Origin of the sequence: Brevundimonas sp. (genome assembly GCF_032055285.1) — a bacterium.
Classification (GTDB): domain Bacteria; phylum Pseudomonadota; class Alphaproteobacteria; order Caulobacterales; family Caulobacteraceae; genus Brevundimonas.
Genome location: NZ_DAMBRE010000003.1, coordinates 111,793 through 167,959 on the forward strand (window position 1 = coordinate 111,793; position 56,167 = coordinate 167,959).

Annotated in this window: 54 protein-coding genes (2 of these 54 running past the window's edge); 31 read left to right on the top strand and 23 right to left on the bottom strand. The window is 67.0% G+C overall.

From position 1 onward, the window contains the following. Positions 1-1,749, top strand: the 3' portion of a protein-coding gene (locus RTY13_RS08690) for an efflux RND transporter permease subunit (protein WP_312782707.1). The gene continues 1,359 nt to the left of window position 1, outside the view; the window shows 1,749 of its 3,108 coding nt (coding positions 1,360-3,108); its start codon lies off the left edge, out of view; the stop codon is at positions 1,747-1,749. Between the two features lie 232 nt (positions 1,750-1,981). Here RTY13_RS08690 and RTY13_RS08695 read toward each other — a convergent pair whose 3' ends face one another. Next, positions 1,982-4,582: a TonB-dependent receptor gene (locus tag RTY13_RS08695; RefSeq protein ID WP_312782709.1), complete on the bottom strand. Its 2,601-nt coding sequence runs from the start codon at positions 4,580-4,582 to the stop codon at positions 1,982-1,984. 231 nt (positions 4,583-4,813) lie between these two features. Beyond that, entirely contained in the window at positions 4,814-6,025 is a 1,212-nt protein-coding gene (gene nhaA / locus RTY13_RS08700) for a Na+/H+ antiporter NhaA (protein ID WP_312782711.1), read from the bottom strand. A gap of 226 nt (positions 6,026-6,251) precedes the next feature. Here nhaA and RTY13_RS08705 point away from each other — a divergent pair, with 226 nt between their 5' ends. From RTY13_RS08705 to RTY13_RS08760, 12 genes are all read left to right on the top strand, one after another. Continuing rightward, on the top strand, positions 6,252-7,712 hold the full coding sequence (locus RTY13_RS08705; protein ID WP_312782712.1) for a protein adenylyltransferase SelO family protein: 1,461 nt from the start codon (positions 6,252-6,254) through the stop codon (positions 7,710-7,712). Positions 7,713-8,087: 375 nt separating this feature from the next. Further along, positions 8,088-8,483 (top strand): DoxX family protein, encoded by a 396-nt coding sequence (locus tag RTY13_RS08710; RefSeq protein ID WP_312782713.1) that lies wholly within the window; start codon positions 8,088-8,090, stop codon positions 8,481-8,483. 149 nt (positions 8,484-8,632) lie between these two features. Further along, the gene (locus tag RTY13_RS08715) at positions 8,633-9,118 is read left to right on the top strand and encodes a MerR family DNA-binding transcriptional regulator (RefSeq protein WP_312782714.1); all 486 of its coding nucleotides are present in this window, start codon (positions 8,633-8,635) and stop codon (positions 9,116-9,118) included. A gap of 2 nt (positions 9,119-9,120) precedes the next feature. Continuing rightward, positions 9,121-10,902: an acyl-CoA dehydrogenase C-terminal domain-containing protein gene (locus RTY13_RS08720; RefSeq protein WP_312782716.1), complete on the top strand. Its 1,782-nt coding sequence runs from the start codon at positions 9,121-9,123 to the stop codon at positions 10,900-10,902. Between the two features lies 1 nt (position 10,903). Continuing rightward, positions 10,904-11,260: a hypothetical protein gene (locus tag RTY13_RS08725; protein ID WP_312782718.1), complete on the top strand. Its 357-nt coding sequence runs from the start codon at positions 10,904-10,906 to the stop codon at positions 11,258-11,260. Continuing rightward, positions 11,257-12,420, top strand: a complete 1,164-nt coding sequence (locus tag RTY13_RS08730) for an acyl-CoA dehydrogenase family protein (protein ID WP_312782720.1) — start codon at positions 11,257-11,259, stop codon at positions 12,418-12,420. The genes RTY13_RS08725 and RTY13_RS08730 overlap by 4 nt, the downstream gene beginning before the upstream one ends. Positions 12,421-12,455: 35 nt before the next feature. Next, a complete protein-coding gene (locus tag RTY13_RS08735; RefSeq protein WP_312782722.1) occupies positions 12,456-12,644 on the top strand; it encodes a hypothetical protein in 189 nt (62 codons plus the stop codon). 43 nt (positions 12,645-12,687) lie between these two features. After that, entirely contained in the window at positions 12,688-13,575 is an 888-nt protein-coding gene (locus RTY13_RS08740) for a bestrophin family protein (protein ID WP_312782723.1), read from the top strand. Positions 13,576-13,658: 83 nt separating this feature from the next. Then, positions 13,659-13,943, top strand: a complete 285-nt coding sequence (locus RTY13_RS08745; protein WP_184269798.1) for a GIY-YIG nuclease family protein — start codon at positions 13,659-13,661, stop codon at positions 13,941-13,943. A 43-nt stretch (positions 13,944-13,986) separates the two neighbouring features. Then, positions 13,987-14,706, top strand: coding sequence for a 16S rRNA (uracil(1498)-N(3))-methyltransferase (locus tag RTY13_RS08750; protein WP_312782724.1), 720 nt, complete (start codon positions 13,987-13,989; stop codon positions 14,704-14,706). A 71-nt stretch (positions 14,707-14,777) separates the two neighbouring features. After that, positions 14,778-16,139, top strand: coding sequence for a glutamate--cysteine ligase (locus RTY13_RS08755; RefSeq protein ID WP_312782726.1), 1,362 nt, complete (start codon positions 14,778-14,780; stop codon positions 16,137-16,139). A gap of 88 nt (positions 16,140-16,227) precedes the next feature. After that, positions 16,228-17,820 (top strand): ATP-binding protein, encoded by a 1,593-nt coding sequence (locus RTY13_RS08760; protein ID WP_312782727.1) that lies wholly within the window; start codon positions 16,228-16,230, stop codon positions 17,818-17,820. Between the two features lie 6 nt (positions 17,821-17,826). Here RTY13_RS08760 and RTY13_RS08765 read toward each other — a convergent pair whose 3' ends face one another. Beyond that, complete coding sequence (locus RTY13_RS08765; RefSeq protein WP_312782729.1) at positions 17,827-18,618, bottom strand: TSUP family transporter; 792 nt, start codon at positions 18,616-18,618, stop codon at positions 17,827-17,829. 805 nt (positions 18,619-19,423) lie between these two features. Here RTY13_RS08765 and RTY13_RS08770 point away from each other — a divergent pair. The 4 genes from RTY13_RS08770 to RTY13_RS08785 all read left to right on the top strand — a co-directional run bounded on the left by RTY13_RS08770 (position 19,424) and on the right by RTY13_RS08785 (position 22,771). Then, positions 19,424-20,029: a hypothetical protein gene (locus RTY13_RS08770; protein WP_312782731.1), complete on the top strand. Its 606-nt coding sequence runs from the start codon at positions 19,424-19,426 to the stop codon at positions 20,027-20,029. Between the two features lie 69 nt (positions 20,030-20,098). Continuing rightward, positions 20,099-20,848, top strand: a complete 750-nt coding sequence (locus RTY13_RS08775) for a DUF72 domain-containing protein (protein WP_312782733.1) — start codon at positions 20,099-20,101, stop codon at positions 20,846-20,848. Positions 20,849-21,169: 321 nt separating this feature from the next. Further along, positions 21,170-21,895, top strand: coding sequence for an acetoacetyl-CoA reductase (gene phbB, locus RTY13_RS08780; RefSeq protein WP_312782735.1), 726 nt, complete (start codon positions 21,170-21,172; stop codon positions 21,893-21,895). A 48-nt stretch (positions 21,896-21,943) separates the two neighbouring features. Beyond that, entirely contained in the window at positions 21,944-22,771 is an 828-nt protein-coding gene (locus tag RTY13_RS08785; protein WP_312782737.1) for a DUF4908 domain-containing protein, read from the top strand. Positions 22,772-22,822: 51 nt separating this feature from the next. Here RTY13_RS08785 and RTY13_RS08790 read toward each other — a convergent pair whose 3' ends face one another. Beyond that, entirely contained in the window at positions 22,823-24,280 is a 1,458-nt protein-coding gene (locus RTY13_RS08790; protein WP_312782739.1) for an alpha/beta hydrolase, read from the bottom strand. Between the two features lie 110 nt (positions 24,281-24,390). Here RTY13_RS08790 and RTY13_RS08795 point away from each other — a divergent pair, with 110 nt between their 5' ends. Together RTY13_RS08795 and RTY13_RS08800 are read left to right on the top strand one after the other, a co-directional pair. Beyond that, entirely contained in the window at positions 24,391-25,818 is a 1,428-nt protein-coding gene (locus RTY13_RS08795; RefSeq protein ID WP_312782741.1) for a LytR/AlgR family response regulator transcription factor, read from the top strand. 100 nt (positions 25,819-25,918) lie between these two features. Beyond that, positions 25,919-26,230: a YdeI/OmpD-associated family protein gene (locus RTY13_RS08800; RefSeq protein WP_312782743.1), complete on the top strand. Its 312-nt coding sequence runs from the start codon at positions 25,919-25,921 to the stop codon at positions 26,228-26,230. On the opposite strand, the gene gloB is transcribed toward RTY13_RS08800, so the two are convergent. After that, on the bottom strand, positions 26,227-26,955 hold the full coding sequence (gloB, locus tag RTY13_RS08805) for a hydroxyacylglutathione hydrolase (protein ID WP_312782744.1): 729 nt from the start codon (positions 26,953-26,955) through the stop codon (positions 26,227-26,229). The two genes, RTY13_RS08800 and gloB, sit on opposite strands and share 4 nt — an antisense overlap. Positions 26,956-27,109: 154 nt before the next feature. Here gloB and RTY13_RS08810 point away from each other — a divergent pair, with 154 nt between their 5' ends. The 5 genes from RTY13_RS08810 (at position 27,110) to RTY13_RS08830 (ending at position 31,739) form a co-directional block, all read left to right on the top strand. After that, positions 27,110-27,880 (top strand): class I SAM-dependent methyltransferase, encoded by a 771-nt coding sequence (locus RTY13_RS08810; protein ID WP_312782745.1) that lies wholly within the window; start codon positions 27,110-27,112, stop codon positions 27,878-27,880. A 10-nt stretch (positions 27,881-27,890) separates the two neighbouring features. Next, a complete protein-coding gene (locus tag RTY13_RS08815; RefSeq protein ID WP_312782746.1) occupies positions 27,891-28,388 on the top strand; it encodes a histidine phosphatase family protein in 498 nt (165 codons plus the stop codon). Continuing rightward, positions 28,385-28,741, top strand: coding sequence for a DUF952 domain-containing protein (locus RTY13_RS08820; RefSeq protein ID WP_312782747.1), 357 nt, complete (start codon positions 28,385-28,387; stop codon positions 28,739-28,741). Before RTY13_RS08815 ends, RTY13_RS08820 begins: the two co-directional genes overlap by 4 nt. After that, positions 28,738-29,775, top strand: a complete 1,038-nt coding sequence (locus RTY13_RS08825; RefSeq protein WP_312782748.1) for a quinone-dependent dihydroorotate dehydrogenase — start codon at positions 28,738-28,740, stop codon at positions 29,773-29,775. The genes RTY13_RS08820 and RTY13_RS08825 overlap by 4 nt, the downstream gene beginning before the upstream one ends. A 65-nt stretch (positions 29,776-29,840) precedes the next feature. Then, a complete protein-coding gene (locus RTY13_RS08830; RefSeq protein ID WP_312782749.1) occupies positions 29,841-31,739 on the top strand; it encodes an ATP-binding protein in 1,899 nt (632 codons plus the stop codon). On the opposite strand, the gene RTY13_RS08835 is transcribed toward RTY13_RS08830, so the two are convergent. Further along, the gene (locus RTY13_RS08835) at positions 31,691-32,146 is read right to left on the bottom strand and encodes a very short patch repair endonuclease (protein WP_312782750.1); all 456 of its coding nucleotides are present in this window, start codon (positions 32,144-32,146) and stop codon (positions 31,691-31,693) included. The two genes, RTY13_RS08830 and RTY13_RS08835, sit on opposite strands and share 49 nt — an antisense overlap. Positions 32,147-32,169: 23 nt before the next feature. Beyond that, positions 32,170-32,658, bottom strand: coding sequence for a peroxiredoxin (locus RTY13_RS08840; RefSeq protein WP_312782752.1), 489 nt, complete (start codon positions 32,656-32,658; stop codon positions 32,170-32,172). Between the two features lie 148 nt (positions 32,659-32,806). On the opposite strand from RTY13_RS08840, the gene RTY13_RS08845 reads away from it, so the two are divergent. Then, positions 32,807-33,376 carry a YqgE/AlgH family protein gene (locus RTY13_RS08845; RefSeq protein WP_312782754.1) on the top strand — a complete coding sequence of 190 codons (570 nt, stop codon included), beginning with the start codon at positions 32,807-32,809 and terminating at the stop codon, positions 33,374-33,376. 36 nt (positions 33,377-33,412) lie between these two features. Here the strand turns inward: RTY13_RS08845 and RTY13_RS08850 are convergent, their stop codons facing one another. From RTY13_RS08850 to coxB, 11 genes are all read right to left on the bottom strand, one after another. Beyond that, on the bottom strand, positions 33,413-35,080 hold the full coding sequence (locus RTY13_RS08850; protein ID WP_312782756.1) for a bifunctional diguanylate cyclase/phosphodiesterase: 1,668 nt from the start codon (positions 35,078-35,080) through the stop codon (positions 33,413-33,415). After that, positions 35,077-35,700, bottom strand: a complete 624-nt coding sequence (locus RTY13_RS08855; RefSeq protein WP_312782758.1) for a GNAT family protein — start codon at positions 35,698-35,700, stop codon at positions 35,077-35,079. The genes RTY13_RS08850 and RTY13_RS08855 overlap by 4 nt, the downstream gene beginning before the upstream one ends. Positions 35,701-35,742: 42 nt before the next feature. Next, positions 35,743-36,957: a pitrilysin family protein gene (locus RTY13_RS08860; RefSeq protein ID WP_312782760.1), complete on the bottom strand. Its 1,215-nt coding sequence runs from the start codon at positions 36,955-36,957 to the stop codon at positions 35,743-35,745. 50 nt (positions 36,958-37,007) lie between these two features. Beyond that, on the bottom strand, positions 37,008-37,730 hold the full coding sequence (locus RTY13_RS08865; protein WP_312782762.1) for an SURF1 family protein: 723 nt from the start codon (positions 37,728-37,730) through the stop codon (positions 37,008-37,010). After that, entirely contained in the window at positions 37,727-38,044 is a 318-nt protein-coding gene (locus tag RTY13_RS08870) for a DUF983 domain-containing protein (RefSeq protein ID WP_312782764.1), read from the bottom strand. The genes RTY13_RS08865 and RTY13_RS08870 overlap by 4 nt, the downstream gene beginning before the upstream one ends. Before the next feature lie 89 nt (positions 38,045-38,133). Continuing rightward, the gene (locus RTY13_RS08875) at positions 38,134-39,012 is read right to left on the bottom strand and encodes a cytochrome c oxidase subunit 3 (RefSeq protein ID WP_312782766.1); all 879 of its coding nucleotides are present in this window, start codon (positions 39,010-39,012) and stop codon (positions 38,134-38,136) included. Positions 39,013-39,067: 55 nt separating this feature from the next. After that, positions 39,068-39,634 (bottom strand): cytochrome c oxidase assembly protein, encoded by a 567-nt coding sequence (locus RTY13_RS08880; RefSeq protein ID WP_312782767.1) that lies wholly within the window; start codon positions 39,632-39,634, stop codon positions 39,068-39,070. Beyond that, a complete protein-coding gene (locus RTY13_RS08885; protein ID WP_312782768.1) occupies positions 39,631-39,888 on the bottom strand; it encodes a hypothetical protein in 258 nt (85 codons plus the stop codon). The genes RTY13_RS08880 and RTY13_RS08885 overlap by 4 nt, the downstream gene beginning before the upstream one ends. A 4-nt stretch (positions 39,889-39,892) precedes the next feature. After that, entirely contained in the window at positions 39,893-40,861 is a 969-nt protein-coding gene (locus RTY13_RS08890) for a heme o synthase (RefSeq protein WP_312782770.1), read from the bottom strand. Between the two features lie 64 nt (positions 40,862-40,925). Further along, complete coding sequence (ctaD, locus tag RTY13_RS08895) at positions 40,926-42,578, bottom strand: cytochrome c oxidase subunit I (RefSeq protein ID WP_312782771.1); 1,653 nt, start codon at positions 42,576-42,578, stop codon at positions 40,926-40,928. A gap of 23 nt (positions 42,579-42,601) precedes the next feature. Next, positions 42,602-43,591 (bottom strand): cytochrome c oxidase subunit II, encoded by a 990-nt coding sequence (gene coxB / locus RTY13_RS08900; protein ID WP_409450299.1) that lies wholly within the window; start codon positions 43,589-43,591, stop codon positions 42,602-42,604. Positions 43,592-43,839: 248 nt separating this feature from the next. Here coxB and RTY13_RS08905 point away from each other — a divergent pair, with 248 nt between their 5' ends. The 4 genes from RTY13_RS08905 (at position 43,840) to tldD (ending at position 47,324) form a co-directional block, all read left to right on the top strand. Next, complete coding sequence (locus tag RTY13_RS08905) at positions 43,840-44,256, top strand: PadR family transcriptional regulator (protein ID WP_312782774.1); 417 nt, start codon at positions 43,840-43,842, stop codon at positions 44,254-44,256. Then, positions 44,253-44,825, top strand: coding sequence for an HAAS signaling domain-containing protein (locus tag RTY13_RS08910; protein WP_312782776.1), 573 nt, complete (start codon positions 44,253-44,255; stop codon positions 44,823-44,825). The genes RTY13_RS08905 and RTY13_RS08910 overlap by 4 nt, the downstream gene beginning before the upstream one ends. Positions 44,826-44,849: 24 nt before the next feature. Next, on the top strand, positions 44,850-45,629 hold the full coding sequence (locus RTY13_RS08915) for a GIN domain-containing protein (protein ID WP_312782777.1): 780 nt from the start codon (positions 44,850-44,852) through the stop codon (positions 45,627-45,629). Between the two features lie 264 nt (positions 45,630-45,893). Next, positions 45,894-47,324: a metalloprotease TldD gene (gene tldD, locus RTY13_RS08920; RefSeq protein WP_312782778.1), complete on the top strand. Its 1,431-nt coding sequence runs from the start codon at positions 45,894-45,896 to the stop codon at positions 47,322-47,324. On the opposite strand, the gene RTY13_RS08925 is transcribed toward tldD, so the two are convergent. Then, positions 47,321-48,292, bottom strand: a complete 972-nt coding sequence (locus RTY13_RS08925) for a TraB/GumN family protein (RefSeq protein ID WP_312782779.1) — start codon at positions 48,290-48,292, stop codon at positions 47,321-47,323. The genes tldD and RTY13_RS08925 overlap by 4 nt on opposite strands. Before the next feature lie 148 nt (positions 48,293-48,440). Between RTY13_RS08925 and RTY13_RS08930 the strand changes: the two genes are divergently transcribed. Next, positions 48,441-50,477 carry a TonB-dependent receptor domain-containing protein gene (locus RTY13_RS08930; protein WP_312782781.1) on the top strand — a complete coding sequence of 679 codons (2,037 nt, stop codon included), beginning with the start codon at positions 48,441-48,443 and terminating at the stop codon, positions 50,475-50,477. A gap of 133 nt (positions 50,478-50,610) precedes the next feature. Here the strand turns inward: RTY13_RS08930 and RTY13_RS08935 are convergent, their stop codons facing one another. Continuing rightward, positions 50,611-52,389, bottom strand: a complete 1,779-nt coding sequence (locus RTY13_RS08935) for an oligopeptide:H+ symporter (RefSeq protein WP_312782783.1) — start codon at positions 52,387-52,389, stop codon at positions 50,611-50,613. 229 nt (positions 52,390-52,618) lie between these two features. On the opposite strand from RTY13_RS08935, the gene RTY13_RS08940 reads away from it, so the two are divergent. Then, positions 52,619-53,788, top strand: a complete 1,170-nt coding sequence (locus RTY13_RS08940) for an N-acetyltransferase (protein ID WP_312782784.1) — start codon at positions 52,619-52,621, stop codon at positions 53,786-53,788. Here the strand turns inward: RTY13_RS08940 and mscL are convergent. The 3 genes from mscL to rpsA all read right to left on the bottom strand — a co-directional run. Continuing rightward, entirely contained in the window at positions 53,785-54,189 is a 405-nt protein-coding gene (mscL, locus tag RTY13_RS08945) for a large-conductance mechanosensitive channel protein MscL (RefSeq protein WP_105562596.1), read from the bottom strand. The two genes, RTY13_RS08940 and mscL, sit on opposite strands and share 4 nt — an antisense overlap. A gap of 16 nt (positions 54,190-54,205) precedes the next feature. Beyond that, positions 54,206-54,496 (bottom strand): integration host factor subunit beta, encoded by a 291-nt coding sequence (locus RTY13_RS08950; protein ID WP_312782786.1) that lies wholly within the window; start codon positions 54,494-54,496, stop codon positions 54,206-54,208. A gap of 212 nt (positions 54,497-54,708) precedes the next feature. Next, on the bottom strand, positions 54,709-56,167 hold the 3' portion of the coding sequence (gene rpsA / locus RTY13_RS08955; RefSeq protein WP_312782788.1) for a 30S ribosomal protein S1. It continues 245 nt past the right edge of the window; 1,459 of the gene's 1,704 nt are visible here — the last part of the coding sequence; its start codon lies off the right edge, out of view; the stop codon is at positions 54,709-54,711.

Here is a 56,167-nt window from a genome sequence, read left to right on the forward strand (position 1 = left end):
ATCATCGGCCAGTTCTTCAAGGCCTTCGCCCTGGCCGCCTGCATCAGCGTCTTCTTCTCGCTGGTGGTGGCGCGGATGCTGACGCCGCTGATGGCCGCCTACCTGCTCAAGCACACCCACCACGAGGACAAGGATCCCTTCTGGATGAAGGGCTACCTGAAGGGCCTCAACTGGTGCCTGGGCAACCGCTGGAAGGTCTTCATCCTGGGCGGGATCTTCCTGTTCGGGTCGGTCTTCCTGTCGGTCGCGGCCAAGATGTCGTTCGAGTTCATGTCGCCGGGCGACGAGGCTCGCGCCGCCTTCCAGGTCGAACTGCCGCCCGGATCGACCCTGCGCCAGACGGACGCCGTGGTGCAGCAGGTCACCGCCAAGCTGCGCGCCCGGCCCGAGGTCACCTCCGTCTACGCCGCCATCGGCGGTCAGGACGTGGGTCAGGCCAACGTCTATGCCGACATGACGCCCAAGGGCGAACGCGCCCTCAGCCAGCAGGCCTTCCAGCGCGTCATGGTCGACGAGCTGAAGCAGATCCCCGGCGCCCGCATCCGGGCCGGCATCGCCCAGCAGGGCGGCGGCCCCGGCGACGGCACCAGCTACACCTTCTCCATCTTGGGCGATAATCCGGCGACCCTGGAAGCCGCCGCCCGCAAGGTCGAGGAGGAGATGCGCGGCGTGCCGGGTCTGGCCAATGTGGTCAACACCGCCGCCATCGCCCGCCCCGAAATCCTGGTCACGCCGCGCCCGGACGAGGCCGCCCTGCTGGGCGTGTCGGCGGGGTCCATCTCCCAGGCCGTTCGCGTCGCCACCATCGGCGACATCGAGCAGAATCTGCCCAAGTACAACCTGGGCGACCGCCAGATCCCGATCCGGCTGCAACTGACCGAGGAGGCCCGCGAGGACCTGAACGTGCTGGAGACCCTGCGCGTCCCCACCGCCTCGGGCGCCTCGGTGCCGCTCAGCGCCGTGGCCGACATCGAGTTCGGCGCCGGCCCCGCCACCGTCAGCCGTCAGGACCGCTCGCGCATCGCCTCGATCCGCGCCGAACTGGAGGGCATGACCACGGGCGCCGCTGGCCAGGCCGTCAACCGCCTGCCCTCAGTCAAGAACCTGCCCACCGGCGTGCGTCAGGTGCCGGCCGGGGACGCCGAGTTCATCCAGGAGATGATCACCGGCTTCGCCATCGCCTTCATCTCGGGCATCCTGCTGATGTACGCGGTGCTGACGCTGATGTTCAAAAGCTTCGCCTACCCCGTCACCATCATGGCGGCCCTGCCCCTGGCCATCGGCGGCGCCTTCATCGGCCTGGTGATCGGCGGCAAGAGCTTCTCCATGTCGGCCCTGATCGGGGTGCTGATGCTGATGGGGATCGCAGCCAAGAACTCCATCCTTCTGGTCGACTACATCATCATCGCCGAGAAGGAGGGCGGCATGACCCGTCGCGAGGCCATCATGGACGCCGCCCACAAGCGGGCGCGTCCCATCCTGATGACGACCTTCGCCATGGGCGCCGGCATGGTGCCAATCGCCATGGGCGTCGGCGCCGACGTCGAGTTCCGCTCGCCCATGGCCATCGCCGTCCTGGGCGGTCTGATCTCCTCGACCTTCCTGTCCCTGCTCTACATCCCGGCCTTCTTCACCATCGTCGACGACATCGCCGGATGGGGCCGCCGGATGCTGGGCCGGATGTTCGCCGGTCAGCGCAAGCTGGCCGACGGCAGCCGTCCAGGCGAAAGCGCCGCCCTCCACGACTGAGGTCGCCGCAAGCAGGATCAAGCCCCCGAAGATCGCTCTTCGGGGGCTTTTTTGCGAACTGTCCTGAGGCGTCCGCACCAGACGGCGCCGCTGACGCCTCCCCCCGTCGCGCGACGCCGCGGTCGCTGCACGCCCTGCAGCGCGACGAAGGGCCGAACGCCGTCGGCAAAGAAAAAGGCGGACCGGATTGCTCCGGTCCGCCTTCTGGTTTCGCCGTTGAGGTCGATCAGTCTCAGTATTTGACCCGCAGGGTGGCGCCATAGGTGCGGGGCTGACCCATGAAGGCGTTGTAGGTCTGGGTGTCCAGGGCCGGGTTGAAATAGGTCCCGTTCGGCTGAACCGTCGACTGGAAGGCGGAACCTTGCAGCGGGGCGTTGATGGCCACCTGCTTGTATTCCTCGTCCGTCAGGTTCTGCGCCCAGATGTCCAGAGCCCAGCGGTCGTCTTCCGAGCCCAGGGTGACGCGGCCGTTCACCAGGGTCATGGCGTCCTGCATCTTGTAGGGCAGAAGGTCCGAACCGGTGTTGTACTCGGTCGTATACTTGGCCGACAGGTTCAGACCCAGACGCAGACCGGCGCCGATCGAGCGATCGAAGGCGACCGAACCGGTGGCCGACCATTCCGGCGCGAACGAGGCCCGCGCGCCCGGCAGCAACGAGAGCTGCGGGAAGTTGCCCGGATTGGTCAGATCGCTCGCGATGAAGTCGCCGTACTTGGTGTCGGTGTAGGTCACGCCGCCGTTGAACGACAGGCCCTCGACCGGAGTGAACCAGACGAAGTCGGCATCGAAGCCCTGCGACTTCAGCTCGGGGATCGACTCGACCACGAAGGCCGTGCCCAGGAAGGTGTTGAGCTGGAAGTCCTCGAACTTCTGATTGAAGTAGGTGACGTTCAACAGAACCGTGCGGTCGAACAGGGTGTTCTTCAGGCCCAGCTCGTAGCTGTCGACGGTTTCAGCCGGGAAATAGAGCGACGCCGTCGGGGTGATCCCGTTCTGAACGCGGTCCAGATTATAGCCGAACGACTTGTAGCCGTGGGCGTAAGAACCGTAGGCCATGACGCTGTCGTTGAAGCGATAGCTGGCCTTGACCGTGCCGGTGAAATCGCCGCCGGTGTTCTCTTCAGACAGGCGACGGTTGTCATAGAGCGGATTGGCCCAGGGCAGACAGATGTTGCCGATCAAGCGCGGGCCAGTTGCAGCGCCGAACAGACCTTGAATGGCTGCAGCATTGGCCAGAGCGCCGCCGCAAGCCGCCCCGTTCGTTCCGACGTTGTCCTGGATCGCCAGCAGACGCTTGTGATCCTGCGTATAGCGCAGACCCAACGTCAGATCGAACTGATCGGTCAGGTGGACCGTATTGTTGGTGAAGAAGGCGAAGGACTTAGTGCTCTGGCTGTAGTGATCAACCACGCCTTGACCGACGCCGAAGCCAGGTCCGGTAGCCGCCGTCGGACCCGACGGAGCCATGCCACCCGTCGCCAAACAGCCCGCCAAACCCGCAGCCGACTGACCGGGACGGCTGAAGCAGCCGATGTCGTTGGGGCTGACCGGGAAGGCCGGATTAGCCGCGTTCAACTGCGACGAGATCAGCAACGACAGGAAGGGGGTGTAGCCGGCGCCATACAGGTAGCTGTCGGCCCGGCTGATGTCCTCCTTGGTGAAGAAGGCGCCGACCAACCAGTCCAGACGATCCGTCGCCCCTGCCAGACGGAACTCCTGGGTCAGGTTCTGCAGCTCGAAACCGTAGTTGCCGTCATCGTTGCGGTAGAGAATGTCAGCGGTCGTGTAGTCGAGATCCATGCCGTTGATCCCCTCCCAGTTCCGCCAGGAGCTGATCGAGGTGAAGGTCGCGTCCCACGAAGGAATGTCGATATTGGCTTCAGCCGAGAAGCCCATGTCTTCCATGGTCTGGCCGGTGCTGCGGTTGGCGTAGGCCGTGCGCGAGAAGGGCAGAGCCCCGAATCCGGCAACCGGCGCCTGCTGGTCGCCGCCGACCGCACGAATGGCCGCATAGGTCTGGCCGGTGCGCACCTGGGTCGAGACGCAGCAGTATTCGTCGCGCTTGGAGTAGTCCGCAATCAGGCGGATCGACACCTCGTCGGACGGCAGGATCAGCAGTTGGCCGCGTGCGGTCCAGAAGTTCTGGTTCTGGTCGTCCTTTTCCTGACGCGGACCCGCGCCCGTGATGACGTCATAGAAGCCGTCACGCTCGCGCTTGGCGACATAGAGCCGACCGGCGATCTGGTCGGTGATCGGGCCGGTGACCGACCCAGCGACGCCCCAGGCGTTGAAGTTGCCGTAGGTGGCCTCGGCGTTGAAGCCCGGGGTGAAGGACGGGGCCTCGGTGATGATGTTGATGACGCCGGCCGAGGTGTTCTTGCCGAACAGGGTGCCCTGCGGCCCCTTCAGCACCTCGATGCGGCTCAGTTCGCCCAGGTCGCCGAAGCCGACGCCGTTGCGCGAGCGATAGACGCCGTCGATGACCACGCCGACCGAGCTTTCCAGACCGGGGTTGTCGCCGACCGTGCCGACGCCGCGGATACGGGCCGTGGTCGAGGCTTCGGACTGGGTCGAGGTGACGGTCATGCCCGGCGTCAGGATCTGCAGATCCTTGATGTCGCGCACGCCCGCGCCGTCCAGGGCTTCCTGCGACAGGGTCGTGACCACGATCGGAACGTCCTGCAGGTTCTGCTCGCGCTTCTGGGCGGTGACGATGATGTCGTCGATGGTGGTCGGCCCATCCTGGGCGGACGCGACGCCCGCGAAGCCGAAGGCGACGGCGCCGACGACGGCGGCCGACGCGGTGCAGCGAAGAATGTGGTTGAAACGCATATGGCGGCTCCCCGGCTCTATGGCCCGGCCGCCCGCGGCGACCGTGGCGATTCCTGTCCCTGTCGATCCACGCTCATTGAACGGCGTGAATTCTCCATTGCTAGGCGTAAGCTAGGGTCGGGAAGGCGACAAGAAGCCGCCAAGCTGTGAGCAGCGATTTCGGCCAACCTCGCCCTACGTGTGGCGAGAAAGCGACAAAAATCGATTACGCAAGGTCAATATTATCAACGTTCACTGCAAGATCTTGGCAGATGAGGCGTCTTCCCTTTGCTGCTGGCGTCGCGACGCGAGGTTCAGAATCACGGCCGCAGCCAGGGCCGACAGCACGGAGCCGCCGATCACGCCCAGCTTGACCTCGATCTGCTCGGGCGAATCCACGGCTCCGGGGAAGGCCAGGACGCCGATGAAGAGGCTCATGGTGAAGCCGATGCCGCACAACAGGCTGACGCCGTAGAGCTGCAGCCAGCTGGCGCCCGAGGGCTTGTCGCCGATCTTCAGCTTGGCGGCCAGCCAGGCGGCGCCGAAGACCCCGACCTGCTTGCCGATGAACAGACCCAGGGCGATGGCGATGACCAGGGGGGCAAACGCCTGCTCCAACGACAGACCGGCGAAGGACACCCCGGCCTTGGCGAAGGCGAACAGGGGCAGGACCAGGAAGGCCACATAGGGGTGCAGGTCGTGCATCGCCTCCTTCAGCGGGCTCTGCGAGGTCTCGCGGCGCGGCTCGACCGGCACGATCAGGGCGAAGGCCACCGCCGTCAGCGAGGTCGACAGGCCCGACAGCACCGTCAGATACCAGACCGCGCCGAAGCCCAGCACCCAGAAGGGCCCAGCCAGGCGGCGACGACCGATCAGGGCCAGGGCGGCCAGAACACCGGCCACGCCCAGCAGAGGCAGCCACTGCACGCCCTGACTGAACAGGACAGCGATCAGGGCGATGGCCCCCAGGTCGTCAACGATGGCCAGGGTCAGCAGGAAGACCCGCAGCGACGACGGCAAACCCTTGCCCACCATGGCGAAGACGGCCAGGGCGAAGGCGATGTCGGTGGCCAGGGGAATGGGCCAGCCCTGCGACGGCCCGCCCAGCATTCCCGCCACGGCCAGATAGACCAGGCCTGGGACCGCCATCCCCCCCAAGGCGGCGATGATCGGCAGGGCCAGCTTCTTGGGATTGCTCAGTTCGCCCTTGAGGATCTCGTATTTGATCTCGAGACCGACCACGAGGAAGAAGACCGCCATCAGGCCTTCCTTGATCCAGCCCGAGATCGTCTCCTCCAGCCGCAAGGGCCCGACCTGAAGCACGTGGACGCTCTTCAGCCAGGCGAAATAATCGGCGGACAGAGGCGAGTTGGCGACGATCAGGGCGGCGATGGCGGCAAGGCCGAGCACCGCGCCCGATCCGGCTTCGGTCTTGAGAAAGTCGAGCGTGAGCTTCTTGGCCACGGCGGTCTCCGAAATCAGAAAGGACTGTCGTGGCGTCAGGTTATCGACGGACGCCGGACCGGATTCGTCCGTCGAACGACGGCGCCGGCCTGGCCCCGACGCAGTTTGGCGAAACGGGACCTGATCTCTGCGTCTGAAAATACCCAAGCCGCCCGCCGGTTCAACCCCGTCTCCACCGTTGATGTTGCGGTTGCGAAACGGGGCGCGAGCGCGCATCTGCCGCTTCATGCCCGTCTCCTCCGCCTATCGCCCCGACCCGCGCTTCGTCGACCTCGGCCCTGAGTTCGGCGATTCAGTGCTGGCCGCCGACTTCCCCCAGACGATCCTGCGCGTGCGCAACAACCGCGCGGCGGCGACCGTCGGCCTCCAGACGCTGAGCGACGACGAATGGCGCGCCCACTTCGGCCGCTTCGAGCCCCTGCCCGGCCAGCCCGGCCCGATCGCCATGCGCTATCACGGCCATCAGTTCCGCACCTACAACCCCGACCTCGGCGACGGGCGCGGCTTCCTGGCGGCGCAGATGAGAGAAGTGGTCGGCGCTCAAGCAGCGAGCGACCGCGTCGCGAGCGATAGCGCCCCTCAAGGTCGGCTTCTCGACCTTGGAACGAAAGGTTCCGGCCAGACGCCCTGGTCGCGGCGCGGCGACGGGTGCCTGACGCTGAAGGGCGGGATGCGCGAGGTTCTGGCCGCCGCCATGCTGGAATCCCTAGGCGTGCCGACCTGCCGCACCCTGTCCCTGGTCGAGACCGGCGAGGCGCTGGAGCGCAATGACGAACCCTCGCCCACCCGCTCCGCCGTCATGGTGCGGCTGTCGCACAGCCACATCCGTTTCGGCACCTTCCAGCGCGCCGCCTATTATGGGCGCAAGGATCAGATCGAGGTCCTGCTGGAACACGCCCGCAGCCTCTATCATCCGACGGTCGCGACCGGCGACGCGCCCGGCTTCCTCGCCGCCGTGGTCGAGGCTTCGGCCCGGCTGACGGCCAAGTGGATTTCCGCCGGCTTCGTCCACGGGGTGCTGAACACCGACAATCTGAACGTGACGGGCGAGAGTTTCGACTACGGCCCGTGGCGTTTCCTGCCCCACTATGATCCGGCCTTCACCGCCGCCTATTTCGACAGCGAGTGCCTCTACGCCTTCGCGCGTCAGCCTGAGGCCGTGTTCTGGAACCTGACCCAGTTGGCCGGCTGCCTGAAGCTGATCGCCGAGGATCAGGTCGCAGCCCTGACCGAGGCCCTGAACGGCTTCGGCCCCGCCTATATCCGCCACCTGCGCGCGGCCTTCCTCAACCGCCTGGGGGTCAAGAGCCTGGGCGAGGCGGCGGACCAGCGGCTGCTGGACGCGACGCTCGCCCTGCTGCGCGACAAGGGCGAGGCCCTGCGCTGGGAGCCGCTCTTCTTCGACTGGTTCGGCGGCTTCAGTTCGGGCGCGCGGGCGCTGGGCGGCGTGCGCGGCAAGATCTATCAGGGCGAGGCCTTCGACGCCTTCCGCTTCGCCCTGCTGGAGCACGAGCCGGACCGACCCGAACGGCTGGAGCATCCGATGTTCGCCGCTCCCGAACCGGAAGAGATGCTGATCGAGGAGGTCGAGGCCCTGTGGTCGGCCATCGACCAAGGCGACGACTGGGCGCCTCTGCACGCCAAGTTGGCTCGTCTGGACGCGGCGCGAGAAGCCTGGGCTCTATAATACCGCTCATCCCCGCGGAGGCGGGGACCCAGTGAGAGCTTCACGCGCAGCCCACGACCGAGAACTAGGCGTCACGCCCTCGGCCAAAAACCTGGGTCCCCGCCTCCGCGGGGAAGAGCAGGTTTGGGCGGAGATTTCGAATAAGTCATCACCTGATGTCATCGACCGTTGACAGCCTGCCCCGACAGGCCTAGACCACGCTCACGTCCTGCGTCGGGTTACGGGGAATTGTGGTTTCAGCCACGCCGTCGCCGCAGGTCGCGCCTACCCCCGGTTCACAGATTGTTACACTTCCTTGACGATCGCCCCCGGCAATCTGATCTAGCAACTGTTACCAATTCAACCCCCACGGTTTCGGCCATGACCTCGACGACCTTGACGCCCCGTTCCCGCGCAAAATCCGACTATCTGAACCTGGCCCTGTGGACCTTCCAGGGCTGGATCGCGATGTTCTTCATCGCGGCCGGCTACGCCAAGCTGACGGAGTCGATGGAGAACCTGACCGTGCTGATGCACTGGCCCGCCATGGCCAGCGTCAACTTCGTGCGCGGCCTGGGCGTGGTCGAGATCGTCCTGGCCCTGATGGTGCTCAGCCCTCTGGTGTCCTGGCGCTTCGGCCGCCCCCTGCTGCTGACGGCGAGCGTCGGCCTGCTGGCCTTGCAGACCATCATGCTGATCCTGCACGGCATGGAGTTGAATGTCGGCCTGGCCCTGACCAACCTCTTCCTGATCGCCATCACGGCGCCGGTGCTGTGGTTCCGCCGCCACTGATCGCCTGACACAGTTTCCTCCCCGGATCGGCCGCGGCGGGCGCAAGCTCTCCGCGGCCGATTTGCGTTTGGGATCGTGCGCCGATCACAACTGTCGTGACGACGATCGAGAAGCTTCCCTTTACGTCCGCGTCAAGTTATGGATGACGCATGGCGACCGCTGACGATCACCGCACCTATTCCATCCGGCACCTGTGCCGCGAGTTCGGCGCCACCGCGCGCGCCCTGCGCTTCTATGAGGACAAGGGCCTGCTGACCCCGGCCCGCAAGGGCCAGACGCGGGTCTATGACAGCCGCGATCGCGCCCGGCTGAAGCTGATCCTGAGGGGGCGCCGCATCGGCTTCACCCTGCAGGAGATCCAGGAGATGCTGGATCTGTATGACCGCAAGGATCACAACGTCCATCAGATGGCCGTGGCCCTGCGCCGTCACCGCGCCCAGGTCGAGGCGCTGAAGCAACAACTCGAAGACATCGAGGGCGCCATCCAGACGGCCGAAGAGGCCTGCGCCTGGATGGAGTCCAAGTTGGGCGAACACCGCCCTGACCTTCTGCCGGGGGCGGACGAATACGCCAACCTGCTGAGCGAACGGCTCAACCCCGACAACCACTTCCAGCCTTTCAAAGCGAGAGCTTAACCATGGCCTACAAGGCGCCTGTCCGCGACCTGTCCTTCGTCCTGCACGACGTGCTGGAGGTCGAACGCTACGCCAACCACTTCGCCGACGCCGACCTGTCGCGCGACCTGATCGACCAGATCATCGAGGAAGGCGGCAAGTTCGCCGAGGAGGTCATCGCCCCGATCAACCGTCCGGGCGATCAGGAAGGCTGCCATATCGAAGGCGACGTGGTCACCACGCCCAAGGGCTGGAAGGAAGCCTATCACCAGATGGTCGAGGCCGGCTGGACCAGCCTGGCCTTCGGCACGGAATACGGCGGCCAGGGCCTGCCCTCGATCGTCTCCATGGCCGTGGGCCAGTTCACGGCGGCGGCTTCGGCGGCGTTTTCCATGTACCCGGGCCTGACGGCGGGCGCCTATCACGGCATCGAAGCCTCGGCCTCGGACGAGCTGAAGCAGACCTATCTGCCCAGGATGGCGACCGGCGAATGGACCGGCACCATGAACCTGACCGAGCCGCAGTGCGGCACCGACCTGGGCATGGTCCGCACCAAGGCCGTGCCCAACGGCGACGGCTCCTATTCGATCACCGGCCAGAAGATCTGGATCTCGGCCGGCGAGCACGACTTCGCGGACAACATCATCCACACCGTGCTGGCCCGCGTCGAAGGCGCGGTTCCGGGTATCAAGGGCCTGTCGCTCTTCGTCGTGCCCAAGTTCCTCGTCAACGAGGACGGCTCCATCGGCGAACGCAACGGCGTCTCGTGCGCCGGTCTCGAGCACAAGATGGGCATCCACGGCAACGCCACCTGCGTCATGGCCTATGAGAACGCCAAGGGCTGGCTGATCGGCGAAGAAGGCCGCGGCATGAACAACATGTTCGTGGTCATGAACGAGGCCCGCCTCGGCACCGGCCTGCAAGGTTTGGCCATCGGCGACGCCGCCTATCAGGCCGCCGTCGAGTTCGCCAACGACCGTCTGCAGGGCCGCGCCCTGACCGGCGCCAAGAACCCGGACGGCCCGGCCGACCCCATCATGGTCCACCCCGACGTGCGCCGGATGCTGCTGGAGTCCAAGGCCTTCGTCGAAGGTGGCCGCGCCTTCATCCTGTGGACCGCCCTGCAAGCCGACCTGCAGAAGTCCTCGGACGAGGCCACGGCGACCAAGGCCAAGGACTACATGGGCCTGATCACGCCCGTCCTGAAAGCCTACCTGACCGACAAGGGCTTCCACGTCGCCTCACTGGCCATGCAGGTCCACGGCGGTTCGGGCTACACCGAACACTTCCCCGCCTCGCAGTATCTGCGCGATGCGCGCATCACCATGATCTATGAGGGCACCAACGGCATTCAGGCCCTGGACCTGGTGGGCCGCAAGCTGCCGTCGAACGGCGGCCGCGCCATCATGAGCTGGTTCTCCGACATCGACGCCTTCGTGTCTGAGAACGGTGACAATGAAGCCATCAAACCCTTCGTCGACGGCCTGGCCGACACCAAGAAGAAGCTGCAGGACGGCACCATGTGGCTGATGCAGAACGGCATGGCCAACCCGGACAACGCCGCCGCCGCCTCGACCGACTACCTGCACATCTTCGGCCTGACGGCCCTAGCCTACATGTGGGCCCAGATGGCCAAGTCGGCGTCGGCCAAGATCGCCGCTGGCGACGCCGATCCCTACTACGTCACCAAGCTGCAGACCGGGCAGTATTTCGTCGAGCGCATCCTGCCCGACGCCGCCGCCCACCTGACCAAGCTGAAGACCGGCGCCGAGGTGCTGATGCAGATGCCCGCCGAGGCCTTCTGAGGTGGAATTAGCCAAGCCCGTTCTCTGGGCTGTCGGTATTATCGCCGCAATCGTAATCGGCGTAGTCGGATGGCTTCGGACACGTTCCGTAAACACGCATGATCCGCTTCAGGATCGCTTGGCGGAGCATTTCAGGCGCTATCTGGCGTCCGCTCGTTCGGAAGACGAAAGATCCCTGCTGATCGAGGCGCTGCGTCGCGAACTCAAACAGCGTCAGGTGCCGCGAGACGAATGGCGCTTTCGGCTCTCGTCCGCGCTCAGCCTGATCGGCCAAACAGAGTCACGGACCAGTGTCGAAGCCACCAGCAAGGCTCACGATCTGGTCGATGTTATCGAACGCCTTGGGAAATCCTCATGAACGTGCTCAACACTCCCGATCCTGACTTCATGCTGGAAGAGGAGATCGTCCTCTTCTCCGACAGCGTCGGCAAATGGATCGGCGAGCACGCCCCGCCCGAGAAGATGGCGGAATGGATCGCCGCCTCCAGCGTGCCGCGCGGCCTGTGGAACACGGCGGGCGAGGCCGGACTTCTGGGGCTGTCCCTGCCGGAAGAAGACGGCGGCTTCGGCGGCGACTATCGCCACGAGGTCGTGCTGATGCGCCAGCTGGGCTGGAAGGGCGCGGACCACTTCGGCATCTCGCTGCACAACGCCATCGTCATGCCCTACATCTGGCACTACGGCACCGCCGAGCAGAAGGCGCGCTGGCTGCCGCGCCTGCAATCGGGCGAACTGGTCGGCGCCATCGCCATGACCGAGCCGGGCGCCGGCTCTGACCTGCAAGGGATCAAGACCACCGCCATCAAGTCGGGCGACCACTATGTCCTGAACGGCTCCAAGACCTTCATCACCAACGGCCAGCTGGCCAACTTCATCATCGTCGTCGCCAAGACCGACCCGGCCGAAGGCGCCAAGGGCACCAGCCTGATCTGCCTTGAAACCGATGGCGCCGAGGGCTTCGAGCGCGGCCGCAACCTGCACAAGATCGGCATGGAGGCCAACGACACCTCCGAGCTCTTCTTCAACGATGTGAAGGTGCCGCTGGAGAACGCCATCGGCGGCGGCGAAGGCATGGGCTTCGTTCAGCTGATGCAGCAACTGCCGCAGGAACGCCTGAACATCGCCGTCCAGGGCGTGGCCGCCGCCGAGCGCGGACTGGAGGCGACGCTGGACTACGTCAAGCAGCGCAAGGCCTTCGGCAAGCGGGTGATCGACTTCCAGAACACCCAGTTCAAGCTGGCCGAGGTCAAGACCAAGCTGACGGTGGCCAAGGTCTTCGTCGACCACTGCATCGGTCTGCATCTCAAGGGCCAGCTGGACGCCGCCACCGCCTCCATGGCCAAGTACTGGGTCACCGACATCCAGGGCGAGACCATCGACGAGATGCTGCAGCTCTTCGGCGGCTACGGCTATATGACCGAATATCCGATCGCCCAGCTCTACAAGGACGCCCGCGTCCAGCGCATCTATGGCGGCACGAACGAGATCATGAAACTGCTGATCGCGCGGACGCTGTAAGGGCGCCGTGTGGCGCTCACGGGGATCAGGGACGGATGGCCGCCCATAGCGAGACTGACCTGTCGGAAGCGCTGCGCGCCGTCGAATCCCTGATCGCCAAATGCGAGAAGGCCATTCTGAAACTACCCGTCGGCGCGTCCCAACACACGCTTCTCGACCGCCGGATCGCCGCGCTCAGGCTAGCCCGCGACCTGATCGAGGAGCGGCTGGCCGGGAGGGATTAGGCCCACCCTGTAAAACCCACTGCCGGGGCGGTATGGGAGGGCCATGATCGTCCGCTCCCGCCCCGGCCCGATGCAAATCCTGTTCGCCATCAACGGGTCCATCCTGCCGCGCGTGGTCGGGCGGCTGGCCCTGACCGCCGCCATCACGGTGGCGGCGGTGATGCTGCACCGGGAGCGGCCCGACCTGCCGGTGCATCTGGCGGCGGCGCCCTTCGCCCTGATCGGGCTGGCGCTGTCCATCTTCATGAGCTTCCGCAACAACGCCTGCTACGACCGCTGGTGGGAGGCGCGAAAGCTGTGGGGCGAACTGATCATCGCCGTCCGCTCCTTCATCCGCCAGACGGCCTTGCTGCCGGAGGATCGCCGCATGCCCATGCTGGACGGGGTCGGCGGCTTCGTCTTCGGCCTGGCCGCCCGACTGCGCGACCGTGATGAGGCGAGCGAGATCGCGCGCTGGACCCCGGTCGCGCCCGCGCCCCACGCCACCGACGCCGCCCTGACCGGCGTAGGCCGCCAGTGCGCCGAACTGCTGCGCGACGGCCTGATCGACCCGATCCGCTATTCGGTGCTGGAGTTGCGGCTGACCGAGATGAGCCACGTCCTGGCCGGCTGCGAACGGATCAAGACCACGCCCCTGCCCTTCGCCTACGCCCTGCTGTTGCACCGCACGGCCCACGCCTTTTGCCTGATGCTGCCCTTCGCCCTGGCCCCCGCTCTGGGGTGGTGGACGTTGGCGGTGTCGCTGCTGGTCGCCTACACCTTCTTCGGTCTGGACGCGCTGGGCGACGAACTGGAAGACCCCTTCGGCGACGATCCCAACGACCTGCCGCTGGACGCCATGAGCCGAATGCTGGAGCGCGAACTGCGTCACGCCAAGGGCCAAACCGACCTGCCCCCCGTCTGGCCCGCCATCCGCGACCGGCTAAGCTGAACGGCTGACACAAAAAGTAACTGCGTTATTCTACCCGCTCATCCCCGCGAAAGCGGGGACCCAGTCCTTTTGCGGGGCAGACCGTGGCCTTCTTCACCTACATTGTCGCCAGTGGGCGGAACGGCGCCCTCTACACCGGCTCGACCGACGACATCGTCGAACGCACCTCACAGCACCGCGAAAAGGTGTTCAGGGGGTTCTCGGCCAAGTATGGGTGCGCTGTTCTGGTCTGGTACGAGCTTCACCCGACTCGGCACGACGCCTTCATTCGCGAACGCCAGATCAAGAAATGGAACCGCGTCTGGAAACTGGAGCTGATCGAGCGGGCCAATCCGGGCTGGCGCGATCTGTTCAACGATCTGTTCTAAGGCTCTCACTGGGTCCCCGCTTCCGCGGGGATGAGCGGAAAATATGATACGCCTTCACGTCACCTCCGACCTCGCCCCCGGTCTCGCCGTCGCCCCGACCCTCGACCAGTCGCGCTATCTGACCCAGGTCATGCGGCTGAAGGCGGGCGACGACCTGCTGGTCTTCAACGGCCGTCATGGCGAGTGGCGCGCCAGCGTCGCCGAAGTGCTGAAGAAGGGCGTCATCCTGCGCGCCGAGGAGCTTGTGCGCGAACAGACCCACGGCTCCGATCTGGAGCTGATCGTCGCCGTGGTGAAAAAGGCGCGGATCGAAACCATCGTAGAGAAGGCGACCGAGTTGGGGGCGAGCCGCGTGCGTCTGGTCCTGACCCATCGCACCAACGCCGACCGGCTGCGGCTGGACCGGCTGGACGCCATCGCCGAAGAGGCCGCCGAGCAGACCGGCCGTCTGGACGTGCCCCTGGTCGATGATCCGATGAAACTGGACGCCCTGCTGGACGGCTGGGACGCCGAGCGCCGCCTGATGTTCTGCGACGAGACCGGCGGCGCCCCCGCCGTATCGGCCCTGACCGCTGCGGGCGGCGACAAGTGGGCCATCCTGATCGGTCCCGAGGGCGGTTTCTCGCCCGAGGAAGGCGAGCGACTGCGCGCCCTGCCCTTCACCACCGCCGTCTCTCTGGGCCCGCGCATCCTGCGCGCCGACACCGCCGCCATCGCCGCCCTGACCCTGTGGCAGGCGGCTGTCGGCGACTGGGACCGCTAGAAGTTTCTCGTGCTTCCCTCTTGAGCGGGGCCGTATCCTCGCCCATCTAGCCGCGACAGCAGGGGTTACAGATGTCCGACACGGCGCCGCTTTCCAGAGATCAACTGATCCACGCCATGTCGAAGGGCGAGAAGCCCGCCGACCAGTGGCGCATCGGCGCCGAGCACGAGAAGTTCGGCTTCGACCGCACCACCCTGCGCCGTCCCGCCTATGAGGGGGACAACGGCATCCTGGCCATGCTGACGGGGCTGCAGCGCTTCGGCTGGTCGCCGGTCGAGGAAGCCGGCCACGTCATCGCCCTGGAGCGCAAGAACGCCGAGGGCTTCACCGCCTCGATCAGTCTGGAGCCGGGCGGCCAGTTCGAATTGTCGGGCGCGCCGCTGCAGACCATCCACGACATCTGTTCGGAAACCGGCCAGCACCTGATGGAGGTCAAGCAGGTCGCGGACCAGCTGAACCTCGGCTTCCTCGGCGCCGGTTTCGATCCCCTGTGGCGGCGCGAGGATGTGCCGGTCATGCCCAAGGGCCGTTACGGCATCATGCGCGCCTACATGCCCAAGAAGGGCTCGCTGGGCCTCGACATGATGCTGCGCACCTGCACCATCCAGGCCAATCTCGACTTCGATTCAGAAGCCGACATGGTCATGAAGTTCCGCACCTCGCTGGCGCTTCAGCCCATCGCCACGGCCCTGTTCGCCTGTTCACCCTTCACCGAGGGCAAGCCCAACGGCTTCCTGTCGGCGCGCGCCAATGTCTGGACCGACACCGATCCCGACCGCACGGGGATGCTGGACTTCGTCTTCGCCGACGGCTTCGGCTACGAACGCTACGCCGACTATGCGCTGGACACGCCGATGTATTTCGCCAAGCGCGGCGAGACCTATGTCGACCTGTCGGGCCAGTCGTTCCGCAAGTTCATGACCGAGGGTCTGGACGCCCTGCCCGGCGAGCGCGCCACGGCCAAGGACTGGGCCGACCACCTGACCACCCTCTTCCCGGAAGTGCGGCTGAAACAGTATCTGGAGATGCGCGGCGCCGACGGCGGCCCCTGGAGCCGCATCTGCGCCCTGCCCGCCCTGTGGGCCGGCATCCTGTACGACGCGCCGTCGCTGGCCGCCGCCTGGGACCTGTGCAAGGACTGGGACATCGCCGACCATGAGCGCCTGCGCCGCGACGTCACCCGTCTGGGCCTCAAGGCCGAGGTGGCGGGCCGCAGCGTCCGCGACATCGCCGTCGATCTGGTCGAGATCGCCAAACACGGTCTGAAGAACCGCGCCCGCTTCAGCGGCGGCATGGTGGATGAGCGCGGCTATCTGTCGGAACTGGAAGACATCGCCGACAGCGGCGTGACCCCCGCCGACCGCCTGCTGGAACTGTACCACGGCGAATGGAAGGGCGACGTCAGCCGCATCTACCGCGACTTCGCCTACTAAGGCCGAGGTCTGGCGCCTCGTCACACTACGGAAATGCGACCTTAACCGGCGTCGTCTAGAAACGGCGGCCAGTACCTAAGGATCGCCCATGACTCTCGCCCCGGCCGCCGCCCCACCGCTGACGGGAAGACCGCAGCCGGCGCGCGACGCAGCGACCGATCTGGCGACCTTCTTCGACGTCTCGCTGGACCTGCTGGTCATCCGCGATCTGGACGGCTTCATCGTTCGGGTCAGCGCCTCCTGGGCCGCCACCCTCGGGTATGAACCAGACGACCTGATCGGCCTGGCCATCCTGACCCTGGTCCATCCCGACGACCTGCCCGCCACCCTGGACAGCGTCACCGAGGTCGAGACGCGTCGGCACGGCGATCCCGTCAAGGGTCACGTCAACCGCTACCGCCACCGCGACGGCCACTACGTCACCCTGGAATGGCGGGCGCAGAAGTTCGGCGAGCGCATCTACGCCGTGGCCCGCGACGTCACCGCCAAGATCGCCGCCGAACAGGCCCTGATCGAGGCCAAGGCCGCCGCCGAGGCCGCCAACCGCGCCAAGTCCGACTTCCTGGCCAATATGAGCCACGAGATCCGCACGCCCCTGAACGGGGTCATCGGCATCGTCGACGCCCTGTCACGCACGCCGCTGTCGCCGGATCAGGCGGAGATGGTGGGACTGATCGCCACCTCGGGCGTTACGCTGGAGCGGCTGGTCTCGGACATGCTGGACGTCTCGCGCATCGAGGCGGGCAGGCTGGAGTTGGAACTGCGCCCCTTCGATCTGAATGAAGCCCTGGCCGCGCCCCTGGACACCCTCAGGATGCGCGCCGAAGACAAGGGCCTGGCCTTCCATGTCGAGCGCCCGGCCCATGTGCGCGGCGCCTTCGTCGGCGACAGCGTCCGCATCGGCCAGATCCTGGGCAACCTGTTGTCCAATGCCGTGAAGTTCACCGCCGAGGGTGCGGTCAGCGTCCGCTTCGCTTTGAGCGAGGACGACGGCGCCCCGACCCTGCTGACCTTCGAGGTCGAGGACACAGGTGTCGGCTTTGACGCCGACCACGCCGCCCAGCTGTTCCAGCGCTTCAGCCAGGCCGACAGCAGCATCACCCGCCGATTCGGCGGCACGGGTCTGGGCCTGTCGATCTGCCGCTCGCTAACCGAGATGATGGGCGGGCGGATCGAGGGGCGTTCCACGCCCGGCGTCGGCAGCCGCTTCCGGGTCGAGTTGCCCCTGCCCCGCGCCCAGAGCCTGAAGGACTATGACGCCCGCGATTCGGCCGCCCTCGCCGCTGGGCCGCAACCCTCGCGGCGCCTGCGTGTGCTGCTGGCCGAAGACCACCCCGTCAACCAACGCGTGGTGCAACTGATCCTGGCCGATCATGTGGCGGAACTGGTCACCGTCGATGACGGCGCCCAGGCCGTGGCCGCCTGTGAAGCCGGAACCTTCGATGTGGTGCTGATGGACATGCAGATGCCCGGCATGGACGGGCTGAGCGCGACCCGCGCCATCCGCGCGCTGGAGGCGACCCGTTCAACGACCTCGCGCACACCGATCCTGATGCTGAGCGCCAATGCCATGGCCGAGCACCGCGACGCCGCCCGCGCCGCCGGCGCGGACCTGCACCTGGCCAAGCCGGTCACGGCGCGCGACCTGCTCAACGCTCTGGCGATGTTCTCTTCGAGCTGAGCAGACCTAGCCGAGCCAGTCCGCCACCATGACCCGCAAGGGATTGGCCGGATCGGACAGCAGGCGCGCGGTGATCGCCAGCGAAATGACCACCAGCAGGGGCCGGATCAGGCGCGGGCCAAAGCGCATGGCCGCGTGCGAACCCATCCGCCCGCCGATGAACTGACCCACGGCCATGATGCCGGCCAGGGCCCAGACCACATGGCCGCCCGCAGCCAGCACCACGATGCCGACCACATTGCTCATCAGGTTCAGCGCCTTGGTATGGGCCGTCGCCCGCGTCAGGCCCATGCCCAGCAGCATGACCAGACTGAGGGCGAAGAAGGACCCGGTGCCGGGGCCGAAGAAGCCGTCGTAGAATCCGATCCCGCCCGCCACAAAGGCATAGGCCAGGGGCGTCAGCCGGGCGTGGGCGTCCTCGTCCGAGGCCTTGGGGCCGAGCAGGAAATAGAGGGCTATGCCGACCAACAGCACCGGCAAAACGATCATCAGCCAGCGCGCGTCCACCAGGGTCACCGCAAAGGCCCCCAGCCCCGCCCCGACGCCGACCAGGGCCAGAGGCCACCGGATCAGCTTGAAATCCACGCGGCCTTTTCGCCAGAAGTTCCACAGCGCCGATGCCGTGCCGACGCTGCCCTGCACCTTGTTGGTGGCGATGGCGGCGACCGGGTTCAGCCCGACCGACAAGAGGGCCGGCAAGGAAATCAGCCCCCCGCCGCCCGCGATGGCGTCGATGAAGCCGGCGATCACCGACGCCAGACCCAGAAGGGCGATGATTTCGGGCGTCAGTTCCGGCACGCGTGCGATACTCCTGCAACGGCGGCGCTATAGACCGGGAGACCGACTTCCGCCACCGCCGCCGAAGGCTCGGCAGCGAGAGCGGCGCAGAGTCCACCTTGAGCGCGGCAGGCAAGGCCCGCCATCGACCCGTTGCGGACTCTTCAGGGTCGGAGAACTATGACTGTTTCTCGAACGGAGGCTGGCAATGAGGGTTTGGGCGACTCTTACGGCGATGATGGCTGTGTCGGCCTGCGCGACGACGGGCTCGCAGCCGGTCTCCAAAGGCGTGAGGACCGCAGTCATCTTTGGGACAGTAGGCCAGTCAGAGTGGTGCCCTGCAGGCAATGTGAGAGTGGACCTCGAAACTGGTCGATATGCACTTACTCATCGCGCTCCGCGCACCGTCTGCCAGGATACTGGCCTTGAGCGACCAATCTCTGAAGGTCGGTTGGATGGGGCAAAACTCCGCGCTCTCGATCAGGCTTTTCAACGAGCAGTGAGGCATGGACTAAACGACTGCCGAGCGGGAACTAGGCCCGACGATATCATCGCTAGCAATGGAGGGGTTCCAGTGCTCGTCGTAACAGACGGGCGGGGGACGACCTCCGCTCCAACAGAACTCAACTGTTGGAGTGACGCCGGGCGAGAGTTGAATAGCTTGCTGAACACAACATTCCCATCATCCCGCTGAGCCTGAGTAGACTTCCTAGGTCCGCTTCCCACCCCTAGCCGTCCTCGTGCAGGTCGGCTTTGGCCGCGAACGATGACGAACCTCGCGGCTTCAGTCATAAGCTGGAGGGCGAGATCGAGGGTCGGGGGCCGCATGAGCGCGTTCGAATTCTTCTTCAGCTTCTACGGCCTGGTCCTGGGCCTGTCGGTGACCGTGATCGCCACCGGCATTGCGCGCGCCTTCAAACACCGCAAGACCGTGAAGGTGGGCTGGAAGACGCCCGTACTGGCGGCCTTCGTCGCCCTGGACATCGCCACCTTCTGGGATGCGGCCTGGACCAATTTCAGCACAGCCCCCTACAGCTACGGGCTGCTGATCGCGGGCCTTGTCGTAGCCACAGTCTATTTCGTCGCCACCAGCCTGATCTTCCCCGAGCCGGACGACGCGGTGCAGGATCTGGACGCCCACTTCTGGACCAACAAGCGCGCCGTCATGCTGTTGCTGATCCTGGCCAACCTGATGATGCTGGTCGGCGCGGTCTGCGTGAGCCTGCCCAAGAGCAGCGGTCTGCAGGTGGCCGCAAGTTACGGGCTCAACCTGGCCATCTATCTGGTCCTGGTCATTCCGGCCGCCCTGACGCGACGGGCCTGGGTGTTCGCGCTGACGGTTGGTTTGCACATCGCCCTCTATCTCTTCCTGGCCGGCCTCAGCATCGTGAACCCTGCCGCCATGGCCGCCGCGGCGGTCGGCGCGTCCTGACGCCAGGCGCGGTTGCCCGCCTGGCCGCTCCGGGTGCATGAAGAGGCGCGCATCGCAGGAGGCTCGGTCATGACAGGTTCCATCCACATCGGCGTCGGCGGCTGGACCTTCGAGCCGTGGCGGGGCGTCTTCTATCCCGAGGGCCTGACTCAAAAGCGCGAGCTGGAGTTCGCCAGCCGGGCCCTGACCTCGATCGAGATCAACGGCACCTATTATTCCACCTTCAAGCCCGACAGCTGGATGAAGTGGCGCGACGAGACGCCGGACGGCTTCGTCTTTGCGGTCAAGGCCAGCCGGTTCTGCACCAACCGCAAGGTCCTGTCCGAGGGCGGAGAGAGCTTCGACCGCTTCCTGTCGCAGGGGCTGACCCTGCTGGGCGACAAGCTGGGGCCGATAAACTGGCAGTTCATGGGGACCAAGAAGTTCGACGCCGAGGACTTCGAGGGCTTCCTGAAGCTGTTGCCCAGGGAAAAGGACGGGGTGCGGCTGCGCCACGCCCTGGAGGTGCGCAACCCAACCTTCGCCTGCCCCGAATTCTATGACCTGGCGGCCAGATACGGCGCGGCCATCGTCTACGCCGTCGACGACGAATCCCCGACCTGGCCCCAGATCGACGAGGCCACCGCCGACTTCAGCTACGCCCGCCTGATGTCCAGCCGCGAGGACGAGCCGACGGGCATGACGTCGGCCGAACTGGACGCCGTGGCGGCCCAGACCCGCGCCTGGGCCGAACGCGGCGACGTCTTCGCCTACTTCATCTCCGGGGCCAAGGTGCGCAACCCGGCGGCGGCCCAGGCGCTGATCACGAAGCTGAAATAGCACCACCCCAGGTCAGACCGTCACCTTTGGGGGCGTCTCGACGGGATCACGCCAGATCAGAACTCCGTGTGCTCCAAGCCTCACGGCCTGTCGCCGAACACCGCTGCAACATCCAGCCCCCGGCCCCGCATCCAGGCCTGGCGGTCAGGGGGCGGCTTGAGATTTCTGCGGTCCGTTATCGGATCGTCATCGACAGAGGCCAGATTGATCAAGCCGCGTAACGGCGTCTTCTCCGGCAACGCTTGCCAAGCTAAAGCGTAGTCTTGAGGGTGGAGCGTCGTCGATGACGGCGCCTCAAATCAAGGGACAGGGAAACGCATCATGGCGCGAGTGGCGTTGGTTACGGGTGGCACGCGTGGGATCGGCAAGGCGATCGTCCAGCGATTGAGGGAAGACGGCATGGCCGTCGCCGCCGGCTATTCCGGCAATGACGAGGCGGCTGCGGCGACCGCGCGCGAACTGGGCGTCATGGTGGTCAAGGGCAATGTCGGTTCGTTCGACGACTGCGCCCGCGCGGTGCAGGCGGTCGAGGCCGAACTGGGTCCCATCGACACCCTGGTGAACAACGCCGGCATCACCCGCGACGGCTTCTTCCACAAGATGAGCGCCGATCAATGGTCCGATGTGATCCGCGTCAACATGGACAGCGTCTTCAACATGACGCGCCAGGTCATCAACGGCATGCGCGACCGGGGCTTCGGCCGCATCGTCAACATCTCCTCGATCAATGGCCAGAAGGGTCAGATCGGCCAGGCCAACTATTCCGCCGCCAAGGCCGGGATGATCGGCTTCACCAAGGCCCTGGCCCTGGAGAACGCGCGCAAGGGCGTGACCGTCAACTGCATCGCGCCCGGCTACATCGACACCGAAATGGTCGGCGCCATGGACCAGAAGGTGCTGGACAGCATCATCGCCCAGATCCCGGTCGGACGCCTCGGCAAGGGCGAGGAAATCGCCGACATGGTGTCCTGGCTGTCGGGCGAGCGTGCCGGATATGTCACAGGCTGCACCCTGTCGCTGAACGGCGGCCAGTACCTGGTTGGCTAAGTCCGCTTTGCCTAAAATCCGCCGCTCAAGCGTTCCACGACTTCAACCATGATGGCTAAGGTCGAGGTTGCGGCGGAGAATCCGCCATGCTTCGCCGTCCCGGCGCTGCGCGTCCGGACGGCCGGAGTTCTGCGCCTCGAGATCGTCGCCCTGGCGGCCCTGACCGTCTGCCTGACGGCCACGCCCGCGGCGGCGCAACTGCGTTCCAACGCACAGGCCGAACAAAGCCGGGTGATCCGCAACCAATCGGTGACTCGCACCCTCCCGCCCCCTGGTCGCTATTCATCCGAGGCTGGTCAGACCTTCATGCTGGATCGGGCCGGCAATCTGACCCTGCTGCGGTTCGAGCGCTCGACCGAGACCTGGGCCCTGAGGCCGACCTCGGCCCCGCGCGGCGACACCCTCTATCGCAATGACGCCGGCGAACAGGTGCTGCGCGTCACGCCGTCCGGCGGCATCACCGTCTATACGACGCGCAATCCGGGCGGATCGCCTGTCTCCCTGACCGGACCCGCCGTCAGCCTGGAGCCCACCAGCCTGGGGCCGGTGCAGATGTTCAACCTGATGACCCGGCGCAGCAGCCTGGTCAGCGAGGCCCTTGGGCGGCTGGTCCGCATCAATCTGGACGGCCAGGAATCCGAGGCCCTGTGCATCGAGGCCCTGATCGTCACCACCGACGCCGTGGTGCGCATCGCCCGCTCGCCCAGCGCCCGCCCCTTCCTGGATCGGCTGCGCAGCATCACGGTGATCGAGGGCTCGCGCGCCTCGGTCAGCTATTCCAACGGCGACCTGCGCGTCGTGGTCGATCCCAAGCGCGGCATCGCCGGCCGCCCCTCCTCCGCCCGCGTCATCCGCGCGGTGATCCCGCAGGACTGAGGGCCCCGCCCTTTTTCAGGCGAACGCCCCCAGACTCAGGTCGTTCGGATCTCAGGTGATCGCGAAGGTCGGCGGCGGCAGGGTCAGTTTGGCGTCGTTGACGGCCGCCTCGTCGAAGAACCTGACGAGTTGGGTCTGCACCTCGGGGTGGGCCTCGAAGACGTTATGGCCGGCGTTCTCGACCAGAATCTGCGACTTGTTCTGGAACTGGGCGATGACCTCGGCCTGTTCCTCCAGCGGCGTGCGGCCGTCGAGGGAGCCGGCGACCAGAAGGGCTGGGGTCTCGATGCGGATGGGCTTGCGGAAATCCTCGCCCAGATCGACGCCGGGGATGGCGCCCAGCAGGTGCGGCATGGGCAGGTTGAAGGCGTCGCCGAGAACCGCCGTCTTCGCTTCTTTCTCGATCAGCGCCAGGCGGGCGGGCGAAATGCCGGACGCCATATCCATCGCCTCGGGCATGCCGGAGATGCCGAAGTAGCGGTGGGGCGGGGGGATGATCGACGCCAGCGTATCCGTCTTGCCGGCGTCGAGCGCCAGATAGATCTTCGGCAGCATGGACAACTGGGGCGGATTGGCGACCAAGGCGGAGGCCAGGAGCTGGACCCCGAAACCGCCCACCTTGACGTCAACGGGGCCGTTCTCACCGGCGAAGGTCACGGTCGCCGGGTCAGCCTCCAGGCGTTCATGCACGCGCCGCATCAGGGCCGGCATGTTCGGGATGGCCGCGCGAACGGCAGGGTCCTGGCCCATCAGGCGATCGACGCGGTCCAGGAACATGTCGATGTGCGCCGGGCGCTTGACGGTCTGATCCTGACCTTCAAGGCTGGCCAGGGCGACGCGGCCGATCGAGTTTGGGTGGCGTTTCAGCACTGACAGGGCCAGGTGGGTGCCGTAGCTGATGCCCCACAGGTTGACCTTGTCCACGCCCAGATGGCGGCGCAGGTCCTCGATGTCGTCGGCGTTCTGTTCGGTGTTATAGCCGGTCATGGCGACGCCGGCGCGGCTCCAGTCGATCCAGGCCTTCTGCATCTCCTCGCGGTACCAGGCGGTGACGCCGGCATGGGTCATGGCCGGATAGGGGGTGGTCGTGGCCCGGTCAGGAATGCTGGCCGACAAGCCGACGCCGCGTTGATCCAGGGCGATGACGTCGGCCACTTCTCTCAGGGCCATGAAGATGGGGAAGCGCGGCCCCATGGCCGTGCGCACGCCGGACCCGCCCGGTCCGCCAGCCAGATAGATGATGGGCGGCCCCGGATTTTTCGCGGTCGAGGCGAAGCGCACATAGCCGATGCGGATGCGACGCGAACCGGGGATGCGACGATCCTCAGGCGCCTCGAAGTAGCCGCGTTCGGCGTCGACTTCCTGTCCGTCGCCGGACTTGTAGAGGAAGGGTCCGGCCGGAGGCTGGGCGTCCTGAGCCTGGGCGGCTTTAGACAGAAGCGCCAGACCGGGAAGGGCGAGGCCGGCGGCGGCGAGGATGGAGCGGCGGTTCAGGAATGTGTGGGTCATGACGACGGTTGAAGCAGGGTTTTCGGCGGTGTGGAGCGCGCTTCGGCGAACGGTCAGCCTGCGTCGGTGAACGGCAGCGCTTTGCGGCGAATGGCGATAGGATCGCCGCCATGTGGCGCATTCTTCTTCTCGTGATTCTTCTGACCTCGCTGCCGACAGGGCTGCGGGCCCAGGAACAGGGGCCGGACTGGCAGGCGTGTCGCGCAGAGCCGGGCCTCGCCGCGCCGGTTCTGCATGACTGTCGTCCGGTCGAGGGTGCCATCGATCCGCAGGGGCGCGAGTTGTGGCTGCGCACCAGGGTGCAGCGCCCGACCGGCGACGATCCCGTGGCCCTCTATGTCGTCGGGGCGGCGTCTTCGGAGGCCTGGCTCAATGGTCAGAAACTGGGCGCCAACGGGCGGCCCGGCGACTCGGCAGCGACGGAAACCGCCGGACGCTATGAGACCGCCCTGCCGATCCCCGAGCGGATGTGGCGACCTGACGACAACCATGTCGTGGTCCACATGTCGGCCTTCCACGGGGTGGTGCGCCTGGACAATCCCGTCGGCGGGATCGTGGTCGCCCCCTATCCCTGGCCGTCGCGCACGGTTCCGGTGGCCATCGCCTTCCTCGCCGCCGGCGCCCTGTTCGCCGCCGCCTTCGGCTTTGGCGTCATCTACAGCCTGCGCCGCACCGGTTCGAGCCTGGCCCTGGCGACCCTGGCGGCGGTTGCGGGTTTGCAAGCCATGCTGGAGAGCCTGAGGGCGCTGTTTCCCTATGCCTATCCTGTCCACGGTCTGCGCATGGTCGGCATCTGGGTTCTGAGCGCCGCCTTCGCTGTTCTGCTGGTCTCCTATGTGGTGTCGCGCTTCTGGCCGGAGGCGCGGCGTCCGCTGATCGGCCTGACGCTAGCGGCCGTGGCCGCGACCTGGCTCGCGCCTGGCTTCGACATGAAGACGGTGCTGGCCCTGTTGATCGGTCTGGGGCTTTCGGCAGCGATCGCGGCCTTCGCCGTGCATCGCCGTCTGCCCGGCGCACGCCCCATGCTGGCCTATCTCGGCGTTTTCATCGGGGTCGGTCTGCTTTTCCCGACCTGGCTGGCGGACCTGTCCTACTTCCTGTTCGCCATGGGCTTCGTCCTGCCCTTGTTGATGGCCGAGGTCGTGCGACTGGGCCGCGCCGACCAGGAACGGGAGGTCGCCCTGACCCGCGCCGCTGCCCGCCCCAACTGTCTGACCGTCGCCACGTCACGCGGGGTCGAGCGGGTGCCGCTAGACGACATCGTCGCCGTGGTCGGGGCCGACGACTATGTCGAACTGCGCCTGACCAAGGGGCGGCGATTGCTGCACGCCGCCCGCCTGGATCGGCTCGAACAAGAATTGTCGGCCAGCTTCCTGCGGACCCACCGTTCCGTGATCGCCAACCTGGCCCATGTTCGCGGCTTTGAGCGCGACGGCGGTCGCGGTCGGTTGCTGATGGATGAGGGCGCGCCCCTGCCCATCAGCCGCAACCGCCTGCCCACCGTCCGCGACGCCCTGGAAGAACCGGCGCGAGCCTGAGCCCCCTGCGGACCATGGTGGACATTCTCTCGTCCCGCGAACACTCTCGATGCTCACCAGACGCGCAGGCGGCGCGAGGGCCGCAACTCCCGGAGGCTTCATGACGACTGATTTCCCCCAAGGCGTCGTTCACGATGCGGGAGAGGACATGCAGGCGGCCCTGCGCGCCGAGCCTGCGGTGTTCGACCTGTGGGCCGGGCTGACGCCGCTGGGCCGCAACGAGTTCATCTGCTGGGTCGAGGACGCCAAGCAGGCCAAGACGCGCCAGCGCCGCATCGAGCGCACGGTCGAGGAATTGCAGGAGGGCAAGAAGCGCCCCTGCTGCTGGGTCGGCTGCATCCACCGCACCGACAAGGCGCCCAGCCCCTGGCAGCAGGCCGTCCTGATCGACGGAAAGGCGAAGGGCGGCTAACCCCTGAAGCCGTCCTTCGCCGCGCGTCGGGCGGCGAAGTCGGCGGCGTCGGCGGCGCGCAGGAAGGGGTTGAAGGCGCGCTCCGCCCCCACCGTGGTCGGCACCGTCGGCTGACCCCGTTCGCGAGCGGCGAAAATCGCCTCAGCATGGGCCTGCATCTCCGGCCGGTCGTCGAGGCTGAGAGCGAAGCGGGCGTTGGACGCCGTATATTCGTGGGCGCAGTAAAGGGTGGTGGTTTCCGGCCAGGCGTTGATGCGGTTCAAGCTGTCCCACATCTGCTCGGCCGTGCCCTCGAACAGGCGCCCGCAGCCCAAGGCGAAGATGACGTCGCCGACGAAGGCCAGGGCGCCCTCGACCGACCGATAGGTGATGTGGCCCTGGGTGTGGCCGGGCGTGGTCATGACCTCAAACGCCGTCGAGCCCAGCCGCACCAGGTCGCCGTCGACCACCACGCGGTCCAGCGGGGCGGCGCGGCGGACTTCTTCAGGGCCGACGATCTCGCAGCCGGTCTCGGCCTTCAGCCGTTCATTGCCGCCGGTGTGGTCGGCGTGCCAGTGGGTGTTGAGGATCAGGTCCAGCCGGCCCCAGCCCGACGCCTCGATCTCGGACAGGATCGCCTCGGCGTCCGGCGTATCCACGGTGGCGACCAGGCCGGTCGCATCGTCGCGGACCAAGAAACCGTAGTTGTCGGACAGGCAGGCGAACTGGCGCACGGTCAGGGTCATGGACGCATCCTAGCAGCCGAGGCCATCCGGGGACTATAGTGGCCTCGAAACGAGCCAAGCTCGACCTCGCTGCCCAAAGCCCGACCGGGCGTCGGCGATCATTCGCCGCCCCCACGGAGCGATGAGTGCAGCGAATTGAGCGTGAGTGAGAAAAATGCGGCGCAGCATCGACGATCTTCGCACCTTCTACGGCGAGCCGACCGGCGCGCTGGTGCGGCGCGTCCTGGCGCGACGGCTGGAGGACGCCTGGGGCGAGGCTGAGGGCTGCGACGTCCTGGGCATCGGCTACGCCACGCCCTGGCTGGACGGCTTCGTCGGGGCCCGGCGCGTCATCGCCGCCATGCCGGGCGGACAGGGCGCCGAGCAGTGGGCGACGGCGGGACGCAACCGCACGCTTCTGGTCGACGAAAAACGCCTGCCCTTCTCCGCCGGCGCCTTTGACCGCATCCTGCTGGTTCACGCCCTGGAAGAGGCCGACGATCCCCGCGCCCTGCTGACCGAGGCGGTGCGGGCGCTGGCCCCCGCCGGTCGCATCATCCTGGCCACGGCCGCGCGCGGCGGGATGTGGGCGCGAGCCGAGACCACCCCCTTCGGCCACGGTCGCCCCTTCACGCGCAGCCAGCTGGAGCGGCTGGTGCGCGAGGTCGGACTGGAGCCCGCCGCCTGGTCCCAGGCCCTCTATGTTCCGCCGTGGCGGCCCCTGCTGCCGATGGCCGAAGGCGTCGAACAGGTGGGGCGCTGGGTGTTTCCGGGAGCGGCAGGCCTGATCATGCTGGAGGCCACGCGGCAGTCCTATGCCCGCATCCGCCCGCAAGCTCTGGCCCAGACAGTGCTGGCGGGACGGCCCGCCCTGACCCCCTCGCCCGCGTCGCGCGACCATGGGCCGCCTGCCCATGCTCTGGTCGGCGAGCGCAAACGGCCTTAAGGCGAGCCCCATGCAGCGACTGATCATCATGCGTCACGCCCAGGCCGAGAAGAGCGCGCCCGGCGGCGACGTCGACCGCCCCCTGTCCAAGCATGGTCGTCACGACGCCCGCGCCATGGGCCGAGCATTGGCCGAACGCGGCCTGCGCCCCGACATGGCCCTTGTGTCCAGCGCCCGACGCACCCACCAGACCTGGGACGAGGTCAGCGAGGCCATGGGCGACGTCGAGGTGCATCTGTCGCCCGCCCTCTACAACGCCTCGTCGGACGTGCTGCGCCGCGCGGTCGAGGCCGCCGAGGATCAGGCGGCCTGCCTGATGCTGGTGGCCCATAATCCGGGCGTGCATCAGCTGGCGGTTGAATACCTGATCGAGAGCGCGGCCTCGCCCGGCGTGCTGGACAAGATGAGCGGCGGCTTCCCCACCGGGGCGGCGGCCATCTTCACCGTCGATGTCGCGGGGCGTCCCACCTACGAAGGCTGGCTGACGCCGCACGATCTGGAAAAATGACCGACGCCCTGCCGACCACCGCCTTCAAGATCCTCAGCCTCGCCGACTGGCGGGCAAGCCTGGCCGAGGGCGCTTACGACGGCTCGCCGGTGGACCACGCCGACGGCTATATCCACCTGTCCGCCGCCGACCAGTTGGCCGGGACCGCCGCCAAGCACTACGCGGGGCAGAGCGACCTGATGCTGGTCGAGGTCGATCTGGACGCCCTGGGCGAGACCCTGGTCTGGGAGCCGTCGCGCGGCGGCGCCCTGTTTCCCCATATTTACGGCCCCCTGCCGGTCGCGGCCACGCGGGGCGCCCGCGCCCTGTCGGTGACGAACGCGGGCGAAATGATCCTGAGCGAAAATCCATGAGCCTGACCGACCTCGGCGCTGTCCTGCTGCGCCAGATGGACCCTGAGACCGCCCACCGTCTGGCCATCCGCGCCCTGCAGGTCACGCCCCTGCCCGCCCCCGGCGCCGACGATCCGATCCTGAAGACACGCATCGCCGGGCTGGAAATGTCCAACCCCGTCGGTCTGGCGGCAGGGCTCGACAAGAACGGAGAGGCGCTGGACGGCCTGTCGCGGCTGGGTTTCGGCGCCGTGGAATGCGGCTCGGTCACGCCCCGCGCGCAAGGCGGCAATCCCCAACCCCGCCTGTTCCGCCTGTCGGAAGACCGGGCCATCATCAACCGGATGGGCTTCAACAACGAGGGGCTGGAGCCCTTCGCCGCGCGTCTGGCCCGCCGTCCGAAACGCACGCCCATCGGCGCCAATCTGGGGGCCAACAAGGACACCGAGGACAAGGCGGCGGACTATGTCGCCGGTCTGAAGCGCCTGGCGGGTCTGGCCGACTATTTCACCGTCAACATCTCCTCGCCCAATACGCCGGGCCTGCGCGCCCTGCAGGGGCGCGAGGCGCTGGACGACTTGCTGGGCCGTATCAACGAGGCCCGTCCATCTGACGGCGCGCCGGTCTTCCTGAAGATCGCGCCGGACCTGATCAGCGAAGAGATCGGCATGATCGTCGAGGCCTCTCTAGCCCACCGCATCGACGCCTTGATCGTGTCCAACACCACCCTGGAGCGCCCCGCCTCGCTGAAATCCGGCTTCGCAGGCGAGGCCGGGGGCCTGTCGGGCGCACCGCTCAAGCCCTTCGCCCAGAAGGCGCTGGAGGCCGCCGCCGAGGCCGCAGCCGGGCGGCTGCCGCTGATCGCAGTCGGCGGAATCGAGAACGGTGAGGACGCCTTCGCCCGCATTCGCGCCGGCGCCAGCGCGGTGCAGGTCTATTCGGCCCTCATCTATGCTGGTCCGGGTCTGGTCGGAGCCATCAAGCGCGATCTGGCCGCCCGCCTGCGCGCCGAAGGCTTCACCAGCCTTGCTGACGCCGTCGGCTCCGGCCGTTGACGGAGCATTAGGGCAAGCGCGGCATCATCCCTTCAATAGGCGAATTCGCCTGCTCGGAAGGTCGCATGACGCAAACCGCCGCCGCCGACGCCCCGACCATCTGGGCGCCCGCAATCCGCCAACGCCGCAAGGCGATGATGCAACGCATCGTCATGGGCGCGGCGACCGCCCTGGTGTTCAGCCCCATGCTGGGCTGGCGCTTCAGCGGCATGTGGCTGGTCATCTACACCTTGATCCAACTTCTGGAAGCCGAGGTCTTCGCCCCCGTCGTAAAGGGCGATGTCACCGAACCGACCGGATGGCGCGGCGTTTACGGCGATCTGGTCCTGATCCTGAACGCCGGCTTCTTTGGCGTCATGGCCGTGCCCTTGTGGGTTGTCGGCGGCGCCATGGGCGGGGTCGCGGCCTCGGTCCTGCTGTCGGCAGGGATGATCAACTCGGTCATCATGTCGGCCGGATCGATGCGGATTTTCGCCTGCACCGTCCTGCCCCAGTTGGCGATCTTCGCCCTGACGCCCCTGTTCATGGCCCGAATGGGTGCCGAACCCCATGTCGTGGCCGCCGTCTCGGTCGCCATCCTGTCCTACACGGCCTTCTGTCTGAACACGCGCCGTCACCTGTTCCGGGCCAACCGCGCCGAGACCGAGGCCCGTATCGAAGCGGACCGCAAGCGCGCCGAAGCCGAAACCGCCATGGCCAGTCGCAGCGCCTTCCTGGCCGCCGTCGCCCATGACCTGCGCACCCCCATCAGCGCCATCCTGACCGGCGCCGATGAACTGGATCGCGGCGACAGATCAGGCTCGGCGCGCCAGCAGGTCGCGCTGATCACCGATGCCGGCTTGATGATGAAGGCGCTGCTGGACGACTTGCTGGATCACGCGCGCCTGGACGCCGGCCGGATGAGCGTGGATAGCCGCGACTTCGACCTGCGCGCGCTTCTGTCACAGACCGCCCGCCTGTGGCAGGCGCCCGTCCGTTCCAAAGGCCTGCGACTGCGGCTGGAGGGCGCGCGTGCCTTGCCGAAAATGGTGCGCGGCGACGCCATGCGGCTACGCCAGGTGCTGAACAACCTGCTGTCCAATGCGCTGAAGTTCACGGAGGCCGGGACCATCACCCTGCGCCTGCAATCATGGCCCGACGAACACGGCGCCCATGTCCTGCTGATCGATGTCGAGGACACGGGGCTCGGCATGACCCCGGATCAACTTCGTCGCCTCTTCACCCCCTTTGACCAGACCGCCGAAGACGTGGCCGCGCGTTACGGCGGTTCCGGCCTGGGTCTAAGCATCAGTCGTGACCTGATCGAACTCATGGGCGGCCGCCTGACGGTGCGCAGCACGCCAGGCCATGGCGCGATTTTCACCCTGTCCCTGGTCCTGCCGCGCGGCGCTGCGATCGAGGCCGCCCCGACCGCTCTGGTTCCCGAAGCCCGCGCCGCGGTGACCCGCGCCCTGAGCCAGACGCCGCCCGTAGCCCCCGCGTCGCCCAAGCCCGACCCGGAGCCTGCCCTCCAAGCGCCGACAACCATCGCTGCATCCATGCCCGAAGACAGTCAGGCCGATGCACCTTTGCGGGTTCTGGTCGTCGACGACCACGCCATCAACCGCCGCGCCATCCAGCTGATCCTGCAGTCTATCGACTGCGAGATCGCCATGGCCGAGGACGGCCTGGCCGCGCTGGAGGCCTGCGCGAGGGCGCCGTTCGACGTCGTCTTCATGGATGTGCGGATGCCCGAACTGGACGGACGCGAAACCACGCGCCGCCTGCGCGCCGGCGGCGGGATCAACGCCGCGGTTCCCGTCATCGCCGTCACCGCCGACACGGCGCCTGAGGACATCGCCGCCTGCACCGCCGCCGGCATGAACTATTTCGTGTCCAAGCCCCTGACCCCAGGGTCATTGCTGGGGGCCCTGTCTCAGGTGCTGAACGAGGCCGCTGCCGACGCCGAGAGCGCGGCGGCCTGACCGTTCCTGATCTCGGCCATGAGGGCTTCGGCGAAGGCCGGGTCGCGCAGGCGGCATTCCCAGACCGTCAGCACGCGCCAGCCCGCATCGGCTAGCGCCGCTTCCACCTGCGCATCGCGCGCGCGGTTGCGTTCGATCTTGTTGCGCCAGTAGTCGGCGTTGTTTTGAGGCTTTCGCGCGCCGCGCGGGCAGTCGTGGCCATGCCAGAAACAGCCGTGAACAAAGAGGGCGAGCTTGCGCCCCTTCATCACCACGTCGGGCCGTCCGGGCAGGCCGCAGCCGCCCAGACGGTAACCGATCCCGGCGGCGCGCAGCATCCGCCGGACCTCCATCTCGGGCGCGGTGTCGCGCCCCTTCACCCGGCGCATGACCGCGCTGCGTTTTTCCGGGGTGAAGACGTCTGTCATGGCTCAGACCATGACAGAACGGATTACAGTTGGGCCAGCAGGTGCTCGGCCGAGGAGACCTTGAACTCCCCGCCCTGTTCGATGTTCAGTTGATCGACGACGCCGTCCTTGACCAGCATGGAGTAACGCTGCGAGCGCTCGCCCATGCCGAAGCCCTTGGCGTCCAGCGCCAGGCCGACGTTGCGGGTGAAGTCGCCGTTGCCGTCGGCCAGCATGACGATGTCGTCCGTGCCGTTCAGGTCGTTGGCCTGGGCCCAGGCGCCCATGACGAAGGCGTCGTTGACCGACAGGCAGGCGACGGTGTCGACGCCCTTGGCGGCCAGGTCGGCGCGGTTGTCGACATAGCCCGGCAGGTGGCGCGCCGAGCAGGTCGGGGTGAAGGCGCCGGGCACGGCGAACAGGGCCACCGTCTTGCCGCCGAACAGTTCAGCCGTGGTGACCGGCTTGGGGCCGTCGGCGGTCATGGTGGTCAGGGTCGCGTCGGGGATGCGGTCGCCGATCTGGATGGTCATGGGTGTCTCCGAGGGCTGAAGGCCCGGGACATCCGGGCGGCGTTCAACCCCTCAGATAGAGAGCGCGACGGCAATCGCCAAGGCGGCTTCGTCTTCTCCCGATATGCCGCATCTTGCATCGGGGGCACCGCCCCCCGATGATAGGAACATGACCGCCTTCTCCTCCCTGACCGGGCGTCTTCTGGTGGCCATGCCGGGCATAGACGACGACCGTTTCCGCCACGCTGTCATCCTGATCTGCGCCCACGACGACGAGCACGCCATGGGCCTGCGACTGGATCAACCGGCGCCCGGCGTCACCCTGTCCGAAGTGCTGACGAAGCTGGATACGCCTGTCTCCGACGCCATGTCGGACCGGTCGGTGCTGATCGGCGGGCCGGTCGAGCGCGAACGCGGCTTCGTCCTGCACACCGACGACTGGACCAACGACGATGTGAGCCTGACCTTCGGCGACGGCCTGGCCGTGACCGGCACCCGCGACGCCCTGGCCGCCATGGGCGACCCTGAAGACGGGCCGCGCCAGTCGATCCTGCTGCTGGGCTACGCCGGCTGGGGCGAGGGACAGTTGGAGGAAGAGCTCAGCGAGAACGTCTGGCTGACCGCCGACGCCGACGCCGAACTAATCTTCGACTCTGACTATCAGACCAAGTGGAGCCGGGCCCTGGCCGGCCTCGGCGTCGACGCCGCCCGCCTCTCGGCCCAGAGCGGGCGAGCCTGATCTTCCCTCTCCCGCCGGGAGAGGGAAGGTTGAAGGTTACGCCGAGCGCGCCTTGATCGGGGCGGTGCCGTCGGCCAGGGACTCGTTCAGATAGACCTCGGCCTCCTGAGCCGGAAGCGCAGGGGCGTAGCCGAAGCCCTGGCCGTAGTGACAGCTGGCGTCCAGCAGCAGGCCCGCCAGTTCGGCGTTCTCGACGCCCTCGGCCACGACTTCCAGCGACAGGTCGCGGCCCAGGTTGACGACCGACTTGACGATCTTGGCCGAGCCCTCGTCCTTGTTCATGGTCAGAACGAAGTAGCGGTCGATCTTCAGGGTGTCGAAGGGCAGGCGCGCCAGATAGGACAGGGACGAGAAGCCGGTGCCGAAGTCGTCCAGGGCCAGGCTGGCCCCCGCCTCGCGAAGTTGGGTCAGGACCTCGGCGGCATGGGCGGTGTCGCGCATGATGTCGCCTTCGGTGACCTCCAGCTTCAGCGCGCCGCGCGGCAGGCCGGTCTCCTGAATGATGCGGGCCACGTCCTCGACCAGATGGTCGCGCTCGATCTCGCCGACCGACAGGTTGACGCTGCAGAACAGCTTGCCCGCGCCGGGGTGTCGATGCAGCCACTCGGCCAGCTGTCGCGCCGCCTGGGTCATCATCAGCAGGCCCAGCTCGTTCATCAGGCCCATTTCGTCGGCCAGGGCCAGAAACTCATCCGGCGGCACCAGACCGCGCTGCGGATGACGCCAGCGCACCAGGGCCTCGAAGCCCGCGACCGCCCCGGTCTTCAGATTGACGATGGGTTGGTAGAAGGGCTCGATCTCGCCGCGCACGAAGGCGTTGCGCAGATCCGATTCCAGCGCCAGCCGCGACAGGCTGTCGGATTCCAGCGCTCGGCCATAGGCGGCGGCGCCGCCGCGCCCGGCGGTCTTGGCCTGCTCCACCGCCAGCTCGACCCGGCGCAGCAGCTCGGCAGGGTCAGGCGCGTCCGGCCCGCCCTCGGCCGCCACGGCGCCGATGGAGACGGTCGGATAGATGTCGAAGCCGGCGACGCGCAGGGGCTGTTCCAGCGCCTCGCGCATGCGCTCGCTGGCGCTGGTGGCGCTGCGCGGGGCCAGGACCGCGAACTCGTCCTCGCCGATGCGGGCGGGCGAGCAGTCCTGAGCGAAGGCCCCGGCCAGCCGCGAGCCCAGGGCCGACAGCACCAGATCGGCGCGTTCATGGCCCAGGGCCTCATTCAGGCGGCGCAGGCGATCCACGTCGGCCACCACCAGTTCATAGTCGCCCGGCTGTGCCAGGGTCTCGGCTACGCGGACCAGGAAGGTGCGACGATCGAGAAGACCGGTCAGCGCATCCCGGTCAGCGCCCGCGAACTTGGTCTCCAGCGCCACGACGCCCGCCGCGCGCAGGCCGTCCTCCAGCCAGACGCCGCGCCACAGGCAGGTCTCGCAGCCGCGCATGCGCAGACGCACGGCGATCTCGGTGCCCTCGGCCTGGGGCTTGAGCAGGCGGTCGGCCAGGGCGCGGTCCTGAGGCATGGCAAGCGCGGCGAAGGCGGCGCCGGAACACTCCGGCGCCAGCGGGCCGAGGCCCAGCGAACGCGTCGCTCCGGTGAAACGAATCTGGTCGTCGGCGGGGGTCCAGATCCACAGCGCGGCGTCGGCGGCGGCCAGCGCCTCAATCGCCGTCGTCGGGTCCCAGGCCAGCGCTCTGGATCGTGTATTCAAAGCGAATCCCGGGTGTAAGAACTGAACGCAGCCGGGTCAGGGACGAACTCGTCCTGAATGACGCCGAACAGCAGATGATCTGCCCATACGCCGTTAATTTTCAAATAAGCTTTCGCCAGCCCCTCGTGTCGGAAGCCCGACTTTTCGAGCACCCGGCGCGAGGCGTGGTTGGTCGGCACGCAAGCCGCCTCGACCCGGTGCAGCTTCAGCGCGCCAAAGGCGAAGTCCTGCATGGCCTTGACCGCCGCCGTGCCGACGCCCTGCCCGGCATGGGGCTGACCGATCCAGTAGCCCAGGGTGCCGGTTTCGGCGACGCCGCGCCGGATGTTGGACAGGGTGATGGCCCCCATCAGCCGCTCTTCGTCAGGATCGAAGACGAACAGGGGCCAGGCCGTGCCCAGTTCCATCTCGCGGGCATAGACGCCCAATCGACGACGAAAGGCCGCCTTGGTCAGGTCATCCTCGGCCCAGGCCGGCTCCCATGGCTGCAGATAGTCGCGCGAACCGCCGCGCAGTTCAGCCCATTCGGCATAGTCGGAAGGCCGCGGCGGGCGCAGCAGAACCCCCTGTCCGTGCAGGACGGGTCCGGTCGCCTCGGCCATCCAGTCGAACAGGGCCATGACGGCAGATTAGCGAGAAGCGCCGCCGACGCCAGCCACGACTTAGCGGGCCGCGAGACGAGCGGTGAAGGCCGCGCCCGCAGGCCCCGCGGCCTTGGGCCCCAGCACCGCCGTCGCCGACCGCCCGGCCTCGATCATGGCGCGACCGACGGCCCGAAGGTCGTCGCCGGTCTGGGCCAAGATGCGGGCGGCGCTGTCGTCCGACGAGACCGGCGCGCCGAAGATCAGGGTCTGGGCGGCGTTGCGCCCCGCGCGGCTGGCGGGGCTTTCGTCGGCCATCCACAGGGTGGCGTTCAGCACGGCCTTGGCGCGCGACAGCTCGGCGTCGGTCGGCCCCTTCTCGGCCAGGTCCAGCAGTTCGGCGGCGCTGACCTGGGCCAGTTCCACCGCACGGTCTGCGGCGGCGCCGGCGTAGATGCCCAGCAGCCCCGCGTCCTCATAGGCCTCCTGATAGGCGTCGATGGCGTAGGCCAGACCCCGGTCCTCGCGGGCGCTCTGGAACAGGCGCGAGGCCATCCCCCCGCCCAGGATTTCGGTGAACAGACGCAGGGCCGGCAGACGCGGGTCCAGCGCCCCCATGGTCGGCAACTGGAAGACCAGGTTGGCCTGCTCGATCTTGCGCGTCAGCCTGGCCTCGCCGCCGATGAAGACGGCGGGGGTCAGGGCGTCCAGCGGCGTCGCCGCCTCCAGGCCGAACCAGCGCTCGGCCAGGGCCAGGAGTTCGTGCTCATCCACCGCGCCCGACACGGCGACGACCATGCGGTCGGGCGAATAGAGACGGGCGCGCCAGTCGGCCACGGCGGCGCGGTCGGCGGGTTCCAGACTGGCGATGGAGCCCAGGATGGGCCGGCCCAGGGCCTGGCCGGCATAGGCCCGCGTCTGGGCCATTTCGAAGACGTGGTCGTCGGGCGTGTCGAAGGCCTCGGCGATCTCCTGCGCCACGACGTCCTTCTCGCGGACGATCTCAGCCGGGTCGAGCGTGGGGCGGAAGACCAGGTCGGAGACGATCTGCATGGCCAGGGGCAGGGAGCCGTGCAGGGCGCGGATCTCGAAGCTGGTTCGCTCATAGCCGGTGGCGGCGTTGATCGAGCCGCCTTCGGCCTCGATCCGTTCAACGATGTCACGGGCGCCCATGTCGCCGGCGCCCTTGAACACCAGATGCTCCAGCAGGTGCGACCAACCGGAGCGGGCCTCGTCCTCCATGCGCGCCCCGCCGCGCACGGCGACCGTCAAGGCGAAGGTCCGCAGACCGGGCATGGGGTCGCAGACGACGCGGACGCCGTTGGACAGGGTGTGAAGGCGAGCAGTCAGGATTCTGTGTCCTTGCGGGTCATGCGGCGGCGCAGCAGCACCGCATAGAAGGCGATCAGGGCGGCGGCGAGACCGAACCAGGTCAGGGCATAGCCGAGGTGATTGTTCGAGAAGGCGGCGGGCGGGGCCGAAGGGCTCAGCGCGGTCCAGTCGGGATTGGTCGAGGTCGTGGCGAAAACGGTGAAGGGCGAGACCGGTCCCTCGATCTTCAGGGCCCGGGCCATGGCCTCGGCGTCGCGGCCGTAGAAACGGCCCTCGGCCGGCGGCGGGGTCAGGGCGCTGGGCGCCGGCGAACGGCGCAGGACGCCGGTGATGACGACGGGCATGGTGTCGGCGCGGTCGACCGGCGGGCGGGCCGACACCTCAGCCGCGACGAAGCCGCGATCGACCAGCAGGGCCGGGCCGCCCTCGACCGCACAGGCCGAGATCAGACGCACGCCGGCGTCACTGTTCTCGATGGACTGCAGCTCGACATAGGGCGCCGCCGAGAGGCCGCGGCAGGTCAGGATGACGCGGCGAAACTCGGGGTTGTCGAGCCTGAGCGCCTCGGTCAGCGGCAGGGGCGGCTGGTCGGCGGCGGCCTCGGCCCCGGCGATCAGCCCCTCCTTCCACTGCATCCGCTGCACCTGCCACACGCCGAGCGCGAGCAGGACGCCCAGCAGCAGGACAGTGAGGACAGTCAGGACGACCGGAAAGCGAGGACGGGCGGTGACTGTCATTTCGGGTCTCGGGTTCTCAGCATCTGCAGGGCGGTCATCAGCCCCTTGCCGGGGCGCATCAGGCCGAGCGCCAGGGCGGCGACCAGCGGCAGCCAGACGATCAGATGCAGCCAGATGGGGGGATGCCAGGCGATCTCGACCGCCAGGGCCGAGAACCCGACCAGGAAGCCGGCGATCTGCATGATGAAGGTGGCGGCGCCGTCGCCGGTCTCGACCGAGGCCAGGTCATAGCCGCAGGACGCACAGGTCGGGCGGACCTTCAGGAAGCCCTGAAACAGGGGGCCCTGCCCGCAGTTCGGGCAACGCCCCCGCACACCGGCGAGAACGGCCTGCCCTCCAAGCAAATCGGCGCGGGACTGTTCGTCCCGCGCCGTTTGAAGTGCAGAGGCTGGCTCGCCCGTCTTCACCCGAAGGTGACGTAGACGAAGGCGAACAGGAACAGCCAAACCACGTCCACGAAGTGCCAGTACCAGGCGGCGGCCTCGAAACCGAAGTGCTTCTGCGGGGTCATCTGGCCGGCTTGCAGACGCAGCAGGCAGACGGCCAGGAAGATGGTGCCGATCAGGACGTGGAAGCCGTGGAAGCCCGTCGTCAGGAAGAAGATCGAACCATAGAGCTTCGAGTTGGCGGCGGCTTCGTTGAAGAAGAAGCCCTCGTGCAGAATGTGGTGATACTCATAGGCCTGAACGCCAGTGAACAGTACGCCCAGCAGGACGGTGATCAGCAGACCCAGCTTGGCGGCCTTGCGGTCGCCGACCTGCAGCGCATGGTGCGCCCAGGTGACGGTCGTGCCCGACAGCAGCAGGATGACCGTGTTCAGCAGCGGCAGGCCCCAGGGGTCCAGCAGCTCGACGCCCTTGGGCGGCCAGGTCGACCAGGCCTTGCCCGTATCCATCCAGTTGCCGACTTCCGGGATGATGGCGCGCGATTCAGTGAAGAGCGCCATGTCGAAGAACATCCAGAAGAAGGCGACGAAGAACATCACCTCCGAGGCGATGAACAGCACCATGCCATAGCGCAGGCCGATCGAGACGACCGGGGTATGGTCGCCCTTCTTGGATTCCTTGATCACATCCGACCACCAGCCGAACATGGCGAACAGGACGCCGGCCAGACCGGCGAAGAACAGCCACTTGGTGCCTTCCGGCAGGCCGAACAGGCCCTTCATCCACATGACCGCGCCGACGAACATGACCACGCAGGCCATGGACGAGATCAGCGGCCAGGGGCTCGGGTCCACCAGGTGGTAGTCGTGATGCGGTTTCGCGTGCGCGTCGGCCATTCCAGGGTCTCTGAATTAAGGCGAGAGATCGTTCTTACAGGGGCTATAGCCTCCGCTATCCGGCTTTGCCAGTAGCGGATTGACCGGAAGCGGCCTGCTGGAACCCTTTGGTGGGGAAGAAGGTGTAGCTGAGCGTGATTTCGCGCACGCCCTGGGACTCGGCGTCCGTCGCGATCTCGGGCGCGACGAAGTACTGGACGGGGAATTCCTTGGTTTCGCCCGGCCCGATTTCCTGCCCCTCGAAGCAGAAGCACTGCAGCTTCTGGAAATAGGGTCCGGCGCGTTCCGGCACGACGTTATAGGCCGCCGTGGCGTGGATGGGCTGATCCGAGGTGTTGGTCACCTTGAAATAGGCCATGCCCGTCTCGCCGATTCGCACCCGCTGGCTGACCTGCTCGGCCTTGAATTCCATCGGCAGGTTGCGGACGTTGGTGTCGAAGCGGATCAGGACGCTCTGGTCCAGGATCTGGGTCGGCGCCGCCTCAGCCTTCTTCACTGTACCGTCAAAGCCCGTCACCTGACAGAAGAGACGATAAAGCGGCACAGCGGCGAAGGCCGCGCCGGTCATGCCCATGACCACGGCCGCGCAGATCAGGGCGACGAGGTTCTTGCGGTCTTTCACGGCGTCGGCTCCGCGACCGGGGCCTCCGGTGCGGGGGCGACCGGCGCCGGCAGCGCCGGGTCGGCGCGTTCCAGCGTGGCGAGGGCCGCCGCTTCGGCCGCCTTGCGGGCCTCGGTGTTGCGCTGAAGATTGGTCACGGTGACGATGAAGACCAGGACGATGAAGCCGACCAGGCCCAGGGCGATGGCCAGGTTGCGGCGCTTGCGCGCCTTCACTTGTTCGTCGGTCAGCTTGATGAAGTCAGGACGGGTCACGCGGTCAGGCTCCCAGGCCCGGCAACTGCTCAACCAGCAAGGCCGAGAACAGCGCCATCAGATACAGGATGGAGAAGGCGAACAGGTTACGGGCGGGTTTGGCCTCGGCCCGGACGTCATACAATGCGGCCTCTCGCCCCACCGCCTCGGCCTTGTCCGGCTGGTCGCCTGCGCGCGAGCGCCACAGGCGGATCGCCAGGGCCAGGAAGAACAGGCCGCCGGCCACAGACACCGCCAGATAGACGACGCCGCCGAGGCCCAGGAAGGCCGGGGCGATGGCCACCGGCACGAAGATCAGGCTGTAGATCAGGATCTGCAGACGGGTCGACCTGGCGCCGCGCGCCACCGGCATCATCGGGATGCCCGCCTTGGCGTAGTCGCCGGCCGAATAGAGGGCCAGAGCCCAGGAGTGCGGCGGCGTCCACAGGAAGATGATGGCGAACAGCAGCCAGGCCTGCCAGGGCGCATCGCCCGTCACCGCCGCCCAGCCGATGACCGGCGGGAAGGCGCCCGCGGCGCCGCCGATGACGATGTTCTGGGGCGTCCGGCGCTTCAGCAGCAGGGTGTAGAAGCCGGCGTAGTAGACGATGGTCAGGGCCAGAAGGCCGCCCGCCAGCCAGTTGGTCGTCATGCCCAGCAGCATGACCGAGAAGATCGACAGGATGACGCCGAAGGCCATGGCGTCATTCTTGCGGACGCGGCCCGCAGCGACCGGGCGCCCGCGCGTGCGGCGCATCAGGGCGTCGGTCTCGCCTTCCAGCGCCATGTTCAGCGCGCCCGCGGCCCCTGCTCCCACGGCGATGCACAGCACCGCGATGGCGGCCAGCAGCAGGTTGGGATGGCCCGGCGCCACCACCAGACCCGTCACGGCGGTGAAGACCACCAGCGACATGACGCGCGGCTTCAACAGCTGGAAGAAGTCTTCCGGCTGGGCGGTGGTCACAAGGGGAGCTTGGCGGTCGGTCATGGTCATAAAAAGCCGAAGGCCGCCCTTCCGGTTGCGAAAGGGCGGCCTCTCAAGGGTTATCCGGGTCGGATCAGTGGTTGTCCGCCTTGACCACCGGCAGTTCGTTGAACTGGTGGTGCGGCGGGGGCGACGAGAGGGTCCACTCCAGGGTGGTGGCGCCTTCGCCCCACGGATTGGCCTCGCCCTTACGACGACGGATCGCGGCTTCGGCCAGCATGACCAGGAAGACGGCGACGCCGACGATGGTGATCAGATAACCGACCGACGAGATGTGGTTCCAGTAGGTGAAGGCTTCCGGATAGTCGATGTAACGACGCGGCATGCCCTGCAGACCCAGGAAGTGCTGCGGGAAGAAGACCAGGTTTACGCCGACGAACATGATCCAGAAGTGGGTCGCGCCGAGGAACTCGTTGTACTTCACGCCGAACATCTTCTCGAACCAGTAGTAGAAGCCAGCGAAGATCGAGAAGACGGCGCCCAGCGACAGCACGTAGTGGAAGTGGGCCACGACATAGTAGGTGTCGTGCAGGCTGTAGTCGATGCCGGCGTTCGACAGGACCACGCCCGTCACGCCGCCGAGGGTGAACAGGAAGATGAAGCCCATCGCCCACAGCATGGGCGTCTTGAAGGTGATGGAGCCGCCCCACATGGTGGCGATCCAGCTGAAGATCTTCACGCCCGTCGGCACGGCGATGATCATCGTCGCGGCCACGAAGTAGGCGCGCAGGTTGATGCTCATGCCCACGGTGTACATGTGGTGCGCCCACACGATGAAGCCGATGAAGCCGATGGCGACCATGGCGTAGGCCATGGCGAGATAGCCGAAGATCGGCTTCTTCGAGAAGGTCGAGACGATGTGCGAGATGATGCCGAAGCCCGGCAGGATCATGATGTAGACTTCGGGGTGACCGAAGAACCAGAACAGGTGCTGGTACATCACCGGGTCGCCGCCGCCGGCCGGATCGAAGAAGGAGGTGCCGAAGTTACGGTCCGTCAGCAGCATGGTGATGGCGCCTGCCAGAACCGGCAGCGACAGCAGCAGCAGGAAGGCCGTGATCAGCACGCCCCAGGCGAACAGCGGCATGCGGTGCAGGGTCATGCCCGGCGCGCGCATGTTGAAGATGGTGGTGATAAAGTTGATCGCACCCAGGATCGACGAGGCGCCGGCGACGTGCAGCGAGAAGATCGCCAGGTCGAAGGACGGCCCCGTGTGGCCCATGGTGGAGAGCGGCGGATAGGCCGTCCAGCCACCGCCGAAGCCCTTGCCCGGGCCGCCGTCGACGAACATCGAGATGACCAGCAGGACGAAGGCGGCGAACAACAGCCAGAACGAAATGTTGTTCAGGCGTGGGAAGGCCATGTCCGGCGCGCCGATCATGATCGGCGTGAAGTAGTTGGCGAAGCCGCCCATCGTCGCCGGCATGACGACGAAGAAGACCATGATCAGGGCGTGTGCCGTGACCGTGACATTGTAGCCGTGCTTGGAGGCCTCAACGATCCCCAGTTGCTGGATGATCGTGCCTTCCTTGAACAGCTGGATGCCCGGCTCGGCCAGTTCCCAGCGGATCAGACCCGACAGCGCGCCGCCCACCAGACCGGTGAAGATGGCGAACAGCAGGTACAGCATCCCGATGTCTTTGTGGTTCGTCGACAGGAACCAGCGGGTGAAGAAACCCGGCTTGTGATCGTGATGATCGTCGTGTGTTGCGGCAGCGGTGGCCATGATCGTTGGGCTCTCGCGTCTTGTTACTGGGCGGCCGGCGCGGCGGGCGCGGCAGCGGCTGCGGGGGCCGCGGGAGCGGCGGCGGTCGGGGCCGGAGCGGCGGCGGCAGCGGCCGAAGCAGCAGCGTCGTCAACCACGGCGGCCGGAGCAGCGGCGGTGGCGGCAGCGGCTGCAGCAGCGGCGGCTTCGTCAGCCTTCTTCGTCATGGAACCGCCCTTGGAGGCGACCCAGGCGGCGAATTCAGCCTCGGTGACGACATTGATCTGGATCGGCATGAAGGCGTGATCGACGCCGCACAGCTCGGAGCACTGACCATAGTAGATGCCGGTCTTCTCGGCCTTGAACCAAGTGTGGTTGATACGGCCCGGAACGGCATCGACCTTCAGACCGAAGGCCGGCAGGGCGACGGCGTGGATCACGTCGGAGGCCGTGATCAGCAGTTCGACGGTCTTGCCGACCGGAACCACCATCGGCTCGTCGGCGGCCAGACGGTAGAGGTGGGCCGGAGCCTTGTCCTCGGGCGTCATGTTCGAGATGTACTCGGCCACGCCCTGATCGGGATATTCATAGGCCCAGTTCCACTGGTTGCCCGTAACCTTGACCGTCAGATCGACTTCCGGCGTGTCGTGATAGGCGAACAGCAGACGGAACGAGAACAGGGAGATGCCGACCAGGATCAGCACCGGCACCACGGTCCAGATGACCTCGATGACCGTGTTGTGGCTCCACTTGGCCGGAACCGGGTTGGCCTTCTTGTTGTAGCGGACGGCGATCCAGATCAGCAGGCCCAGCACCAGCAGGGTGATGATCGTGATGACCGGCATCAGCACCACGTCGTGGAAGAAGATCGCTTCGTGCTTCAGCGGCGCAGCGGCCGGCTGCAGGCCGATGCCGCCCGGAGTCGGTTGACCCAGCAGATCCTGCGCCCACGCCGGCGCGGCGACGAAGGCGGCAAGAGCGGTGGCGGCGACACCGCCTCCGATCCGCGCCATGGCTCGCGTGCCCATCCCCATTCGATTCCTCATAAACCGTTTCGCAGCCGATACTTGCGAGCAATTCGCAAACACCCCCGGGCCCTTGCGGACCTCGGCGTTTCAGGCCGGTCCTTATCGGCTCGGGTAGCGCTTGCCAAGCGATCAAGACGCTCAAGTGGCGGGTTGAGGCAAAAGTTCGGCGGATTAATTCGCTGTCATGTAGCGACAGCTACCTTGCAGCACACGATACCTTGCGATACCCATCGGCCATCACCGAAGGGAACGCCATGCCCGACTCCATCGACATCCAACTGAAGAAAGGCGTGCTGGGATTGTGCGTGCTGGCCCTGCTGGCCCGCGACGACAGCTACGCCTATGAAATCGCCAGCCGCCTGTCCGACGCCATCGGCATGGGGGAAGGCACCATCTATCCGCTGATGCGTCGCATGCAGAGCGACGGACTGGTCGAGACCTATCTGGTCGAATCGCCCAGCGGCCCGTCTCGCAAGTATTACCGCCTGACGGCGGCGGGCCGCACGGCCCTGGAAGGCCAGACCGCCGAATGGCGGGCCTTCACCCAGGCCGTCGAGACCCTGGTGGCGAACACCACCTCGCACGCCGACGCCATAGCGGCGGGCGCGCCGGTGGAACCGGCCGCCCTGACTGACCAATCCGCAGACGCACAAAGGGGAGCTGAACAATGAACCGCGCCGAATTCCTGGCCCGCCTGCAACGCGGCCTGGTCGGTCTGCCGACCATCACGGCGAACGAGATCGTCGCCGACTATGAAAGCCATTTCGCCGACGGCGCCGCCGCCGGCCGCACCGAGGCGCAGGTCGCCGAGGCCCTGGGCGATCCCGATCGTCTGGCCCGCGAACTGAAGGCCGAAGCCAGCGCCAAGCGGTGGGGACAAGAACAGACCGCCTCCTCGGCCGCCGGGGCCATCTTCGGCATCCTGGGTCTGGGCGCGATCGACATCCTGATCCTGCTGCCCATCGCCCTGCCGGTGTTCGGCACGGTGCTGTCCATCCTGATCGGCGGGGTCGCGGTCTTCGTCGCCGGCGGCTTCGTCCTGGTGGCGGGACCCTTCCTCGGCGTGCCGGGCGGCGCGGCGGCGGCGGCCCTGCTGGGCGTCGGCCTGATGGGTCTGGGCCTCTTCATGGGCGGACTGATGGCCCTGCTGACCAAGTGGCTGATCGACGCCACCGTCTGGTACGCCCGCCTGCACTACCGCGTGGTCAAGCCCGCGCTCGAACCCCAATCGCAAGCCTGATCCGGTTCTGAGGGAGGAACTGACATGATCCGCAATCTGCTCATCATCTCCGGCGCCGGCCTGGTCCTGGCCATCGTCGGCATCGGCGGCGCCTTCGCTGTCGGCGGCCGCGACCTGGCTCGCCACGACTGGACCTGGGTGGTCACCGACGACAACGCCGGCGACGACAGCTTCAAGATCGAACGCGGCGCCGTCTCGCCCGACACCACGCGCACCATCGCCTGGACCGGCGACCAGCGCCTGGCCATCAACCTGCCCGCCGACATCACCTACGACCAGCAGGCCGACGAGCCCGGCGTCACCATCATCGGCCCCAAGACCGTCGTCGACCGCGTCCGCTTCGCCAACGGCCGCCTGACCATGGACGACGCCCCGCGCGGCGACCGCAGCTACATCCGCTGGACCCGCACCGGCATCCACGGCTGGAGCGAGACCGACGTGCTGAAGGTCATCATCAAGGCCCCCTCGGTGAAGGCTTTCGACCTGTCGGGCCAGACCCAGCTGAACATCCGCGGCTATGACCAGCCGACCCTGGACCTGACCCTGACCGGCGGCTCCGACGTTCAGGCCCAGGGCAGGACCGAGGCCGTGACGCTGGACATCTCCGGGGCCGGCAGCGCCGAACTGGAAGAACTGTTCGTCACCGACGCCCGCTTGCGCGTCAGCGGCAGCGGCGACGCCGAGGTCGGTCCCACCGGCAAGGCCGAGGTCGATGTCTCGGGCAGCGGCTCGGTGCGCCTGACCCGCCGCCCGGCCCAGCTGCGTCAGGACATCAGCGGCTCGGGCGATGTCAGTCAGGACTGATTGAGCATCCGCCCTTCCCTCTCCCGATGGGAGAGGGATTGAGCCTCCAAGAGCGAAGCGATTGGAACAGGCGAAAGGGTGAGGGGCTGACGCATCAGTCGGCGTGAGCCGTGGCGCGGCGGCTCCGCCGACCCAAGCCAGAAACCCTCACCCTTTCGCGCAGGAACGATCGCTCCGCTCTCGTGCGCTCAAGCCCTCTCCCATCGGGAGAGGGTTTTTTGCTGCCCCCGTGACGCCGAGCCGCGCAGCCCCTATCTAGCGTCCATGAGCACCGTCGCCTCCCCCTCCCCCATCCTCGACGCTTCCGGCGTGGCCCCCGACGAGGCCCTGTCCATCCTGCAGACGGCCCTGGCCGGCGCCGACGACGGCGAACTGTTCCTGGAAAAGACCGAGAGCGAATCCCTGGTCTTCGACGACGGGCGGCTGAAGGGCGCCTCCTATGACGCCGTGGAAGGCTTCGGCCTCCGTGTCGTGGCGGGCGAGACCGCCGGCTACGCCCACGCCAACGAGATTTCCGCCGCCGCCATACGCCGCGCCGCCGACAGCGCCGCCCTGGCCAAGCGCGGCTATTCCGGTCACGCCGCCGAGGCCCCGCGCGCCACCAATCAAAAGCTCTACGACGAGGTCGATCCCCTCGCCTCGCCCGGCTTCTCGGACAAGATCGAACTGCTGTCGGAAATCGACGCCTGGGCCCGCGCCCGCGACCCGCGCGTGGTTCAGGTGTCCGCCTCCATCATCGGCGAGCGCCGCGCCGTCGAGATCCTGCGCGCCGACGGCCGCCTGCTCAGCGACGTGCGCCCCCTGGTCCGACTGAACGTCTCGGTCACGGTCGAACGCGACGGCAAGCGCGAGAGCGCCTCGTCCGGCGCCGGCGGCCGTGCCGGCTTCGAGGCCTGGATCGCCCCGGACCGCTGGCAGGGCCAGATCGACGAGGCCCTGCGCCAGGCCCTGATCAACCTGGACGCCATCGACTGCCCGGCGGGCGAGATGGACGTGGTCCTGGGCGCAGGCTGGCCCGGCGTCCTGCTGCACGAGGCGGTCGGCCACGGCTTCGAGGGCGACTTCCACCGCAAGGGCTCATCGGTCTTCAGCGGCAAGATGGGTCAGCGCGTGGCGGCGCCGGGCGTGACCGTGGTGGACGACGGTTCCATCGCCGGGCGTCGCGGCTCGCTGTCGTTCGACGACGAGGGCACCCCCACCTCGCGCACGGTCCTGATCGAGGACGGCATCATGGTCGGCCTGATGCACGACCGCCTGTCAGCGCGTCAGCTGGGCGCGAACGCCACCGGCAACGGGCGGCGCCAGTCCTTCGCCCACATGCCCATGCCGCGCATGACCAACACCTTCATGGAAGGCGGCAAGGATTCGAAAGCCGACATGATCGCCAGCACCAGGCGCGGCCTCTACGCCGCCAACTTCGGCGGCGGCCAGGTGGACATCACCAACGGCAAGTTCGTCTTCCAGTGCACAGAGGCCTATCTGATCGAGGACGGCAAGATCACCGCTCCGGTGCGGGGCGCCACCCTGATCGGCGACGGGGCCACCGCCCTGACCCACATCCAGATGATCGGCGACGACTTCGCCTTCGACCCCGGCGTCGGCACCTGCGGCAAGTCCGGTCAGGGCGTCCCCGTCGGCATCGGCCAGCCCAGCCTCAAGATCGGCGGACTGACGGTGGGCGGCACGGCGGTCTAGAGAGGCGGAGCCTGCCCTGCCTTCCAGGGCGGTCCCGAAACGTCGAGCAGAGCGACCTGCATCTGGTCCAGCACGCCGTCGGTCTCGGCCAGCACCCGCAGCGGCACGACGGCCAGGGTCACGCCTGGCTGCTCCAGCGCCTCATCGAGCGCCGCGCTCCATTGATCCCTGAGCTGAACCGACAGCGCTGGATCACCCCACGGCCAGCATTGAGCCAGGGCCTGTTCAAGCGGCATGGCCATCACCTCGACCACCTGGCGTCGCCGCCAGGCCTCCGCGCGGGCCATCGCCGCCCCGGCGCCGTCCTCGGCCGCCCGGATCGATGCCTGAAGACAGGACAGGTGGGTCGTCGGCGGCGCTGTGATCAGCATCTCGACCAGATCGTCGCCGCGCACCACGCCGATGGAGCGGATAGGCACCTTGGCCTTTCGAGCCGCGCGCCGCACCACAGCCCGCGCGGCGCCCGCGCCGGACACGCCGCCGCTGCGTAGCCCTGCATGTTCTTTCAACAAGTCATCGGCCAGGAACATCAGCCCCTGCCTCCGCCAGCCGTCGTCGCCCGCCTTGACCGCTTCCAGCCGAGCCAACCAGTCGGCGGACACGTAGTCCGCGACCGTGGTCTGACCCGGCAGCATGGCGATGGTGCGTGCCCGCCAGATGATGCGCCCAAGATCAGCGAAGGAGGCGCGGCCTTCCTGCGGAAAGAGAATGCGCTGCGACCGTTCAGCGGCGGCCTCCAGCGCCTCGGTCCGCCAGACCATGTCGCGCGGCACGCCCTCGATGGCGCCGACCAGGACCAGGGTGCTGTCGCCACGCGTCACTTCCCAGATCGGGGCGTCGGTGCGGCGCGCCGTGACGACGATCTCGTCGACCGTTGTCGTGGGCGCCTCGCTGTCCTGCGCCCGCGCCTTGGCGCCGAACGACAGAGCCAGCACAAGCGCCGAAACAGCGAGGATACGTGAGATCATGATGTCTGGCGTAACAGTATCCAGTCAGGCTGTAATCTGACTATTCCGTAATGCTGTCCGCGATTTAATCCACCTGTCAGGCTTGTAACTGGAGGCTGAGCCTCGCTGCCGTCACACCTTCCCCACGACTGAGGGAGAGGACGACGCCATGACCAAGACCATTCTGCTGGCCACCACCGCTGCGCTGACTTTCGCTGCTGCAGCCCCGGCCCTGGCCGAGACGACGCGCGCCCCCCAGACAGCCGAGGCCAGCGACCAGGGCGTCCTGATCTTCGCGCCCGACTTCTTCAAGGACGCCCGTCCGAACACCGCGCTGGACATGGTCAATCGCATTCCGGGCTTCTCGGTCAACGACGGCGACGGCGCGCGCGGCTTTGAAGGCGCGGTCGGCAACATCCTGATCAACGGCGCCCGTCCGGCCTCCAAGAACGACACCGGCTCCAATGTGCTGAGCCGCACGGTCGCCGCCCAGGTCGAGCGCATTGAACTGGTTCGCGGCGGCGCCCCCGGCATCGAGATGCAGGGCTATTCGGTGGTCGCCAACGTCATCCTGAAGACCACCTCCAGCCGCGAACACATCCTGACGACCAACGCCAGCCTGTTCGAAGGCGGCCAGGACCTGTTCGGCGGCTCCTATCAGTTCACCGCCCGCGAGGGCGAGCGCACCTGGGGCGTGACCCTGGGCGACGGCATCTCGTCCAGCGACTCCAACGGCGCCGGCTACGTCGTGCGCAGCGACGCCAACGGAAACGTCCTGCGCAACGAGCAGTATTACAACGACGGCTACGGCGGCGGGAACTCGATCCGCGGCAACTATTCCAGCCCCTTCATGGGCGGCAAGATCGACCTGACCGCCCGCTACGGCATCAACGACTGGCACAACATCAACCGCCAGACGGCCCCCGACGTCCTGCGCGAAAGCCTCTATGACAACGACGGCAAGAGCGGCGAGCTCGGCGTGGTCTACACGCGGCCGCTGAGCGAGAAGCTGAAGCTGGAAACCCGCTTCATCCACGAGTTCGAGGAGTTCGACAACGTCTCCACCTCGCGCAACCGCGACGGCGCCGTGATCAGCCCGGAACAGCTGTTCGCCTCCAACGGCAACGGCTCCGAGACCATCCTGCGCGGCCTGGTCCGCTACGAGCGGTCGCCCGCCATGGACTTCGAGGCCGGCGGCGAGGTCGCCTACAACATGCTGGAGACCGAGCAGGCCTATTCGGTCGGCGGCGTGGCCGTTCCCCTGCCTTCGGCCTCGGTCAAGGTCGAGGAGACGCGCGGCGAGCTGTTCGGCAAGGGCACCTGGCGCATCAATCCCAAATGGACCCTGGAAAGCGGCCTGCGGCTGGAATCCTCGACCATCAGCCAATCGGGCGACGCCTCGCAGGAGAAGAGCTTCTTCTTCGCAAAGCCGCGCATCCTGGCCACCTGGACGCCCATGGCCAATACCCAGGTCCGCGCCCGCTTCGAGCGCACCGTGGGCCAGCTGGACTTCGACGACTTCGCCGCCTCGGCCGAGTTCGCCGACGAAAGCGTCTTCGGCGGCAATGTGAACCTGTCGCCGGAATCGCGCTGGATCAGCGAGCTGACGTTCGAGAAGCGCTTCTGGGGCGAGGGCATCGTCAGCCTGGGCCTGCGCCACGACGAGATCACCGACGCCATCGACCTGATCCCGCTGGAAGGCGGACTGGCGGCGGTCGGCAACATCGGCGACGGCACCCTGGACCAGCTGTCGCTGAATGTGACCATCCCCACCACCAAGCTGGGTCTGTCGGGCGGCAAGTTCGGCTTCCGCAACACCTGGAACAAGACCGAGGTCACCGACCCGACGACGGGCGAGACCCGCGCCATCTCGGGCGTGCGCCCGACCCAGGCGACCATCACCTTCCAGCAGGACATCACCTCGTGGAAGCTGCAGTGGGGCGGCGCCTGGATTCCGCTGCTGGGCCAGAAGAACTTCCAGCCGGACCAGATCTCGGGCTGGCGCGGCACCGACTATTACGAGATGTGGGCCGAGTACAAACCGACCCCGACCCTGTCGATCCGGGCCCAGGTCAACATCTGGAACGACTTCGACCAGGAGCGGATCGTCTTCGCCAATCGCGAGACCCGGCCCGTGGCCTTCGTGGAGGAACGCTTCGTCGATCCACGCACCTTCTGGCAGATCCGCGTGCGCAAGACCTTCTAGAGCCCAAGACCAAGACCCCGGCCCGTCTCCTGGAGGAAGCGCGGGGTGAACGGGGCCTCCCCCGGACCAACTGAAAAGGGCGGCGCCTCCTGCGAGACGCCGCCCTTCTCTTGTCGATCGGGATGTCAGGCGATTAGTGGATGCCCGCCATGCCCTTCTTCAGCAGCGGCGACAGCACCAGCAGCACAACGCCGACGACGACGCCGGTCCAGCCGATGGTCCCGAAGATCGAGCCATAGGTCTGCAGCGCCAGCTCGGGGCTGGTGACCACGCCCGCGACGGTGTCGGTCGAGGTCGCCTGAGCGATGAAGCCGGCGGCGATGTGGGCCACCGAGCTGGACAGGAACCAGACGCCCATCATCATGCCGACGACACGATCCACCGACAGCTTGGTGATCATCGACAGCCCGACCGGCGACAGGCAGAGCTCGCCCATCGTGTGCAGGAAGTAGGTCAGGAACAGGAAGATCAGCGGCACGCGGAAGTCCACATTGGCCTGGTTCGCTGCGGCCCAGGTCAGCAGCAGGAAGCCCGCGCCGACCAGGACCAGGGCGAAGGAGAACTTCACCGGGGTCGAGGGCTCCATGTTGCGCTTGCCCAGCCACACCCACAGGGCGGCGATGATCGGACCGCCGATGACGATGATGCCCGGGTTGAACATCTGGGTCATGGGCGCATTGAACCACGACGGCATGGCCGTCGACTGGTCGGCGAACAGGGTCAGCGACGAACCGGCCTGTTCGAACAGGGCCCAGAACAGGACCGAGAAGAAGATCAGGGTCAGGGCGACCAGCATGCGGCTGCGTTCCGATCCGCGCAGCTTGAACACGACGTAGCCGACCACCGAGGCGAAGATGACGCCGGCCAACCAGGGCAGGGCCGTCTCGATGATGTGGTGACGCTGCATCAACAGCCAGACCGGGAAGACGGTGACCAGGCCGCCGATCCAGAAGACGGCCTCGAAGGGCACGCCGAAGATCTTGCGGGTCTTGAGCATTTCCGGCTGCGGCGGACCACCCCGACCTTCCAGCCAGCTCTGGCCGAGGATGAAGGTGATCAGGCCTAGGGTCATGCCGATGCCGGCCAGACCGAAGCCATAGGCCCAGCCGTACTTGATGCCGAGATAGGAACAGGCCGCCGTGGCCAGGACCGAACCCAGGTTGATGCCGACGTAGAAGATGGTGAAGCCGCCGTCGCGACGGGGATCGTTCTCTTCATACAGGGCGCCGACGACCGTCGAGATATTGGCCTTTAGGAAGCCCACGCCGACGATGATCAGCGACAGGGCGAAGAACAGGATAGGCTCCCCGAAGCCGAGGTCGCGCACGGTTTCCAGCTTGTAGCCGTCCGTAGCGGTGAAGGCCGGGAAGCCGCTCGCCTGGGCCACAGCCGGAACAGCGGCGTCAGCCGCCGCCGCAGCCGCCGGCTCGGCGCCGACCCTGGACACGCCTTCCGGCGAGATCGTGATCTGGGTGCGCTCGTCGCCGTTGACGGCGAAGATGGCGCGGTTCTGATCGCGGCCTTCGACCTGAAGCTCATAGGTGGTGGCGCCGATGGTCAGCTTCTCGCGACCGCCCGTGCCTTCAAAGGCCATCATGAAGTGGCCGGCGACGAGCAGGACGGCGCCGATGATGACCGCCTTGCGCGATCCAAGATACTTGTCGGCCAGCATCCCGCCGACCACCGGCATCAGATAGACCAGGGCGGCGTAGGCGGCGTAGATGCCCTGCGCCTCTTTCGGACCGAACAGGAAGTGCTGGGTCAGATAGAGGACCAGCAGGGCCCGCATGCCGTAGTAGGAAAAGCGTTCCCACATCTCTGTGAGGAACAGGACAACCAGCCCCCGCGGGTGTCCTAGAAACGTCTTGCGAGGCGCCGCCGACAGCGCGCCCCCCCCATCCGTCGTGCTCAACGGCGTTCTCCCAAATGCTGCGCCCTGACTGGCGCATTGAAGGGCGGAGAAACAGCACGGCGGGGCCGCGTGAACAAGCGTTAACGCCGCATTCCGTCACCGCAATGACGCATTTGTCAGTCCCGATAACACAACTTTAGATTGTTTGCCCAAGCATCACACGAAGAAACACAACCAGAAACATCCGCCATCCCGCTGCTGACCCGCCTGGAGAAAAGGCTCGACGCGCATGACCCTTCGTCACTTTCACCTGTCCGACGCGCCCGGCGTCAACCGGCTGCACCGCGCCGTCTGGTGGCCGGAGCGGTCGCCTGAAGGCTGGCGCTGGCTGGATGAGAATCCCGCCCGTCAGGCCCTGGACGCTCCCTCTGGCTGGGTGATCGAGGATAGCGACGGCGCTCCCGCCGCCTTCCTGGGCAACTTCGTCCAGCGTTTCTGGCGGGGTGACCGCCTGCTCTACGGCGCGACGGGTTTCTCGATCATCGTCCCGCCCGATCGCAAGGGACGCAGCCGCGACCTGATCCAGGCCTTTATGGCCCAACCGGGCTGCTTCGCCCGCTACACCCTGAACGCCAACGCCCGCTCCAGCCCCCTGTACCAGCGCTTTGGCATGACGGCCTGGCCGCCGCGCACCCATGGGTTGAAGCTGTCCTGGATCATCAACCCCGCCGCCTGCCTCTACAGCCGCGGCCTGCGCAGTCTGGTGGCGCGCGCGCCCCGCGCCGCGCTTTGGCTGGGCGAGCAGTTGACGCCGCTGCACGGCGCGCCGTCTCCGGCTCCCATGACCCTGGCCGGCGGGGTTTCACTGCTGGACGACCTGTCCGACGCCTCCCCCTACTCCCGGTTCTGGACAGAACTGCGTGATCAGGGACGCATCCTGGCCGATCGCAGCCCGGCCATGCTGCGCTGGCGATACGCCGACCCGGACCTGACGACGCCGCCGCTTCATCTGGTCCGGCGCGTCGGCGACCGGATCACCGGCCACGCCATGGCCATGCTGGGCAAGGGCAATCCCATAGAGCCGCCCGTCCTGGAGATCATCGACCTGCAGGCCCTGGACCACGACCGGGCCGCTGTCCGCGCCCTCGTCGCCGCCCTGCTGCGGCTAGCGCCGGGCTGGGGCGCGGCCAAGGTTCGGCTTCAGGTGGTGAGCGATTCCCTGCTGCGCGACATGGGCGACCTGGCGCGCAAGGCGCGCCGAGAGGGCGGCTGGGGGCATTGTCACGCCGCCTTCGCGCCCGACATCCAGACAACCGAAGTCGATGGGCCGAGCGACTGGCGCCCTACCCCGTTCGACGGCGACTATGCGTTCTGTGTTCGGCCCGTACCCAAACGCCCGCCGATTCCGTCAGGCCCCTGGGCGTCCAGCCAGGACGCCCCGATCGCCACGCCCGCTTAGGGACGGGCCTTCAACTCGTCGCGGATCTCGGCCAGCAGGGCCTCGGTCGCGGTCGGGGCGGCGGCCTCGGCCGGCTGCTCGCGTCGCATCTTGTTGATGCCCTTGACCAGCAGGAAGACCACAAAGGCCACGATCAGGAACTGGATCAGGGTGTTGATGAAGGCGCCGTACTGGATCGCCACCTTCTCCACGGCTTCGGTCGCCGGATTTTCAGGCACCAGGACCCACTCCAGCTTGGAGAAGTCCACCTTGCCGAGCAGCAGGCCGATGGGCGGCATGATGATCTGATCGACCAGGCTGGTGACGATCTTGCCGAACGAGGCGCCGATGATGACGCCGACCGCCAGGTCGACGACGTTGCCGCGCGCGGCGAATTCACGAAACTCGGTCAGCAGGCTCATTCTTCAGTCTTTCGTTTCAAGCGTCGCCAGAAGCGTTCAGGCGCTCTCGAAGTTCCTTGCCGCTCTTGAAAAAGGGCACGGCCTTGGCCGGAACCTCGACCGTCTCGCCAGTGCGGGGGTTGCGCCCGACACGCGCGGGCCTGCTGCGCACCGAAAAGGCGCCGAAGCCCCGAAGTTCGACCCGGCCGCCGTCCGACAGCGACTCGGTCATCTGACCCAGGATGACGTTGACGACCCGTTCCACCTCGGCGTGGGTCAGGTGGATGTTCTCGGCCGCCAGCTTCTCGATCAGTTCAGACTTGATCATTCAGGCCCCCGCCTGTGGCTGTTTCAGATGCAGTCGCTTCCGCTCAGGTCCGCACCCTAACCGTCTGACGCCACAGGAATAAAGAGGGCGCGTCGGATTAAGAGCGATTCTCACAGGGTAGCCTCGCCATTGGCGCGGGTTCTTGCCCTTGGCGCAAGAAAAAAGGCGGCTGGATCGCTCCAGCCGCCCCGTTTTCTGGTCGAAAAGGAAGATTATTCCTTCGAACCGGCCTTTTCACGCAGCGCGGCGCCCAGGATGTCGCCGAGCGAAGCGCCCGAGTCCGACGAACCGAACTGTTCGATGGCCTCGGCCTCGTCCTTCATTTCCAGCGCCTTGACCGACACCGAGACGCGGCGCGTGGCCTTGTCGATGCCCGTGATCATGGCGTCGACGCGATCGCCGACGGCGAAGCGTTCCGGACGTTGCTCGTTGCGGTCGCGCGACAGGTCCGACTTGCGGACGAAGGCCGTGACCGGCGCGTCGTCTTCACCGAACTTGACTTCGATGCCGCCCGACTCGACCGCCGTCACCGTGACGGTGACTTGCTGGCCGCGCTTGTAGGTGTCGCCTTCCATCGGATCGCCGCCGAGCTGCTTGACGCCCAGCGAGACGCGTTCCTTCTCGATGTCGACGTCCAGAACCTTGGCCTTGATCGTTTCGCCCTTGCGGTAACGCTGGATGGCTTCTTCGCCCGAAACGTTCCAGTCCAGGTCCGACAGGTGGACCATGCCGTCGATGTCGTTGTCCAGGCCGACGAACAGGCCGAATTCGGTGGCGTTCTTGACTTCGCCCTCGACGGTCGAACCGACCGGATGAGCCTCGACGAAGGCTTCCCACGGGTTGTTCTGAGCCTGCTTCAGGCCCAGCGAGATACGGCGCTTGGCGCTGTCGACGTCCAGGACGATGACGTCCACTTCCTGCGAGGTGGAGACGATCTTGCCCGGGTGGACGTTCTTCTTGGTCCAGGACATTTCCGAGACGTGGACCAGGCCTTCGACGCCGGCTTCCAGCTCAACGAACGCACCGTAGTCGGTGATGTTCGTGATGCGGCCCGTGTACTTGGCGTTGACCGGGTACTTGGCTTCGACGCCGTCCCACGGATCCGACTGCAGCTGCTTCATGCCGAGGCTGATGCGCTGGGTGTCCGGGTTGATCTTGACGATCTGGACCTTGACGGTGTCGCCGACGGCCAGGACTTGCGACGGATGCGAGACGCGCTTCCACGACATGTCGGTGACGTGCAGCAGGCCGTCGATGCCGCCCAGGTCGACGAAGGCGCCGTAGTCGGTGATGTTCTTGACGACGCCTTCGCGGACTTCACCCTCTTGCAGCTGGCCGACCAGCTCCGTGCGCTGTTCGGCGCGGGCTTCTTCCAGGATGGCGCGACGCGAGACGACGATGTTGCCGCGCGGACGGTCCATCTTCAGGATGGCGAAGGGCTGTTCCTTGCCCATCAGCGGGCCGACGTCGCGCACCGGGCGGATGTCGACTTGCGAGCCGGGCAGGAAGGCCGAGGCGCCGCCCAGGTCGACGGTGAAACCGCCCTTGACGCGACCGACGATGGCGCCGTTGACCGGCTGACCTTCGGCGAAGACGACTTCCAGACGGGTCCAGGCTTCTTCGCGGCGAGCCTTGTCGCGGCTGATGACGGCCTCACCCAGGGCGTTCTCG

What these genes read in the sequence shown, in the direction of transcription:
- RTY13_RS08875 (WP_312782766.1), bottom strand. Translation starts at nt 39,012, where the DNA reads ATGGCCGACGCGCACGCGAAACCGCATCACGACTACCACCTGGTGGAC.
- RTY13_RS08890 (WP_312782770.1), bottom strand. Translation starts at nt 40,861, where the DNA reads ATGACCATGACCGACCGCCAAGCTCCCCTTGTGACCACCGCCCAGCCG.
- RTY13_RS08735 (WP_312782722.1), top strand. Translation starts at nt 12,456, where the DNA reads ATGGCCGCCCATAGCGAGACTGACCTGTCGGAAGCGCTGCGCGCCGTC.
- RTY13_RS08835 (WP_312782750.1), bottom strand. Translation starts at nt 32,146, where the DNA reads ATGACAGACGTCTTCACCCCGGAAAAACGCAGCGCGGTCATGCGCCGG.
- tldD (WP_312782778.1), top strand. Translation starts at nt 45,894, where the DNA reads ATGAGCACCGTCGCCTCCCCCTCCCCCATCCTCGACGCTTCCGGCGTG.
- RTY13_RS08855 (WP_312782758.1), bottom strand. Translation starts at nt 35,700, where the DNA reads ATGGCCCTGTTCGACTGGATGGCCGAGGCGACCGGACCCGTCCTGCAC.
- RTY13_RS08730 (WP_312782720.1), top strand. Translation starts at nt 11,257, where the DNA reads ATGAACGTGCTCAACACTCCCGATCCTGACTTCATGCTGGAAGAGGAG.
- RTY13_RS08825 (WP_312782748.1), top strand. Translation starts at nt 28,738, where the DNA reads ATGAGCCTGACCGACCTCGGCGCTGTCCTGCTGCGCCAGATGGACCCT.
- RTY13_RS08740 (WP_312782723.1), top strand. Translation starts at nt 12,688, where the DNA reads ATGATCGTCCGCTCCCGCCCCGGCCCGATGCAAATCCTGTTCGCCATC.
- RTY13_RS08950 (WP_312782786.1), bottom strand. Translation starts at nt 54,496, where the DNA reads ATGATCAAGTCTGAACTGATCGAGAAGCTGGCGGCCGAGAACATCCAC.
- RTY13_RS08760 (WP_312782727.1), top strand. Translation starts at nt 16,228, where the DNA reads ATGACTCTCGCCCCGGCCGCCGCCCCACCGCTGACGGGAAGACCGCAG.
- RTY13_RS08840 (WP_312782752.1), bottom strand. Translation starts at nt 32,658, where the DNA reads ATGACCATCCAGATCGGCGACCGCATCCCCGACGCGACCCTGACCACC.
- RTY13_RS08925 (WP_312782779.1), bottom strand. Translation starts at nt 48,292, where the DNA reads ATGATCTCACGTATCCTCGCTGTTTCGGCGCTTGTGCTGGCTCTGTCG.
- RTY13_RS08940 (WP_312782784.1), top strand. Translation starts at nt 52,619, where the DNA reads ATGACCCTTCGTCACTTTCACCTGTCCGACGCGCCCGGCGTCAACCGG.
- RTY13_RS08800 (WP_312782743.1), top strand. Translation starts at nt 25,919, where the DNA reads ATGACGACTGATTTCCCCCAAGGCGTCGTTCACGATGCGGGAGAGGAC.
- RTY13_RS08915 (WP_312782777.1), top strand. Translation starts at nt 44,850, where the DNA reads ATGATCCGCAATCTGCTCATCATCTCCGGCGCCGGCCTGGTCCTGGCC.
- RTY13_RS08720 (WP_312782716.1), top strand. Translation starts at nt 9,121, where the DNA reads ATGGCCTACAAGGCGCCTGTCCGCGACCTGTCCTTCGTCCTGCACGAC.
- RTY13_RS08790 (WP_312782739.1), bottom strand. Translation starts at nt 24,280, where the DNA reads ATGACCCACACATTCCTGAACCGCCGCTCCATCCTCGCCGCCGCCGGC.
- RTY13_RS08830 (WP_312782749.1), top strand. Translation starts at nt 29,841, where the DNA reads ATGACGCAAACCGCCGCCGCCGACGCCCCGACCATCTGGGCGCCCGCA.
- RTY13_RS08785 (WP_312782737.1), top strand. Translation starts at nt 21,944, where the DNA reads ATGATGGCTAAGGTCGAGGTTGCGGCGGAGAATCCGCCATGCTTCGCC.
- RTY13_RS08815 (WP_312782746.1), top strand. Translation starts at nt 27,891, where the DNA reads ATGCAGCGACTGATCATCATGCGTCACGCCCAGGCCGAGAAGAGCGCG.
- RTY13_RS08905 (WP_312782774.1), top strand. Translation starts at nt 43,840, where the DNA reads ATGCCCGACTCCATCGACATCCAACTGAAGAAAGGCGTGCTGGGATTG.
- gloB (WP_312782744.1), bottom strand. Translation starts at nt 26,955, where the DNA reads ATGACCCTGACCGTGCGCCAGTTCGCCTGCCTGTCCGACAACTACGGT.
- RTY13_RS08705 (WP_312782712.1), top strand. Translation starts at nt 6,252, where the DNA reads ATGCCCGTCTCCTCCGCCTATCGCCCCGACCCGCGCTTCGTCGACCTC.
- RTY13_RS08860 (WP_312782760.1), bottom strand. Translation starts at nt 36,957, where the DNA reads ATGCCCGGTCTGCGGACCTTCGCCTTGACGGTCGCCGTGCGCGGCGGG.
- RTY13_RS08775 (WP_312782733.1), top strand. Translation starts at nt 20,099, where the DNA reads ATGACAGGTTCCATCCACATCGGCGTCGGCGGCTGGACCTTCGAGCCG.
- RTY13_RS08930 (WP_312782781.1), top strand. Translation starts at nt 48,441, where the DNA reads ATGACCAAGACCATTCTGCTGGCCACCACCGCTGCGCTGACTTTCGCT.
- RTY13_RS08820 (WP_312782747.1), top strand. Translation starts at nt 28,385, where the DNA reads ATGACCGACGCCCTGCCGACCACCGCCTTCAAGATCCTCAGCCTCGCC.
- RTY13_RS08715 (WP_312782714.1), top strand. Translation starts at nt 8,633, where the DNA reads ATGGCGACCGCTGACGATCACCGCACCTATTCCATCCGGCACCTGTGC.
- RTY13_RS08865 (WP_312782762.1), bottom strand. Translation starts at nt 37,730, where the DNA reads ATGACAGTCACCGCCCGTCCTCGCTTTCCGGTCGTCCTGACTGTCCTC.
- RTY13_RS08795 (WP_312782741.1), top strand. Translation starts at nt 24,391, where the DNA reads ATGTGGCGCATTCTTCTTCTCGTGATTCTTCTGACCTCGCTGCCGACA.
- RTY13_RS08910 (WP_312782776.1), top strand. Translation starts at nt 44,253, where the DNA reads ATGAACCGCGCCGAATTCCTGGCCCGCCTGCAACGCGGCCTGGTCGGT.
- RTY13_RS08755 (WP_312782726.1), top strand. Translation starts at nt 14,778, where the DNA reads ATGTCCGACACGGCGCCGCTTTCCAGAGATCAACTGATCCACGCCATG.
- ctaD (WP_312782771.1), bottom strand. Translation starts at nt 42,578, where the DNA reads ATGGCCACCGCTGCCGCAACACACGACGATCATCACGATCACAAGCCG.
- RTY13_RS08845 (WP_312782754.1), top strand. Translation starts at nt 32,807, where the DNA reads ATGACCGCCTTCTCCTCCCTGACCGGGCGTCTTCTGGTGGCCATGCCG.
- mscL (WP_105562596.1), bottom strand. Translation starts at nt 54,189, where the DNA reads ATGAGCCTGCTGACCGAGTTTCGTGAATTCGCCGCGCGCGGCAACGTC.
- RTY13_RS08695 (WP_312782709.1), bottom strand. Translation starts at nt 4,582, where the DNA reads ATGCGTTTCAACCACATTCTTCGCTGCACCGCGTCGGCCGCCGTCGTC.
- coxB (WP_409450299.1), bottom strand. Translation starts at nt 43,591, where the DNA reads ATGGGGATGGGCACGCGAGCCATGGCGCGGATCGGAGGCGGTGTCGCC.
- RTY13_RS08810 (WP_312782745.1), top strand. Translation starts at nt 27,110, where the DNA reads ATGCGGCGCAGCATCGACGATCTTCGCACCTTCTACGGCGAGCCGACC.
- RTY13_RS08750 (WP_312782724.1), top strand. Translation starts at nt 13,987, where the DNA reads ATGATACGCCTTCACGTCACCTCCGACCTCGCCCCCGGTCTCGCCGTC.
- RTY13_RS08770 (WP_312782731.1), top strand. Translation starts at nt 19,424, where the DNA reads ATGAGCGCGTTCGAATTCTTCTTCAGCTTCTACGGCCTGGTCCTGGGC.
- phbB (WP_312782735.1), top strand. Translation starts at nt 21,170, where the DNA reads ATGGCGCGAGTGGCGTTGGTTACGGGTGGCACGCGTGGGATCGGCAAG.